The following is a 54,032-nucleotide window of genomic DNA, read 5'->3' as shown; positions in this document are numbered from 1 at the left end:
CTGGCCCCGCGCGAAGGCGGGCAGGAGCAGCGTACCGGCGGCGCCGGTGCCGAGCGTCCGTACGAAGCGGCGCCGCCTCATCGGCCGGCCATCCGGATGCGGCCCGGTGGGGCCGCCGTGAGCGTGCCCAGCTCGCGCACATGCTCGGTGATGGCGTCGCGCACGAGCACACCCAGGTCCTCGCGCGCGACCGGGTCCTCCAGCGTGGTGAAGCCGTCGCCACCGTTGGCCACGAAGTCGGCCGTCACCAGCCAATACGTGCGACCCGGCTCCACCGCCGCACCGTCCACCTGGACCTGGATGGCGTCGGGCTCACGGCCTTCCATGCGGAACGTGAGCCCCGCCACCGGGTGGCCGCCGCGGGCGGCGATCTGGTCGGCCAGCGCCTCCATCTGCACGCCGGTGAGCTGCAGGAGCACGAGCGTGTTCTCGAACGGGAAGACCTCGTAGATGCGGGCGAGCGTGACCGGGCCTCGCGGGATGGGCGCACGCAGGCCGCCGTCGTTGAGGAGGGCGGCGTCGACCGGGTGATCCGTGCGCCGGCGCGCGGCCGCCAACATGGCGTCCGTGGCCAGGGCCCCGAGCGCTCCTTCGGGGCGGGCCTTCACGATGCGATCCTCGGCCTGGGCCAGCACCTCCGAGAGGCGCTCGTCGAGGCGTACGCGGAAGGGGGCCACCAGGGCCTCCAGCACGGGGTCGTCCGGGAGCGCGGCATCGACCTCCTGGAACGAGCCCGAGGCGGTGGCGTCCAGGGGCGCGCGGGTCCCCGGGGCGGAGCCTCCACAGGCGGCCAGGAGGACCACCAGGAGCGGGATGAGTGGCCTGCGCATGCCCCAAAGATCCGTCCCCGAGGCGCCCGCGTAAACGGGTCGGAGCACCGGCGGACCCCGGGCACCGGGCCACGCCTCCGCTCCTGCCCGGCCCCGGGCACCGGGCCGCCGGAGCCGCGGGTCCGTACCGCCGGGGCGCGGTGGGCCGGGATCTTGCTCTGCTCGACGACCACCCCCCAGCGGATCCATCACGGGTGGAGTCGAAGGTGATTCGTCAGATCGTACGTGACATGAGGGCGCGGCGGGCATGGGCCGCCCTGCCCGATGCGGCGCGCAGCGAAGCACGCCGGGACCGCGAGACGGGGCTGCTGGCCGATCCCGGATCGGACTGGGCCTGCGAGCGCGCCACGCAATGGCTGCTACGCGCGCAGGAGTGCTCCGCCTCCCGGGATGGGGGCATCGCCCGCCACTACTCGCTGGTGGACGGCTGGAGCACCTCCTATCCGGAGACCAGCGGCTACATCGTCCCCACGCTGTTCGGCGAGGCCGATCGGCGCCGCGACCGCCACATCGAGAACGCCGCCCGCCGGGTACTCGACTGGCTCGTTTCGATTCAGATGGAGTCCGGGGCGTTCCAGGGCGGGGTCGTCGGAGCCCGACCGTTGGTGCCGGTCACCTTCAACACGGGTCAGATCCTGCTGGGGCTGGCCGCGGGGGCCCACCGCTTCGGGGGCACCTACAAGCAGGCCATGCGCCGAGCCGCGGACTGGCTGGTGCAGACGCAGGATCCGGACGGGGCCTGGCGGACCCATCCGACCCCCTTCGCGGCGCGCGGGGAGAAGACCTACGAGACCCACGTCTCCTGGGGACTGCTGGAGGCCGCCCGGGTGGATCCGGCGCGGGGCTACACCGAGGCCGCGCTACGCCAGGTGCGCTGGGCGGTCCGCCACCAGCAGGAGAACGGCTGGTTCGAGCTCTGCTGCCTCGACCGCCCGCATGCGCCGCTCACCCACACCATCGGCTACGCGTTCCGGGGCGTGATCGAGGCCTATCGGCACAGCGGGGAGCGGGACCTCCTCGTGGCGGCGCAGCGGACGGCGGATGGCGTGCTCGCGGCTCAACGGCCGGACGGCTCGATCGGTGGCCGGCTGGACGCGGACTGGGCGTCCGTGGTCGACTGGGTCTGCCTGACCGGTGTGGTACAGATCGCCGCCGGCTGGCTGCTGCTGTGGAAGGAGACCGGCGACGAGCGCTACCGGGAGGCGGCCAAGGCCGCCAACCGCTACGTGCGCCGGACGCTGCGTCGGGACGTGTCCGAGGACCGGCTCGGCGGCGTGAAGGGCTCCTTCCCGGTGGACGGCTCGTACGGCCGGTTCGAGTATCTGGCGTGGGCGCCCAAGTTCCTGATCGACTCGCTGCGGCTCGAGCAGCAGATGGAGCAGGTCGCGCGCCTCGCGCCGACGCCCGTCCAGGAGCGCGTCGTCCTCCGGGTCGGTTGAGCGGGCGCTTCCGCTCCTGGTTGGATCCGGATCCGGAGCGCCTCTCCCGCCTGAGCGCGCTCGAGGCCGAGAATCCGCTCCTCACGCCCGGCTACGCCGAGGCGCGCCGACGCATCGGCGAGCGGGTGGTCCTGCTGGTTCTGGAAGACGGGGACGCCTGGAGCGCAGGCGCCCTGGGCTTCCTGCGCGGACGGGGCGGGGGCCTGCTCGAGATCCCGTGCTCGCCGGGCGTGCCCGCCGACAGCCCCTTCTGGAGCGGTCTGGCGGACTTCGTCCGCGCGCAGCGCGTGCGCGCGGTGGAGCTGGCCTCCTTCGCGTCCACCTCCGTCGACCTGCCGCAGTGGCCCGACCGTTTGCGGACGACGCCACGCACCGAATGGGTCCTGGACCTGGCGGAGGGCGCGGGTGCCGCGGACCTCTCCACCGGGCACCGGCGCAACGCCCGCAAGGCGGTCGCAGCGGGCGTGGAGATGGTGGTCCGCCCCGGCGCCGAAGGCCTCGACGCACACCTCGGCTGCTTTGAAAGCTCCATGGACCGGCGGGCCCAGCGCGGGGAGACCGTGCCGTCGGACCTGGGGGACGAGCTGCTGCGCGGCTGGCTGGAGACGGGCGCCGCCGAGCTGGTGCAGGCCGTACGGGAAGGACAGGTGCTGTCCTCCATCCTGGCGCTGCGCAGCCCGGCCGGCGCCTACTACCAGTCGTCGGGGACCACGGAGGAGGGGCGCGAGCTGGGGGCCAGCCCCTTCCTGGTCGCCGCCTTCGCGGAACGGCTCGCGGGCGAGGGGGTGACACGCTTCAACCTGGGCGGCGCCCACGACGACAATCCCGGGCTGCAACGCTTCAAGCGCGGCTTCGGTGCGCGCGCCGTCCCGCTGGAGTCGGGCCGCTTCTCGACAGCGTCCGGGGGCCTGCACAAGTTGTGGGAGCTCGGCCGCCGTGCGCGCGCGGCCTTCCGGGCCCGCCGCGCGGGCCGTTGATCCGACCCTTCACCGCCAGGCCCATGCGCATCCTTCGCCCGCTTCTCGTGCTCGTCCTCCTGGCCGTCGCCGCGCCGGTGACCGCCCAGGACTCCCACGCCGCCAAGGTGCAGCGCGTGTTGGACCGCGTCCCGCTCATCGACGGACACAACGACCTGCCCTGGGCGATCCGCAACAGCAGCGCGGCGCCACACGACGTGGCGGCTTACGACCTGCGCCGCCGTACCGCCGGGCACACCGACATCGATCGCCTGCGGCGCGGTGGGGTCGGCGCCCAGTTCTGGTCGGTCTACATCCCCTACGAGTCCGTCGAGACCGGGGCGGCGCGGATGCAGCTCGAACAGATCGACATCGCCAACCAGGTGATCGATCGGTACCCGGACGTCTTCGAGCTGGCGACGACCGCGTCGGACATCGAGGGCATCTTCGGGCGCGGCCGGATCGCGTCGCTCCTGGGCATGGAAGGCGGCCACGCGATCGAGAATTCGCTGGGCACGCTGCGCGCCTTCTACGCGGCCGGCGCCCGGTACATGACGCTCACGCACTCCACCACCATCGATTGGGCCGACTCCGGCACCGGCGAGCCCACGCACGACGGGCTCACCGAGTTCGGGAAGGAGGTCGTGCGGGAGATGAACCGGCTGGGGATGCTGGTGGATCTGTCGCACACGTCCCCGGCCACCATGAACGACGCGCTCGACGTGGCCGAGGCGCCGGTGATCTTCTCGCACTCGTCGGCCCGCGGTGTGACGGACCATCCGCGCAACGTGCCGGACGACGTGCTGCGTCGTCTGCCGCAGAACGGCGGGGTGGTCATGGTGACGTTCGTGCCCTCGTTCGTGTCGTCCACGGGCGAGGCCACGTTGTCCGACGTCGCCGACCACATCGAGCACATCCGTCGGGTGGCCGGCATCGAGCACGTCGGGATCGGGGGCGACTTCGACGGCATCGAGTCCACCCCGGTGGGCCTCGAGGACGTCTCGACCTACCCGGCCCTGCTGGAGGAGCTGTCCCGCCGGGGCTGGAGCGAAGACGATCTGGCTCTGCTCATCGGCGAGAACCTGCTCCGGGTCATGCGGGAGGCGGAGGCCGCCGCGCGCCGGATCCAACGGGAGCGGGGACCCTCGATGGCCACCATCGAGCAGCTCGACGGGCGTCGCACCAGCAACTGAGCCCCGAAGGGGTGGGGACGGACGAGGGGCGGCCGGACGACCGGCCGCCCCTCCTTGCGTCCCGGGGGGTCGCTCCCTGGCGGACCGCCGCCCGGTCCCTCCAAACCATCCACCGGCCCGGCGCGTCAGAACGGGTGCGATGGCGACAACGACCACGGCACGAGCCCGGGAGCCTGGACACCACGTGACCACCGCGGCCGTCTCCATGGAGACCCTGGTGCAGCGGGCGCAGGGCGGGGACCGCTCCGCCTTCGCGGAGGTGTACCGCCGCTCCGTGGACCGGATCTACGGCCTCTGCCTGCGCATGACGGCCGATCCCGACCGGGCGGCCGAACTCACGCAGGACGCCTTCGTGCGGGCCTGGGAGCGGCTGGACTCCTTCCGGGGCGACAGCCGCTTCAGCACCTGGATGCACCGCCTGGCCGTCAACGTGGTGCTCCAGGAACGACGGACCCGGGCGGGGCGGGAGCGATGGGTGGAGCCGACACCGGACGTGGAGCGCTACGCGGCGCAGGCACGCGGGGCCTTCACGGAGACGCGGATCGACCTGGAGCGCGCTCTGGCGACGCTCCCGGAGCGGGCCCGCGAGGCCCTCGTGCTGAGGGACATCGAAGGATTCAAGTACCGTGAGGTGGCCGTCATGACCGGGGTGGCCGTGGGGACCGTGAAGGCCCAGGTCCATCGGGCGCGACAGCTGTTGAAGGAGGTCTTGGAGCGATGAGTGGCGTATCCGACGAACGTCTGCACGACTACCTGGACGGGGAGCTGGACGAGGCCGCTGCCCGCGCGCTCGACGTCGAGTTGGAGCGCGACGTCGACGCCCGCGAGCGCCTGGAGGCGCTGGCCGACCTGCGCAACGCCCTGGGGGCCCTTCCGCTGGAGGCGCGCGCGCCCGCCGGCCTGTGGTCTGGCATCGCGGAGCGGATCGGAGCGGAGGCCGCCGCGGCGGAGCGGCCCAGGGTGGTCCCGCTCCACGCGCACCGGCAAGGCCCGCCCCGCTTGGCATCCCGCAGCGTCCTGTGGGCCGCCGGCCTGGCGGGCCTGCTGGCGGTGGGCGCCTACCAGATCGGGGTCCGGCGCGGCGCCACGCCCACGGTGGAGACGGCGCCGGTCGTGGCGACCGCGCCCGCACCGGGAGACGCCGCGCCGGTGCGCGCCGCGGGTGACGTGCGCGCCGTCTACGACGACGCGGTGCGCCAGCTGGAGGCGGCGCTGGAGGCTGGAACCGATGTGCTCCAGCCCGAGACGCGCGCGACGCTCGAGCGCAGCCTCGCCACCATCGATCGGGCGATCGTGGAAGCGGAAGCGGCGCTCGCCGCCGATCCAGGCAGTCCGATCGTCGAGCGACGCCTGCTGAGCGCACTCCAGTTCAAGCTCGATCTACTGCAGCAGGCGGTCGTCGCGGTGCAACGCGCCGCCTGATGCGAGGACTCGCGCGGAAGCGCGCACGGATCCCAGGGAGGAGACGGACGTGGGCATCATGACTGTGGGGCTCCTGGCCATGCTGGCCGTGGCCCAGGACACCGACACCACCTTCGCGGCTGCGGGCGCGCGACACATCGAAGTGTCGAACGCGGCCGGAACCGTGCAGGTGCGCACGTGGGACCGGGATGCGGTGCGGGTGCGTGCCGCGCACTCGCGGCGCACGGAGATCGAGATCCGCCGCCGGGAGGACACCTGGCGCCTCTCCACGGATCGGGGAATCACGGCCGGTATCGCGGATTACGAGCTGACGGTCCCGCGTGGCTTCGGGGTCACCGTGGACGGGATGTACTTCACGCTGGACGTGGAGGGCGTCGGAGGTCCGGTGGAGGCCCAGTCCATCGAGGGCGCCATGCGCGTCGTGGGGGCCAGGGGCGTCGTGGAGCTCCACGCCATCAACGGCCGCATCACGCTCGAGGACACGGAGGGGACGATCAAGCTCGGGGGGGCGGCCGAGCGGATGGATCTCCGCGATGTCGGTGGGGAAGTGACCATCGAGTCGATCGGCGGGGACGTGCAGATGACGGAGATGAGCGCGTCGAAGGTGGACGTCAGCTCCGTCGGAGGGGATATACGCTACAGCGGGGCGCTGGCAGACGCGGGCGAGTACGTCTTCACGTCCCATGGCGGGAGCGTCACGGTGGCGGTGCCGGAGGGCACGAACGCCGATGTCTGGGCCGCGAGTGTGATGGGCGAGATCGACATCGGCATGACCGGGGTCGACGAGCGGGCCGAGCGCGGGCGACGGCAATTCACCTTGGGGCGTGGCGGCGCCGATCTCGAGATCGAGACGTTCGGTGGGCGCATCACGATCCGGCCATTGGGGGAGGGAGGACGATGAGGACCAGGAGCGGAGCGGTGGGGATGGCGATCGGGTTGGTGCTGGCGGGCGTGTTCGGTGGCGGACAGCTCGAAGCCCAGACGCCGGTGGAGGGCGTGTGGAGCGTCCGCGTCGGTAGCGACCGCGGGGAGCGTTCCATCCAGATGGAGGCGGACGAGGGCAGCCGCCGGAGCCATCGCACGTCGCTGCGCCTGGATGCGTCGGAGTGGCAACGCTTCCGGGAGCGGATGGAGTCGGGATCGACCTTCGAGCTACGGCGCGATGCAGGGACCCTGACGTTCCGGGCCGACCGTCTGCGTGAACGCCGCTGGGACGGCGAGTTCAGCTTCACGCCTCGGGAGGGCTACCGGGACGAGATGGCACGGAAGGGATACCGGATGACCGATCGCGAGGTCTTCGCGGCCGCCACCCTGGACGTCGGCACCGACTGGCCGGATGAGCTGGCGCGCGCCGGCTTCACCGACACGGACGTCGACGATCTCTTCAGCTCGCGCATCTTCGATGTGACGGGCGCCTTCGTGCGCTCCTTCACCGCGGCCGGGCTGGCTGACCTCGACCTCGATCGCTACGTCGCCTTCCGCATCCACGGGGTGACGCCGGAGCTGGCGCGCGACGCCGCGGCGTTGGGCCTGGGTCGGCTGGACGGCGACGATCTGGTGCAGATGCGCATCTTCGACATCACCCCGGAGTTCATCCGGGAGGCAGAGTCGCTGGGGGTGCGCACGCCCGACGTGGACGACCTGGTGCAGATGCGGATCTTCGAGATCGATCGCGCTGCCGTCGAGGCCGCCGAGGCCCTGGGGCTGGGGCGCGACCTGACCCTGGATCAGATCCGGACCTTGAAGATCCACGACGTCGATCGCGAGTTCGTGGACGGACTGCGCGAGCTGGGACATGCCCCCGAAGACGTGGACCAGGCCGTGGCCTTCCGCATCCACGGGGTCACTCCCGCCTGGGTGCGGGAGCTGCACGAGCAGGGCTTCGAGGACCTGGATGCGGACGAGCTGCTGCGCCTGCGCATCCACGGCATCGACCGCATCCTGCGCAAGCGGCGTCCCTGAGCGGGAGCTCGCCGCTCAGGGCACGAGGGTGACGATCGCGGGGGAGGCGCCGGAGCAGCCTGCCGCATTGCAGGCGCGCACCCGGTAGTAGAGGAGCGACCCGCGCCGGACGTTGGTGTCGCGGAAGGTGGTCTCGTCGGTGCCCACCTCGCCGATCTTCACCCATGCCGAGAAGATGCTCCCCTCCTCGATCTCGAAGCGCGTCTCGTTGTTGCTGTTGTCGTTCCACTCGAGGTCGATGTGGCTTCGCGAGATGGACACGAACCGCAACCCCGACGGGTTGGCGGGAGGCGATTGTGGCGGCGGCGTCGTGGCCTTGGTCTCGGCCCAGGCCGAGCACCCGGACGCGTTGCAGGCGCGCACGCGGTACTCGTAGGTCTCGCCAGCGCTCAGGCCCGTGGCCGTGAAGGTCGTGACGCCGGCCCCGAGCTGAGCGGCCGATTGCCAACCGCCCTTGGGGCCCTTCTGCTCCAGCTCGTAGCCGGTCTCGCCGGACACGTCGCTCCAGGTCACCTCGATCTCGGACGATCCGGTCGCTCGGGCCGTCATGTTGCCCGGCGTGGCCGGCACCGCCGCGGGGACGGACGCCGAGGCCACGTTGCTGTATGCCGAGCAGCCGCCGCTGTTGCAGGCACGGACCCGGTACTCGTAGGAGGAGCCGGCCTGGGCGCCGGTGTCGGTGAAGGTGGTGGCATTGGCGGACGGCGTGCCGATGCGGGCGAAGGATCCCCCGCCGCTCGTGCGGCGCTCGACCTCGAAGCCGGACTCGTTGCCGGCATTGTCCACCCAGCTCAGGTCCACCGCGCTGCCGGACACGGTGGCGGTGAGGTCGGTCGGAGCCGCCGGCGCGGTGGGCGCGGCGGGATCGAGCGTGAGCCGCACCGGCACGAAGACCGGATCCACCGAGTTGCCGTTGACTTCCACCGAAGCGGAGTACGTACCGGCCGTCAGCCCCGCCGTGCCCACGAGCAGCGACAGCGAAGCCGGGGTGCTGGAACGGTCCAACGTGGCGATCAGCCACCCGGTAGGCTCTCCGGGTGCGTAGCTGACGGCCTTGCCGAGCCCCGTCACCGTGCCCGCCCCGCCGTTGGTGACCTGGACCGTGCGGAGCGGGAGCGTACCGCCGACGCTCCCCTGGATGGAGACGCTCGCGGGCGCCACGACCAGCCTGGGTGGAGCCGCGCCGACGTCCAGGCGCACCGCGAGCACCGCGGACGGCACACCCGCCACGCGGGATGCGATCTCCACCTCGGCCGTGTAGGAGCCCGCCACGAGCGAGCCCGTCAGGGACTCGACCGTGAGCGTCACGGGTGCGGTCGATCCCGACAGCGTAGCCCGGAGCCATCCCGGGCTCCCTCCGCCATAGCGCACGGTGGTCACGAGGTCTGTGAGCGTGCCTCCGCCTCCGTTCCCCACGTCCACGGTGGCGCGGTCCGCGTTGGTGAGGCGCACGGAGTCCGGATCGACCCGGACGGACGGTGTGGAGGTGGTGACGGAGAACTCCACACGCACGGCCACCGATTCCGTGGCGAGCGGTGACGTGATGCGCACCTCGGCGCCGTACCGCCCCAACCCCAGAGCCCCGGGGTCCACGTCCAGCTCGAGCGTGGCCGGCGTGGCGGTGGAGACGAGGGAGGGCGTGAGCCAACCGATGGGGTCGCCCGCGTCGTAGACGACCTGTGCGGTCAGCCCGGAGAGGCTCCCGCCGGTGCCGTTGATCCGTACGGTCGCGGGCGCCGGTCCGGCGCCGCCCACGTCTGCCCGCAAGGTCACGAGGGAGTCGGACAGCAGCAGCTGACCGCGCTCGCGCACGTTGATCGCGGCGGACGCCGTGACCCCCGCGACCGTGGCCGTGATGGCAGCCAGTCCCTCTTCGAGGCCGGTGACGCGTCCCTGCGAATCCACCAGCGCCACGTCCGCGTCGCTGCTCCGCCAGGAGATGGCCACGCCCGGCAGCGGATTGCCATCCTCGCCGACCGCCGACGCGCTCAGCTGCACGCTGCCACCGATCGCGACGTCCACACTCCGGGGGCTGATCTCCACGCGGCCCACGGGCAGCGGCGCGACTGCGACGGTGTCACAGGCGGCGACGAGGAGGGGGCAGAACCAAAGCAGCCGCCGCGCGAGATGCGAGACGCGGTTCACGATCGACCATCCCTGCAGGAATCCGTGGGGTGGCCGGTGGGGGAAGCCGGCAGGAGTCGAGCGTGCCGACCCTATATGGATCGATACCCGGAACCTCCCGTCGCGTCAACAGTTGGCGGGGGTTGCCGCTCCAACGCAGCGCCGTACCGGGGGAAGCCGACACGTCGCATCGCCGCCCACCCGATGGCGGCTCCAGCCGACTGCACCAGGGGATCCGTGATGGTCGGCAGGCGGAGATAGAGCACGAACTGCGAGGCTTCCAGCGCGAGCGCGAAGAGCACCACGGGCCAGATGCCCGCGGCCCAGCCCCGGCGCCGCAGGGGCCAGACCGCCAAGAGCGCCCCCACCGGGAGGAACAGCAGGAACCCGGAGGTGATGTCGAAGACCCCGAACAGGTCGGTGCGGAAGCGCGCGTCGCCGAGCGGCAACCACCAGGGAAAGGTGATCTTGATGTGCAGCGAGAGTGGAGTAAGATCGAGCCGGTAGGGCCGGGTCAGCCACGCGAGCAGGACCACCGCGTAGAGCGCCAGCAGGGCACGCGGCCGCTCGGGGCCCCGCAGTGCCCGGCTGAAGCGCGGCAGCAGGACCGCTCCGAGGGCAGCGCCCGCAGGCACAGCCAGCCCGTGTACCAGGATCGCTCCCATGCGGATCGGGATGCCCAGCATGCCGTGCGCGACCTCCAGTCCCACCGCCGCCACGACACCCGCCACGGTCGTGACCGCGGCGGACCTGCGGTAGCTCCACCCGAGCTCCACCAGGGCAGCGACGGTGAACAGTCCTGCGGGAAGGAAGAGCGGCACATCCCCCAGCGGGAGGGACCAGCTCGGATCCGCCCGGAACGCGACCAGGACGGTGGCGAGCCGTTCCCCGGGGGCGCCCCAGGCTCCCGGCGCCATGCGCTGCCGGAACAGGGGCACGATGGCTTCCGCCGCGCACGCGCACGCGTAGGCCGCGGCCAGCAACGCCGCCGGCATCCCCACGAAGGAGCGCCGACCCACGCCGACAGCGAGCAGGCGCAGGAAGGCCAACGTGGTCAACACGCCCAGGGCCGCACCCGTGGTGTTGGTGGCGACGTCGAGAAGGCTGGCCGTGCGGCTCGTGAAGAACAGCTGGGCCAGCTCCACCGCGAGGCTGAGGGAGGCGCCCGTGGCTGTGGCGCCGACCAGGAGCGTGCGGGACGCGCGGATGTCGCGGGCGGTGAGGACCCACAGCAGCCCCCAGCCCGTGAACAGGGCCACGTTGCGGATGGCATCGATGAGCGCGGAGGGCCGCAGCGGGGGCCGCAGGAACTCGGCGACGCGCTGGGCGAACGTCAGGTTCTCGGCCACCGGGGCCTGGAGGAGCGTGGCGGCCGCGACCACGCCGACGTAGGCCGCCAGCGCTCCCCACCGGACGCGGGGCGAGGGCGGGAGGCTCAAGGTGTCCGCCCCACGGCAGAGCCGCAGGACTGGCTCGAAGGGGAGGGGGGGGCCACCTTCACGGCATGACCCGTGAGACCCTGCAGAGGAAAGCCATCCGGCGCGCCCTGGAACGGGCGGGACGGCCCCTGGCCCCGGTGGAGGTCCTGGAGGCCGCGCGCGCGGAGTGCGAGGGTCTGGGGCTGGCCACGGTCTATCGGAATCTCCGGAGGCTCGTCGACGAAGGGTGGCTCGCGCAGGTGGAGCTGCCCGGAAGCCCGCCGCGCTACGAGCGTGCCGGCAAGCCGCACCATCATCACTTCCTGTGCCGGATCTGCGAGAGGGCCTTCGATATCGACGCGTGCTCCGACGCCTACGTCAATCTCGTGCCCCGGGGGTTCGCGATCGAGGACCACGAGATCACGCTCTTCGGGACCTGCGCCGCCTGTGCCTGAAGGGACTGGCGTCAGGTCCGGGCGGCTTCCATCCCCTGATTCGCGGCATGTCCGTGCGGAAGCGGACATCCGCACGTGGTGCGGCAGCGCGCCCGATGGATCAGCCGCCCGTTCCAGACGAGCGCGGCCGCCATGGTGAGCCCGCCGATCGGTGAGACGAGGGTCTCCGGGAGGGGCGCGAACAGCCCCAAGATGGACGCGGCCCACAGCGCGGCGCCGGCGAAGACGAGCGCCCGGACACGGCGATCGCCGTGCAGCCGTGACCCGGACCGCAGGGGCCATTGCGCCAATGCCAGGGACGAGGCGAGCAGAACCCCCTCCCAGCGGTGGGACAGGGCGAGCGCCGGGAAAAGGCCGACGAGCACGGGCGTCAGCACGCAGTGCACGGCGCAGGCGGCGGGCAGCCAGGTGGCCACCCACTGCGGGGTCGTGCGTACACGTGCGTCCGTCGGCGTCACGGCCAAGCGTCTCCGGGTCCGGGTCAGGCCATAGAATGATAATCGATTATCATATCCCGGGAAGCCCGAGGGCGTTCCGCTCCGGGGTGCGTTCCCGCGTCCCCGCGCTGCTGGCCCTCCTGGCCCTCTGCGTGGGCCCGTCGGCGGCGCAGGCCCAGATCCGCCCGCTCGATCCCATCGCCTGGCGGGACTTCCGGTTGCCGCTGGGGGCGGCGTCCGTGGGCGCCGCCATCTACTCCGCCCAGCCCGCGTCCCTGGCCGGCGTGGAGGGGCGCATGGTGGAGCTCGGGAGCCTGCGCGGTGTCGTGCGGGTGGGCCGCGTGCTCTTCGAGGCGTCCGGCAGTGCCTGGCGCATGCTCGACGAACGGATCTCGCTCAACGATCCGGTCTCGGGTGTCCGGGACGCCGTGGAGGGACGGCGCGCCGACGTGGGCGACTACCGCTTCTCCACCATGGTGCTCCTCACCGAGCCGCGGAGTGCGTGGGGCGCGGCCTTCCGCTTCGGGGCGCGGTTGCCCACCACGGACGAGACGGCAGGGCTGGAGCGGGACGAGACCGATGTGTTCTTCACGGTGGCGACCCAGTGGCAGTCCAGCCACGTCCGTCTGTTCGCCGAGGGAGGACTCGGCATCTTCGGGGTCGTCAGCACCGTGCCGGACCAGACGGACCCGTTCCTGTACATGGCCGGGATCCAGATGCCGCGCTCGACGATCACGGCGGGGCTGGAGCTGGTGGGCCACTACGACACCCGCCATGCCGGGCCGCCGCGCGGCAACGAGCATCTCTCGGAGCTGCGTCTGCGCGTCCGCAGTGAAGGAGCTACGTGGGGCGAGCTGGTGGCGCTGCGCGGCCTGGCCTCGTTCAGCCCCGACTATGGGCTGGAGTTGCGGATCGGCCGGACGTTCTGACGGTGTGGACGCCCGTCCGGCGTCCGGCACCGGCAGAGTCCCGACACCACGCGGAACGGCGCCCGGCGTGGCTGCGCCGGGCGCCCTCCGTCAGCGACCTCCGTCGCGCCTGCCTTCGGCCAGGGCCCGGTAGTACTCCTCGATGAGCTTCTCGTAGCCGGGCGGGACGTCGCCGGAACCCCGGAGAAGCAGGTTCTCGCGGTCTCCCTCCACGGCGCGCCGCAGCCCGAACTCGAAGCTCTTGACCTGCTCGAGCAGGGCCGACTGCAAGCGGGCGATCTCTTCCACGTCCGCGTATGCGCGCCGGTCGTCGAAGCGACGAAGCTGGTCGATGACGCCGTCCAGGTCGGACACGTCCACGCCGGCGGCTCCGAGCTGGCGCCGCAGCTCCTCGGCGTCCGCACGCTGCTCCTGATAGGCTCGGCGGAGCTGGCGGATCTCGTCCTCCGACAGCGGCCCGGCCGCCGCTCCGGCGCGCGGTCCGAAGCCGCCGCCCAGGCCGCCCATCCGGTCCTCGCCGCCCGGCTGGCCGCCGGCCCCGCCCTGCTGGCCGGATTGCCCTTGCTGACCGGCCTGGCCTTGCTGCCCCGCCTGACCCTGCTGCCCGGGCTGGCCTTGTTGACCCGCCTGGCCCTGCTGACCGGGCTGACCTGGCTGGCCCGCCTGGCCTTGTTGGCCGGCTTGGCCCTGCTGCCCGGGCTGGCCGTCCTGGCCGGGCTCGCCCTGCTGCCCCTCCTGCCCCTGGCCCGACGGGTCGCCCAGACGGCGGGACTCGTTGCCCGTCCGCTCCTCGAGCGACTCGAGGCCACGCACGAGATCGCGCGCGCGGTCCAGGGCCTCGCTCATCTGGGCGCCGTCCCCCGCCTGCTCGGCGGCCTCCATGGCCTCCCGCAACTGTTCGCCCAGGGCGTCCAGATCCGATTCGATCTGCTCCTCGAGCGGGCGGGTGGTCTGGTCGGGTCGCGCCTCGATGACGCCACGGGTGTAGCGCACCTTCTCCTTGAGCTTCGTGTCACGGATCACGTCGGCGGCCTCGCCCAGCTCCCGGCCGGCTTCACGCTGCGCCGGATCCTGTCGGGCCTCCGATGCCATGCGATCCAGGTCGCGCTCCAGGCTCTGCAGCTCCTGCTCCATGGCGGCCTTGCGCTCGCTCAGGCGCTGGAGCGCCTCCGCGCGGTCGGCGGCCGTGGGCAGATCCATGGCGTCCTGGGTGATCTGGTCCTGCTGGTCCCGCAGCCGACGGACGCGCTCCATGGCGGATCCGGCACCCTGCGCGAGCCGGTCGGTCTGCTCCTGCTCCAGCCGACGCCGGGCATCGCGCAGGCGCTCGAGCGCCTCGCGCGCGTCCGATGCGCTCTGGTTGCCCCGCGCGGCCGCGGCCCTCCGCATGTTCTCGGCGGCGTCCTGCAGTTGGCGCGCGGTCTCGGCGAGCGCTTCCGAGCGCCGCTCGCGGGACAGCCGCTCCAGCTCGCGCGCGGCCCGCTCGGTCTCGTCGGCCAGCTCGCGCTGCGCGGCGCTCCCGGCCCCGCCGCCGCCGTTCGGGGACGACTGCGCCATCTGCCGCTGCCGCTCGGCGGCCTGCTCCTGACGACGCGCCAGCTCCTTCAGGCGCTCCAGCGTCTCGTCCACCTCCTGCGCGGTCTGATCGTTCTGCTCACGCTGGACGGTCTCGTACTGGTTCTTGAGCTTGTCGAGCTCGAGCTCGAACAGGTCGGCCAGTTCCTCGGCGCTGCTGCCACCGCCCCCGCCGCCGCCCCCGCCCTGCTGCATCTGGATCTGCACGTCCCGGAACGCCTCTTCGGCCCGCAGCAGATGCTGCAGCGCCTTCTGCTCGGCCGGGATGGCTTCCTTGGGACGGTTGGCATCGAGGGAGTCGACGACGATCCCCATCTGCTCGATGGCCCGGGGCAGCTCCTCGGCGACCTTGGCCATCCCGTCGTCGGAGGAGGCGACGCCACGCTCGCCCATCTGGGCCACGAGACCCTCGACCTGCGCGCGCAGCCGGTCCTGCGCGAGGCGCAGCATGACCACGTTCTCCTGGAACTCGCTCGGGTCGTAGCGATCGCGGTCCCGCACGAGGTTGAACGTGCCGGAGATGATCTGGCGCTGCTGCTCCGGCAGCGAGCCGTCCATGGCGCCACCACCCCCACCCCCACCGCCGGGTCCCTGGTCCGCCTGCTCGAAGTCCTTGCGGAAGGGCCGGATCTGCAGGAAGTACATGTCCGACGTCACCGTCTTGGCCCGTCCCACCCGGTCGTTGTCGGTGGCACGCACGTAGTACGAGATCACATCGCCCGCCTCCAGCTCGATCTCCTCGAGGAAGAACGTGTGGCTGGCGGTGACCTCGGGGCGGGGCGCGCCGCTCTCGCGGAACAGCGGCAGTGAGTCTTCGGCCCCTCCGTTGACGGAGTAGACGAGCTGCAGCGAACGGATCCCGTAATCGTCGTCCGCGCGCGCCTCCACGTAGACCTCTTCGATGGGGCTGGCCCGCGAGTCCCGGCCGGGCTTGACCAGCGAGACGCTGGGGGGCTGGTCGTCCAGCACGTCGATGACGTATTCCGGCGAGGCGGGGACGAAGACGCCGTTGTCCGCCTGGAACTCGATGCGATAGGTGCCGGGCGTGCGCACGTCGAAGGACCCGGTCCAGGACAGGGCGCCTGCATCTTCGAGGGCATTCCGCGTGGAGTCGCCCAGCACGAGGTTGCCCGCCGCGCTCGGCTGCGTGGCCGTGGCGCGCAGCACCACGGTGGTGCCGCGCAGCACGGCGACGTCCCCACCCGCTTCCACGATCTGGGGAGGCAGGCCGGTGTAGGCCGGGAACCGGTACTCGAGCTCCAGCGCGGAGACGTACGGGAGATCCTCGACCGCGACGTGGAAGCTCTCCGACCGCACGCCGGACGACTCGACGAAGTAGTCACCGGCGTCGGACAGCGCGAACAGCAGCGCCTCGAAGGCGCTCCCTTCGCCCAGCACCATGGGGATCGGGTCGTAGCTCTCCGCGCCGGCCGCGCGCCAGTAGAGCGTGGCCTCCGACGCGGTGAAGCCACCCAGCTCGGCCTGGATGGTCAGGTCGGAGCCCCGTGAGACGGTGGCGTTGCCCGGCGTGACGTGCACGCGGTAGGGATTGGCGTCGGTCGCGGACACGGTGGGCAGCAGGACCGCCGCCGCACCATGCCGCAGATAGGCCGGCCCCAACGTGAAGAGGGCCACGGCCACCAGCACGGTGGCGGTGAGCGCTCCACCCCAGCGGACCAACGCCGGCCGTTCGATGCGGCGCCCGTAGTCGACCCGGCGACAGGCGTCCACGGCGTTCTGCACGACGCGCTGGACCAGCGCCGACGACGAGCCTGCGGCCGGTGAGTGGGCGGCCTCGACGGCGCTGAGGACGGTCTGGGCCAGCGCGGGCTCGTGCTCCTCCAGGTAGAGGGCGACCCGCTCGTCGTCGACGCGCCGGAGCAGCGGGCGGACGAGGAACCACAGCGCCACGCCGACCGTGGCGAGCGCCGTGAGGATGCGGGCGGCCAGCAGCGGCGTCGCGGCGAAGCGGGTGGTCTCCAGCAGGACACCGGAGACCAGCAGCGCGAGCAGCACGACGACGCCGGTGACGGCCAATCCGCGTAGCGCGACGCGCAAGCGCCAGCGCCCGCGCACCCGACGGATGATGCCGGTCAGCTCCCGGTGGTCGTTCGACCTCGTGTTCTTGCGCATCGTCGTGCCTCCGTGCGCGGCGACCTCAGGCGGGTCGGCGCGACGCTCGATTCGAGAGTGCGGTCTCCAGCGCCAACAGTCCGAACACCACGAACAACAGATACCAGCCGACGGGCGTGCGCGCCTCCTGGGCGCGCCGGATCTCGCCCTCGTCGCGGCCGTCTCCCGCTGCCGTGGGCGCGTCCGTCGGGGTCGATCCGATCGCGGCCACGATCACGTCGGGATCCAGCTCCGTCAGGGTGGACTCGGCCCGATCGACATTGGCCGCGATCCTCCGTACGGTCGGTCCGTCCGCCCGTTGCCGGACCTCGTAGACGCCGGCCTCCTCGAGGGGCAGGAACCGCTCGCCGACGGCCCCGGGCGCAACCGTGCGGGCCTCGCCCCCGGGCGTGAGCACCAGCCATTCCGCCTCGGCGTCCTCCTGGACGGCGGACACACCCGCGCTCAGGTCCACCACATCCCCTACCCGGTATGCCGGCGTGGGGTCGCTCCGACCCGACAGGTAGCGTACGAGCGCGTGTACGTACGGCAGGTACACGGGCTGCAGCGCCAGGTCGTTCCAGAAGTTGTCGAGGCCGGTGGTCCACAGCAGGGTGCGGCCCCGCTCGTGCCGACCCTCCGCGAGCGCGATGCCTCCGTCGTCGAAGCGAGCCAGCACCTCGGCCGTCGAGTCCGGCGTGAACGCGCGGTAGCGGAAGAAGCGCGCGGCCGTGAAGTCACCCGAGCGGGGCGTGCTGAAGAGCTCGAAGACGGGGTGGTTGTAGTCGAGGTAGCCCAGCGCCGCGCCCGGGCGGTCCGTGGGCCCGCCGAAGCGACCGGGCAGCAGGTCCTGGTGGGCCTCGCTCCAGCGCGAGCGGTCGTCCAGCGCCACCAGCAGGCCGCCTCCGGAGGTCAGGTGCTCCCGCAGCGCCTCCGCCACCGCGTCGTTGGGAGGGGCCGCGCCGTTGAAGAGGACGATCCCGTGCTGGGCCACCAGGGCCGGCGTCAGGCGGTCGGCCCGCACGGTCGCGACCCGGAACGGGATCTCACCTCCGATCTCCAGCGCGCGCGTCAGGTACAGCGACGCGTTGGCCCGGCCACCCGCGGGCTCCACCAGCAGGACGGACGGCGTCGCCTCCGGGTCGAGGACCAGGTCGTACGTGTTGTCGGGCGCGAGCGGATCGTCGTCGATGCGCACGCGCGCGAGCGTGTTCTCGCCCGGGAGGGTGAAGGGCTGGAACGAGACGGCCTGGGTCGCGTCTCCCTCACCCCCCGCGGCCAGCTCCACCGTCCGGCTCTCCAGCGCGCGGCCGCCCAGCTCCAACGTGGCGGTGGCGGTGACGGGGGCATCGCCGAGGTTCACCAGCCGGGCGGTGGCGGTCACGCGCTCGCGCGCCGCGGCGCGCGAACGCTCCAACCCCACCGAGTACAGGGCCACGTTGCGCTGGCGATCCGGGCGGATGGGGACGGGCGTCACCTGCGTGCCGGTGGGGAGCTCCACGTCCTCGTCGCCGCGCCACGCGCCGCGCTGGAAGTCGGAGATCAGGATGACGTCGCGCCGGCCCAGCCGTGACTGCTCCAGGATGGCCTGGCTGATCTCCAGGGCGGGGCGGAGCCGGGTGGTGCGGTCGCTGGCCGTGAGCCCGTCCAGGGCCCGGCGGGCCGTGGTGGGGTCGACCGAACGGGCCAGCACCGTGGCGTTCTCGTCGAAGGCGATCACCGAAGCGCGGTCGCCGTCCTGCAACTCCGTGAGCGCGCTGCGCGCCTGGTCCAGGGCGCGCTCGAAGGAGCCCTCCCAGGCCATCGAGTAGGAGCGGTCGACGAGCACCACACGCTCCAGGGGCCCGCCTGCGAGCTGCGCCCCCTCGCCGCCGGACAGGAACGGGCGGGCGAACGCCAGCGCCAGGAGCACGATGGCCGCGAGACGGAGCAGGAACAGAGGCCAGTTGCGGATGGTCTGGCGACGCACCGAGCGGAACGGGATGCGCTCCAGGAACATCAACGACGGGAAGCGCACCACCGTCTTCCGGTCGCGCTGGATCAGGTGCACGATGATCGGCACCGCCACCGCGGCCAGACCCGCCAGGAACCAGGGCGTCAGGAAGGACATCTCAGCGCACCTTGGCGAGCTTGACCCGCAGACCGAGGTACTCGAAGAGCACCCGGTCCAACGGCTTGGATGTGTCGACCAGGACGTGGTCGATCTGGACCCGCGGCAGCTCGCGCGTGAGCGTCGCCGTATGCGCGCCGATCAGCTCCTGGTACCTCGACCGCAGCTGCTCGGGCACGACCGGGATGCGCACTTCGCTCTCCAGGTCCTCGAAGCTGGACGGCTGGTCGAAGGAGAACTCCAGCTCGGTGGGATCGAGGACATGGAAGGCGATGACGTCGTGTCCGGCATACCGGGCCCGTCCCAACGCCTCCACGACCGTGTCCGACGGCTCGTAGAAGTCCGACACCACCACCAGGATGCCGCGGCGCTTCACCGCGTCGACGACCCGGGTCATCGTCTGCACCAGCCCGCCGGAGCGCGCCTCCACGTCGGAGGGGCTCCCGCCGCGCGGTGCCGTGGACGTGCCGGGGGTGATGCGTGCCAGCGTGTGCAGGATGGTGTCGAGGTGCTTGGCCGACGGAGGCACGTAGTCGATCAGCGTGTCATCCGCGAACGTCACCAGGCCGGTGCGGTCGCGCTGCCGGCTGGAGAAGTACGTCAGCGTGGCCACCAGGAAGCGCGCGTAGTCCAGCTTGGTGACGCCCGTGCTCCCGTAGTCCATGGAACGCGACACATCCAACGCGGCCACGAAGTTCGCGTTGGTCTCCGCCTCGAAGAGCTTGACGTAGAAGCGGTCCGAGCGCGCGAACAGCCGCCAGTCGATGCGGCGGATGTCGTCTCCCGGGAGGTAGGGGCGATGCTCCGCGAAGTCGAGGGAGGAGCCCAGGTAGGGGGACTTGTGCAGGCCGTTCAGGAACCCCGTCACCACCGTCCGGGCCATGAGCTCCAGGTTGTCGATGCGCGCGAGCGCGCGCGGATCGATGAAACGCGCACCCGGATGGGTGGCGCCGTCGGAGCCCGGTTCGTGACGGGAGGCGGAGTTCGCCACCGCTACATCTCCGAACGGGGCTGCGGGACGGACTCCAGCAGCTTCCCGACGATCTGATCGGGGGTCACCCCTTCCGACTCGGCGTGGAAGTTGGTGAGGACGCGGTGGCGCAGCACCGGCTGGGCCAGCGCGCGGATGTCCTCGAAGGTCACGTGGTAGCGGCCGAGCGTGAGCGCGCGCGCCTTGGCGCCGAGCACCAGGTATTGGGCCGCCCGCACGCTGGCCCCGTAGGACACCCAGCGGCGGACGAAGTCCAGACCGCCGTCGGGCGCGGGCCGGGTGGCGCGGACCAGTCCCAGGGCATACCGCAGCACGGGCTCGGCCACCGGCACGCCCCGCACCAGGGACTGGAAGGCGACGAGGTCCGGCCCCGTCACGACGGGATCGAAGTCCAGGTCCATCACCCGGGTGGTGGTCCGCACCACCTCGAGCTCGTGCTCTTCGGGCAGGTGCTCCATGTGGATCTTGAACATGAAGCGGTCGAGCTGGGCTTCCGGCAGCGGGTAGGTGCCCTCCAGCTCGATCGGGTTCTGCGTGGCGAACACGAAGAACGGCTCGGGCAGCTCGTACGTGCGACCCGACACCGTCACCCGGTGCTCCTGCATGGCCTCCAGCAGGGCCGCCTGCGTCTTGGGCGGCGTGCGGTTGATCTCGTCCGCGAGCACGATGTTCGCGAAGACCGGTCCGGGCTGGAACACCATGGAGCGCCGTCCGGTCTCGGCGTCCTCCTGGATGAGGTCGGTGCCGGTGATGTCCGACGGCATGAGGTCGGGCGTGAACTGGATGCGGGAGAAGTCCAGGTCGAGCACGCGGGCGAGCGTGTGGATCAACAACGTCTTCGCCAGTCCGGGAACGCCGAGCAGCAGGCTGTTGCCGCCCACGAAGAGCGTCAGCAGCACCTGGTCGATCACGTCGTCCTGACCCACGATGAGCTTGCGTAGCTCGGAGAGGATCCGCTCGCGGCCGGCCTTCATGCGATCGGCCAGCGCGACGTCGTCGACCGAATCCAGCGTAGCGGTTCCAGGTTGGATGGAGCTCACCGTCATCTCCTTGCCGTGATTCCGGGGACCGGGGTGGCCCCGTCGGGTCAGTGGGTCAGGGCGTAGACCACGTAGTTGACGCCCAGCTTGTAGGCCTCGTTGGAGAGGTCGATCGGGATGAAGCCCGCATCCGACCACTCCCAGTAGTCGCCGATGTCGTTGTTGTAGTTGGCCACGACCATGAGGCGCTTCGTGGGATCGTTGTCCTCGAACAGGCCCAGGAACTGGGGCGTGCCGCTTCGCGGGTCGAAGCGGTAGTCCGGCGGAGGCTGGAACGCCAGCGACTCGATCCGGAAGAAGGAGTCGAACACCTCCATGGACGGGTCGAGCTCCACGAAGCGGAGATCCGGGAGCGCCTCCGACATCACGGCCTCGAACTGGTACCAGTCGCGGCCACGGAAATCGTCCGCGATGAGGAAGCCTCCCTTGAGCAGCCACTCCCGGAGCCCCGCCACCTCGGCGTCGGTCACGGTCCAGAAGCCCGGCTCCGAGATGTAGGCCACGGGATAGCGGAACAGCTCCGGATCGTCGGTGGTGAGGATCTTGGTTCCGTCCGGATGACGATCGACGGTCGTCGTCTCCTCCAGGATGCGGAGGAAGTTGCGCTCGGCGCGCGGATAGTCGTGCGCCCAGGGAGGCTCGCCGCGGCCGCGCCGCCCGAAGCTGCGCAGGTCGTCCTGCACGCGGATGCGGACGAACGTGAACTGGCCCGTGTAGTCCGAACCTTCCTGCACCCCGGCGTCGCGCGCGGCGACGTCCGCTGCGGGCGCCGGGGCCGGACGCGCGTGCACCGCCGCCCCGCCGGCCGCGCCGAGGGTGCCCAGCGCCAGGAGCCACCGGAGCGCCGTCATCCGGTCCCCCGGATGCGCAGCAGGAGGTCGAGGGCCGGCCCGTACGAAGGCGCGATCTCGAGCGCCGAGAGCACGGCGCTGCGGGCTTCCGCGATCTGTCCGGCACGGAAGCGCGCTTCCGCGAGCCGGTAGAAGGCCTCGGCACGGTCCGCAGGGTCGAGCGCCACGACGGCGGCCCGCTCCCGGGCGGCGTCGGACCAGCGCTCCCGCGCCTCCAGCAGGGCCGCCAGCTGCGCGTGGGGCTCGGCCTCCAGGGGCGTGATCTCCAGGACCCGCTCCCACGCCTGGATGGCGCCGGTCGTGTCCCCCGTCTGCGCCTCCAGGCGGGCCAGCAACGTGGCGCCGTCCACGTGGCTCTCGTTGACCGTGAGCAGCCGCTCGGCGTGGGCGATGGCGCGCTCCGGACGCTGGGCCTGCTCCTCCAGACGCGCGAGCTGCCAGAAGGGCCCATCCGGACCGCCGTACTCCGGGAACAGCTCCGCGGCGCGCTCCAGCGCCGTGCGTGCGCCGTCCAGGTCGCCGTCCTGGAGGAGGCGCTGGCCCTCCTGCAGCTGGGCGCTGAAGTCGTCCGGATGGGCGGCACCGAGCCGCTCCGCCCCCGGGCGGGGACGCGTGGCGTCCAGGGCGTGTCCGTACCGCTCACGCACGTAGCGATCGAACGCCTCGTCGACGTCTCCGGTCTCCATCCCGGTGACCTCGCGGATCAGGGTCCCGGTGTCCTTGCCGTCGCGGTAGCCCACGAGGAACGCGCGGATGCCCTCGAACCCGGCCTGCTCCTCGATCCACTCGATGCCGATCGACGCCAGCAGGTAGGAGAAGGGTACCTCCTGCGGTGAGCGCGGCTGCATGAAGCCTTCGTTCAGCTCACTGAGCGGACGGAGACCCCCCTCCTGGAACATGTGGAGGAACATGGGGCTCGGCGCGAACCCCCACCCGGCCGTGGCGCGTCGCTGCTCGTGGACGGCCAGACCCTCGGTGAACCAGCGCGGCACGCGGTTCTCCGACACCGCCATGTGGAAGGAGTGCGCGACCTCGTGCCACAGCGTGGACGCCCAGTTGAAGTCCCCACGGGGTTGGGCCGACGGCGAGTCCATGGCCAGGACGGGTCCGAAGCTCACACCGAGCGCTCCGATCCCGGACAGCCCCACCGTGCGGACCGAGAAGTCGGCATGGTCGGGATAGACCTCGAGGCGGATGGGGGTCGGGGGCTCGATGCCATAGCGCTCCTCGAGGGCCGCATAGGCGCGCTCGGCCATGTCGGTCACGTACGGCGCGAGGGCGGCCGACTCCCGTTCGTGCAGCACCACCCGGAAGTGCTCGGTGGGGATCACGTCGTAGTGCTCGAACGTGTCGAGCAGGTCCAGGGTGTTCTTGAACCACACGTTGAACGGGTCGCCCGCGAAGGCGGCCTCGAGCGCGGTGCGTCCCTCGTCGATGGCCCCGATGCGGAGCAGGTTGAGCCCCAGGTGGCCGTGACCTTCCCAGTCGCGCGCGTCGAGCGCCACCGCGCGGCGCGCGAGGTCGGCGGCGCTCGCGTACAGACGACGCTGCGCGGCCAGGTCCGCCAGATCCGTGTAGAGCGCGGAGTACCGGGGATTGAGGGCGAGCACGCGCGCCTCCACCTCGTGGAAGGCCGCGCTGTCTCCCTCCAGCCAGTGCGCTGCCGCCAGCACGGAGAGCGCTTCCAACGAGGTGGAATCGACGCCCAGCGCCGTCTGCGCCTCGCCGATGGCGCCCGCCTCGTCCTCGGATTCCAGCGCCAGCCGCGCCAGGAACACCCGGGCCTCGACCAGGTCGGGGTTGACCTCGAGGGCCTCCCGGGCCCGCACCTCGGCCTGGCCCGACCCGTCGAAGTGCAGCGCCCGTGCCTGCGCCAGCAGCGCCTCGGGATGGCGGGCGTTGCGCTCGAGCAGCCCGTCCAGGATCTGCTTGGCCTCGCCCGAGTCGTACTTGTCCAGGAAGAGGGTGGCCATCGCGACCTGCGCCTCGGCCAGTCCGGGATCGGCCGCGATCGCCTCGTCGTATGCCTTGACCGCATCGTGGAAGTAGACGGACTCCCATGCCCCGAGCCGGCGGACGGCCGTCCCCACCGCGACCAGGTCCTGCGCATCCAGCGGGCGGCCGCGGTTGTAGGCGTCGATGAGCCCGTCCCAGGTGGCGCGGGCCCGGTCCAGCTCGCCCCGCATCCGGTAGAGCTCGCCCCGCAGCACGCGCGCAGCCAGCGCATCCGGCACATCCGCCGCGACGGCCGCGTCCAGCGCCTGCGCGGCCTCCTCGTGGAAGCCCTGGGCGAGGAGCGCGCGGGCGCGACGGGTGGCCAGACGCACGTCCGTCCCCGCCAACTCCGCGGCTTCTGCGTACCGACCGGTGAGCAACAACACGTCGAGGCGCCCCGCGCGGGCCTCGGTGGACGCGGCGGAGCCGTCGTCCAGCCGTTCGTACAGGGAGAGCGCCTGGTCGTAGCGCCCGGCACGCTCGGCGGCGCGGGCGCCTTCCAGGGTCGCCTCCTGCTGGGCCGCGCACGCAGCGGGCAGGAGCGTGCCGAGCACGAGCGCCACGAGACGGCGGTGCGAACGGGATCGTCTCATGCGCCGCCTCCCTGGAGGCGTCGGTTGACGAGCGCCAGCTCCAGCAGCAGCTCCTCGAGCTGCCGTTCGTACTCGGCGGGCTCCATCGAGTCCTTCAGCTGCCGCAGCTCGGCGATGCGGCGCTCGAGGCGCTCCCGTTCGGCGACGAGCGGAGCCAGGGCGGGATCGGTGACGACCGCCGCCGTGCCCGTCCGGGCCAGGTAGAAGGTGGCGGCCATGCCGCCGTCCTCCGCCGTGGGCGAAGGCTCCTCCGAACCGCGGCCGTCGGCATTGTCGTCGAGCAGGGCGTGCTCGGTGGCCAGCTTGTTGTCGGTCTCGTAGGTGCGCAGCGTCTCCCGGCGCGCGTAGAGGAAGGCCTCCAGCACCGAGACACGACCGTCCTTGTCGGCGTCGGCGGTGCCGCCTTCCAGCGCCTCCACGAAGAAGCCGCCGAAGCGGGTCTGGTTGCGTTCGCCGGAGCTCCGGGTCGCGGTCAGGACCACCCGTCCGGGCCCGGAGAGCGTGCGCACGTACTCGCCGGACGCGCTGGCCGTGTTCACGAACACGATGCGTCGACCCTCGAGGCGGGACAGGAGCTCCGAGAAGTCCCCGTCCGACAGGTCCGGACCGGGCAGGTTGATCCGCGCGCCGCCGTCGTCGGCGGAGCCGTGCCCGATGAGCACGACGACCACCTCGTCGCCCGCCTCGGTCGCGGTCCCGAGCGAATCGAAGACCGCTTCGAGGCCCTCCTTGCGCGGGGCGGCGTCGATGCGGGCGTCCTCGTCCGGGCGTTCGCCGAGGTAGCGCACCCACGATCCCTGGGAACGCGCGACCGTGGCGAGGCGGGTGCCCCAGTCCCGGAACAGGTCGCGGTACTCCGGCTCGCCCCCGAGTCCGGAGACGATCAGCCAGTGCGTCTCCTGGGCCCGGGCAGCCGCGGGCGCCACGAGCGCCAGCGCGAGCGTGAGCACAGCGGGCAGGGTTCTCATCAGGCGAGCTCCCGGGCGCGGCGCAGTCCCCACTCCGCCGCGATGAGCAGGAGCAGGGCGAGGAACACGATCGGCATGTCCCAGAGGTCCTGCTCCTCGATCTGCGTGACCCCGCCGCCGGTGTACTGCAGGTCCTCGGGGAGGGACGCCAGCGTGGCGGGGGTGTAGAAGCGGCCTCCGGTCTCGTCGGCCACGCGCCGCAGCAGGGCGGACTTCATGCCGGAATCGAAGAACTCCGCCTGGCTTTCCTCTGCGCGCACATAGACGGTGTCGTTGCCGAGGCTGCTGCCCTCACGCGCGGCATCCACGACGATGCGGTACAGCCCCGGCTCGGAGGTCTCCACGTCGGCGGCGTAGAGGCCGTCCCGCTCGACGGTCCAGTCCATGGTCACCTGGTGCTCCTCACCGCCCGGGCCGACGACGGTGGCGGAGACGTCGGCTCCATTCATCTCCACGAACCCGGAGTCGGCCAGCTCGGCCTGCACGAGCACGGAACGGCCGGGCTCGACCCGGTCACTCGGCAGTCGGGTCTCCAGGCGTTCCGGCACCCCGTCCACGAGCCAACGCAGCAGCTGGCGCCAGAAGGTCTCGAAGCGCTGATCCTCGAGCGGCACCTCGAACCCCATCTGCCACTGCCACGAGTCCTCCACCGCGAACGTCAGGGACTTGCCGCGGCCGTAGCGCTGGAAGGCCAGGACGACCCGCTCCCCGTCGGCGGCGTCCGCCGTGAGGAGCGTGGTGGCGCCGGGTTTGACGTCGTGCACCGGGTTGTAGCTGGAAAGCGCGGGCAGGGAGGCCCAGGCCTCCTCGAGGTCCGTGCCTTCCGGAACGATCTGGGTGATGGGATGGGAGGCACCGGCGCGGGTGGGCCGGACCTGCAGACCCGTCGCGAACGCAGGCTCGCCACCGGCGGGCTCCTCCAGCACCACCGGGAGCGCATCCTCCAGGGGCGTGCCCCGGAACCCACCCTCGGCCAGAGCCCGCTTGCCGCCCACGACCAGGAGGCCGCCGCCGCGCTCGCTCACGAAGTCGGCCACCATCTGCAGCTGGTCCGACGTGAACTGGCTGGCCTCCACGCTGCCCAGCACGAGCGCGTCGTAGTCGAAGAGCACTTCGCGCGTGTTGGGGAATCCACCCAACAGCTCCACGCTGTCCCGGACGGACTGGCGCAGATACTTCGATTCGGCCGTGCGGGTCAGACGCACGGTGCGCACGTTGCCATCCCCGGCGAGCGCGCGCGCCACGAAGGTGAGCTCGGGACGCGGCACGCCTTCGAAGAACAGCACGTCACGGGTCGCGTCCGCCACCACCACGAGGGCGTCCTGGGCGTTGTTCTCGGCGACGCGCTCGCCCTCCTGGACCGGCACACGGAAGCGGAACACGCGGGGGCCGCGATCGCTGGTCTGGAAATGGACGCGCACCGTGGACGGCTCGCCCGAACGCCCGAGCTCCACGTCCTGCGTGGCCACCACGCGCCCGTCGTCCTCGACCACCAACGGTACCGTGCGCCCCGTGTAGCCGGTGTGGGTCAGCACGACGTCGACCACCACGGACGTGCCGCGCAGGACCTCCCGTGGGGTCTCCACGCGCGTGACCTGCACGTCGGCCGGGAGGCTCTCCTCGCCGATCCCCACCGTGAAGACCGGAACGCCCGCGGCCTTCAGCGGCAGCAGCGCGTCCTGCAGCGGGCGTTCCCCGTTGTCGGCCCCGTCGCTCAACACCACCAGGCCCGACAAGGGCACCCCCGCCAGCTCCTCGCGCACGTGGTCCAGCGCGCCGGCCAGATCCGTGCGACGACCGGAGAAGCCCAGATCGGAGAGCGAGTCGATCCGCTGCGCGACGTCGGAGAAGCGGAAGACGCGCACGCCGAAGCGCTCGTCCAGCTCGCTCAGGAGGGAGCCTTCGTCCAGGGTGACCTGGGCCAGGGCCGCGTCCGCGCGCGACACGCCGCTGCCATCGTCGATCCGCATGCTGCGGGAATCGTCGACCAGGATGCCCACGAAGTTGCGCTCGGGGATGACGCGCGTGAGCACCAGCGTGGGTTTGAGCAGCGCGAAGATCAGGACGCCCAGGATGCCGGCGCGCAGCGCGGTGAGGACGACCCGATCGCGCCGGCTGCTGCGACCCCGGGCCAGGCGGTAGGTGGCGGCGGCCAGCAGCGCGAGGGCCGTCCCGAGCGTGAGGATCCAGACCCACCCCGGCGCGGCCAGATGGATCTCGCCCTCCCGAAACAGTACCGGGCGGTACTTGAAGAGGAACTGGGCGAGATCTTCGAGCACGCGGGGCCTCTCGCGATCGGAGCGACGACGCGCCGGGCGCGCCTGGTGGTTCCGGGTTCGACGCGCTGCCGGGCGTCACGTTTGTCCGGCCCGTCACGCCAGCGCCCCTGGCGGGGCGAGCGGCCCGGATTCTGGACTACCCGCGGAGCGGCCGGTCTGGTCCGGCTCCGCGACGGGTCCGGATCGAACCTACGGCCCAGAGCCCCGTCCCGTACAACAGCCAGACCAGCCGCTCCGTTTGGGAGAGGCTCGCCAGGACGTGCCAGGGCCAGGTCAGCGCCGTCAACGCGACCGCCGCCCACGGGCGGGGGAACGGGAGGGTCCGCTCGATCACCCGGGTGGCTCCGGCCCGCTCCCGGTGGAGCCGATCGGCGATGGTGCGCTCCAGCTCGGCCGGACTCCGGTCGCGCCAGCCGGGGATGCGTAGCAGCGTCCACGCCGCTGCCGTCTGTCCCGCGCCGTGGTTGTTGGAGCCGGAGACCAGCGCCAGGTCCTCGCGCTCGGCAACCGCGAGAAGCAGCGCCCGTTCGCCGCGGCCCTGCTCCAGCCCCTTGGGTGAGGCGTCGTTGACCTCCAGGCCCACGAGTCCCCAGGGCTCGTCCGGGCTCCAGCCCACCGCCTCGGCCGGGCGTCGGGCCGGCAGCGTCAGCAGCAGCGTGGGCCGCGTGCCCTCGGGGGGCGCACCGCGCTCGGGCAGGATCCGGATGCCCAGGCTGTCGAGCCGTGGCCGGTACGTGAGCGAGTCCCCGAGGGCGAGCGTGTTCTCCCGCCCGAGCCAGAGCTCGGAGCCCACGAGCAGCACGAACCCCTCACCGGCCGTGGCCGGGTTCGAGGCGAGGGCCTCGGGGATGCCGTCCCAGCCGCCGTGATCGGTGAGGAACGCGGCGTCGAACCCGCCGCGCACATGGACGCGGCGGTTCCATTCCACCGGATAGCGCGGCCCGACGTCGTGGGAGTGCTCCGTGTGGGAATGGAAGTCGACGACCAGCAGGTCGGGGTCGAGGACCTCCAGCCGCGGGACGGGCCGCGGGACGAAGGTCATCACGGCGTAGATCCCCACCAGCACGGCCAGGCAGCCCAGGGTGGCGGCCGGCTCCACCAGGAGGGCCCGTCCCCACGTGCGGTGGGCCGGCCGCCGCCGCCAGCGCCAGAGGCCGAACGCGACCAGCACGGAGAGCAGCAGCGCGATGTGCTGGGACAGCGCGAGCAGGGACAGGCTGTCCAGGACGGCGGCCACGGGGGACAGCAGCACGTACGCGGGCGGCCGGACCAGGACGGCGTCGGCCGGCGGGAGACCGGTGCGGACGTCGACGACGGCGGGACGGTCCAGCACGGCCGACAGCCCGATCAGGGCGGCGAGGGCGAGGGCGCTACGGGTGGAGAGTCCGGGTGGGCGCATGGCGCCCCATGGTAGGGGCGCGGCCGGTCCGGGGAAACGAGGCGGGGCGGGCGGGTTGGGCGCGGAGCCCCCGGGTGGGAGCTCCGCGCGGACGACCCGCGACTACGAACGCGAGATCGACACGCTCCCACCCGGAGTGGACGGAGGAGGGGTGGTCGAACCAGCAGAGAACATGCTGAATCCGTCACTCCCCCAGACCGTACCCCCCGAGAGGGTGAGGTCGCGGAAGCTGCCGAAGCGCTCCACAACCGGCTTCTGGTACATCGTTCCTCCAGGGTATGAGCGACCGGTCTCCCCACGCAGGCGGCCGCACCGGCGGGAAGGCGGTCGAGGGCAGGGAAGGGCAACCGCCATGCCGGTCTGGCACCACGGTGCAAATCATTGCGTGTGAGGTACTTACGGTGCAACAGCCCCTCCGGGGGCGGGAGGGTTCCGTGGAGTCGCGACCCCGGATTGTGGAATGCGCGCGACAGAGCGACCCGCCCGGACGGGCTCGTTTGCCTGCCGTACCGACGGGACGCGAGATTGCGCCCATGAGACGAATCCTGACGATGTTCGCGGCCGGGGTGGCCCTGGCCGGATGCCGCGCTTCCCTCGAGCTCGAACCCTCGGACGCGCCCGCGGTCCTGGGCCAGCAGCTCCTGTCGGCCCCCGATCCGGGCCGGCCCGGATCGCACGGCGTGCGGACCTTCTACTACGGCAGCGGGACGGACCTGCGGCGGGCCGAATACCGCGACTCGGTCACGCTGCGTACGGAGACGGTGGACGCCTCCACGCTGGTCCGCCTCGGCGACCAGGCGGAGGAGCGCAACGCGTACTGGGGCTTCTCGCCGGATTCCTTCCCCATCAACGGGCGGGTCTGGGCCCCGGAAGGGGCGGGACCCTTCCCCCTGGTGCTGGTGGTCCACGGCAACCACGACATGAAGGACTTCTCGGATCCGGGCTACGACTACCTGGGCGAGCTCCTGGCCAGCCGTGGCTTCATCCTGGCCTCCGTGGACATGAACTTCATCAACGGCGGCATCCGCGACGAGAACGACGGGCGCGGCTGGCTGCTCCTGAAGCACCTGCAGGCCTGGCGCGACTTCAACGAGCGCGCGGGCAGTCCCGTCCGGGGACAGGTGGACATGAGCCGCATCGGCATCATGGGCCACTCCCGGGGGGGTGAGGCGGTCGGTCACGCCGCCGCCTTCAACCGCCTGACCCACTATCCGGACGATGCTTCGCTGGAGTTCGACTTCGGCTTCGACATCCGGGCGGTCGTGGCGATCGCACCCGTGGACGGGCAGTATCTCCCGACGGGGCGGAAGGTCCCCGTGCGAGACGTGGACTACCTCGTCTTCCACGGCTCGCACGATGGGGACGTGACGAGCTTCCACGGCCTGCGGCAGTACTCCCGGGTCGAGTTCACGCCAGGGACGGATCACTTCAAGTCCGCCGTCTACGTCTACCGCGCCAACCACGGCCAGTGGAACTCGGTCTGGGGTCCGCGCGACAACGGCCCGCGCAGCGCGCGGATCCTCGACCTACGCGGTCTGCTGCCCACCGAGCAGCAGATGCGCTTCGCCGAGGTCTACGTGTCGGCCTTCCTGGAGGCCACGCTCCACGACGACGACCGCTATCTGCCGCTGTTCCGCGATCACCGCGTAGCCGGAGAGTGGCTGCCGCCCACGATGTACTTCACGTCGTTCGAGCACAGCTCCTTCCGTCCCTTGGCCACGTTCGAGGAGGACATCGACGTGACCACGGGAACGGCGGCCGGAGTGCGCCTCGAAGGCGATTCCCTGCAGACCTGGAACGAAGGCGACCTGGAGCTGCGCTCCCGCAATCGCGCCAACACGTCCGCGTCGCAGGAGAACCAGGTCGTGTGGCTCGGCTGGAACCGCCACGTGCGTGGCGAAGCCGAGGCGCTCGGGCGTCCGTCGGCGTACACCGTGCGGTTGACGCCTGAAGCCCGACGCGCGCTCGACTTCACGGAGCGCACCACCCTCGACTTCCGGCTGGGGCCGTCTCCCGATGATCCCGCCCCCCGGAGCCCGCCGGAAGGGGCGGCGCGCGCGGAGGACCGCGAGCGCGAGGCGGCGCGCCCCGAGGACGGAGAGGCGGACGAGGAGCCGATCGATCTGTCCGTTGAAGTGGTGGACGAAGCGGGTGTGCGCGCCCGGGTGGCGCTCAGCACATACGGACCGCTGCGTCGTCCGCTCGAGACCCACGTGATGCGACGCCGCGATCAGGAGCGGGAGCGCTTTCCCCGGATGTGGGAACTCGTGCTGCAGAGCTTCTCCATCCCGCTCGCCGATTTCCGGGCCGTGGCGCCCGATCTGGACCTGATCCGCATCGCCGAGGTCCGCTTCGTGTTCGATCGAACGGAGGCCGGGACGGTGGCCCTGGACGACGTCGGCTTCTCCAACCTGCCGCCGGCCTTCCTGGAGCCACGCATGCCCCCTCGGGTGGCGGGGTCCGGGGAGCGTCGCTAGCAGGATCCCTGCCTCCGCCACGCCAGTGCGGTGTGCCGCAGACGTCGGGTCCGCTCAGCTCGCCAGCACGCGGCCCAGGAACCGCCGCCAGTGGGGCAGCGCCTTCCACTGATGCAGCAACCGGGATGGGCTCGCGGGCTCGACTGCGGTGACCGCGAACAGATCCGAGAACTCCCAGGGCCGGACGCGGCCGTGACCGCTCCAGCGTGGACGGATGCCGACCGTCCAGGCCAACCGCCGAGCGGACACGGACGGGCAGACGAGCTCGGGGTCGGGCATCATCGACAGCGTGTAGGCGCGCTCCAGCATCCGCTCCACACCCCGTAGGCCCGGCGGCCGGAGTGCCGCCAGGAGGTCGTCCGCCACCGGCACGCCCACGAGGTCGCGCGCCAGGCGGAGCGTCCAGTAGCAGCAGCTGGTGGCGCGCGCCCGGGCGGCCTCGTCCACCATTTCGTCCACCGGCAGCGGATCCTGACGCAGCACCCGGTCCAGGTCGCGGAACGTCCTCCAGCCCGCCGACACCATCATGTGCGACCACGCGAAGTGGGTGCAGAGATGGATCACCTGGTCCACCGGGCAGGGGACCCGGGTGGCGACCGCGCCCACCTGGATGACGCGCGCCCGCTCCCAGACGCGCTCCGCCGGCATCAGGATGGGCGCGCTGCGCGGGTGCAGACCGGTGTGGACCTCGAGCGCGGTGGCCGTCCCCGCGGGCTCGACGAGCGGCGGGAGGTGGTGGTGCGTATGGTCGTACACCGCTTCCAGCGACTCGCTGCCCTCCCACGTCCACCCCTGTGTGCGCATCGCCTCCCAGGCCCGGCGCGCATCCGTGGGCTTCACCAGGATGTCGAGGTCCACCATGGGCCGATCGGCATACGAGCTGTAGTGCGTGAGGCCCAGGCCCGCCCCCTTGAGCAACAGCGTCTCGATGCCCAGTGAATCGAGGTGCGCCAGGGACTTCTTCAGGTACTGCTCCAGGTGGAACATCCTGAACTCGGTGATCATCGCCACGTTCTGCAGCACCCCGGCCTCCGCGGGGGGCTCATAATCCTCCAGCGCGGAGATGGCTTGCCAGAGCGTCGGTGTGGCCCGCTCGCGATCCGCGTAGGCGACGAGTCGATCCCAGTCGATCGGTTGCGCCAGCGCGCCCTGCAGCGCGGCGTTCCGGTCGACGCTGCGCGCGCTCGCGAGGAGCGCCCGCAGCTCGGGCGTCAGGAGGTCCAAGGGCGAGTCCAAGGGGGTTCGACTCTCGGGTTCGGTGCGCGTGCGATCAGTATTGGGTGAGCGTTCCGGCCCGCTTGGAGTAGCGGAAGGCGACGGCGAAGGCGGCTCCGCTGACGGCGAGCAGCAGAGCCGTGGCCACCATCAGGATCGCCAGGTCGTCGCGGACCGCCCACAGGGACTCGCCCCGCAGCAGGACCCGCCGCAGCGCCCGCAGGGCGTAGCTCAGCGGCACGAAGTCCGCCACGGACTCGATCCACGACGGGATGACGGTGGTCGGGTAGTACACACCTCCCAGGGCCGCCGAGGCGAACAGGACGATCTGCGGCAGCGGTCCCGACGTGCGGAAGGCCAGCATGGAGGCCGCTGCGAGGATCCCGAACGGCAGCATGGAGAGGACGAGCAGCGCGACGATCAACGTGGCGGGAACGATCTGCCCCCAGGCCACCTGCGCGCCCAGGGCCGCGCCCACCAACAACAGGAAGACGTTGCGGATGCCGGTCCACAGCACCTCGAAGCCCGACAGACCCGCCAGGAGCGCCGGTAGGGGCGCGCGCGTGCTGAGCAGCGCCTCCAGGATGCCCGTGGTGATGCCCGAGCCGACCTGGTTGGGCAGCGTGGTGACGGCCGTGGCGACGAAGGACAGGGCGATCGTGCCCACGAGCACGAAGGCGAAGTATTGCTCGGCCTCGACCTGGATGGTCTCGGCCATGGTGTTCTGCAGCGCCTGCGTGACGAAGTACAACGGCACCGCCGACAGAAGCAATCCACCGATCGACAACAGGAGCCGCAGGCGGTAGCTCGCGGCGGTCATCCCGCCGGCCCGTACCAGGGCGAAGAACTCACGCATCTTGTGCGCCTCCGCGGACGATGCGTTCCAGCAGGTCGGCCAGTGTAAGCGCCATGGGCTCGAAGCGAGACACCTCTACGCCACTACGCACCAAATCCGCAAGGAGACGGGCGGCTCCGTCGTCCCCATCGCGCAGCCGGAGCCGGATGCGCGTCCAGCCTTCGCCGTCCTGTCCCAGCCGCTCCACGTCGTGCGCGCCGTCGAGCCCTTCGGGCACCGGCCCACGCACCCTCAGCTCGAAGCGGTCGTCGCCGGCGCGGGCCCGCAGCTCGGCCACCGTGCCGGTCGCGAGCAGGCGCCCACGGTCGAGCACGGCCAGGCGGTCGCACAGGTCCAGGGCTTCTTCGGCGTTGTGTGTGGCCAGCAACACCGTGACCCCCTGGCGCTCCGACAACTCCTCCCGCAGGAAACGGCGGAAGTCACGCGCGGAGAGGGGGTCCAGGCTGCGGGTCGGCTCGTCGAGCAACAGCACGCGCGGCTCGGCCAGGAGCGCCCGCGCGATCAGCAGCCGCTGCTTCATGCCGGAGGAGAACTGGCCCACCATCTTCTCGCCGGTGTCGGCGAGCCCCACGCTCTCGAGGACGGCCGTGCAACGACGCGCGGCTTCGGGGCCGCGCAGGCCGTGCAGCGTGGCGAAGAGCCGCACGTTCTCGCGGGCGCTGAGCCGCCAGTAGAGGCTGCGCTCGTCCGGGATGACCGGCGTGAGGACGCGGCGCACGTCCGCCGGCTGCTCCGTGATGGAGAACCCCGCCACGGAGGCGGTCCCGGCGTCGGGCAGGATGAGCGTGGCCAGCATCTTGAACAGCGTGCTCTTGCCCGCGCCGTTGGGCCCCAGCAGGCCGAAGAACTCGCCTGCAGCGATGCGGAGCTCGACGTCCGACACGACGGTGACGCGATCGCGGTGGAAGGGCTGGCGCAGCGCCTCGGCCATCGTGCGGCGGACCGGGAAGACCTTGGTCAGGCCCTGCACGGACACCATCGGCTCGGCGGATGCGCCGGGCTCCGCGGAGGTGCGCGGACGCGATCGGGGTGCCACGGCCGCGTCGCTCATGACGCCGGGGCCGCGACCAGGTCGGCGTGCCACGCGCGCAGGGTGTCCACGAGCTCGTCGAGACGGGCGAAGTCGCGCGCCACGTGCAGCCGGTAGACGGGCACCTTGTCGGCGATCCGCGCCACGCGGTCCAGGACCGTGCCGGCCTCGGCGCCGCCGAGGAGGGCACCGATCTTGGTCTGGGTCAGGAGGGCCAGGGTGGCGTCGAAGGACTGGAGCGCAACCCGCTCCACGGCGGGGACGCCCTCGCCGGCCTGCACCGGAGCCAGCAGGTAGAGGGCCCGCAGCGGCGTGGTCTCGATCATCAGGCAGTCGGACGGCAGATCGCTCAGGAGCAGCTTGCCCCCGGGGCCGGAGCCGTCCACCGCCGCGTCCGCCGGTCCCACCAGCTCGGCCGAGTCGTTCCAGAGGCGGACGGCGTGCACGCCGGGGATGGCGAGTGGATCCTCGTCCATCGTGACGCCGAGCGTGTCGTCCGTGACGAGGCGCGCGCCCGAGCGGACCAGCGCCAGGGCGGTGGTGGACTTGCCGTGGTGCTTGGGCGCGATGAACCCGATGGCGCCGCGGCCGAAGGCGACGGCGCTGGCGTGCAGGGTCAGGTCGCCGCGGGCGTGGAGGGCCACGGCCAGCACGCGGCCCAGGATATCGACCCGTGCCGTCTCGGGCTTGGCCTCCGGTCCCGGGTACCAGGTGATCCGGGATCCCCGCTCCGCGATATCGAAGGTCCCGGTGTCGGAGTACGACAGCCGGAAGCCGTGCTCGTCCCCCAGCAGGCTCACCTGGACGCCCTGGTCCACCTCGTCGGCCCCCAGCGTGCGGGCGCCGACGCGCTCGGGCGGCGTGTCGGTGCGGGTGGTGAGCACCCAGTGCGGCGCCGCGCCGGCCGGTGCCGGGGGCAGCTCCGGGAAGTCCAGGTCGCTCTGGAGCACACCTCCGAAGACGAGCCGGGCGGGCGGGGTCACGCGGACGCCTCGCCGGCCTGGGCCCGGAGCCAGAGCTCCGTCTGGAGTGTGTAGAAGAGGGCCATGACTTCCATCGTGTTGGGGAAACCCCGTCCGTCCAGGAAGGGTCGGCAGACCGCGCGGAGGCTGTCCGCACGGATGATGCCCAGGTCCGCCAGAAGCAGCGGGCCCTCGAACAGTCGCGGGACGAGCGCTGGAAATGCAGCCCGCACCTGACGTTCCGCGTACGCGCCCGTGGTGCCGGTCCGGTGCGCCCGGGGGGCCAGGACGTCGTCGGGCACCAGCCCCCTGGCGGATGCGCGCAACAGCCGTTTGGTCTCCGCCCCCAGGGAGAGGTCGGTCCAGGGCCGCGTGGCGCTGAACTCCACGATCCTGCGATCGTAGAGCGGCGCCCGGGCCTCCACGCCCTCGTCCAGGGCGAAATCCGCGACGCGGCTCGCCACCAGCGGAAAGAAGGGGTCGAGCACGAACCAGCGCCACTCCTGCTCCGCCGGGGTGCCCGGATACGCCGATGGAAGGCGCTCCTCCTCGCGTCCCCTCAGATCCTGGGCCCGCGCGAAGCCGGGATCGATCCAGCGGGGGATCCACCGCTCGAGGTATCGGTGGAGGGGACGGCCGGCCCGGACCCGTGTCAGGGCGTCGTGTGCCCAGCCCGGAAGCAGGGGCAGCACGCCCATGCGCACGAACTCCTTGCGGGAGCGCTCTCCCTTCCGCTGCCACTCGCGCCACGCCTCCAGGAGCCGGCCTCGCCGGACGAGCTCGCTCACGTACACGTTCGAGACCTGGAAGAGCTGATCCCCCCCGTAGCCACTGAATTGCACGCGGGCGCCGTCCGCGCGGGCGGCACGGGCCAGCGCGCGGTTCCAGTGCTCGTAGAAGTGGACGAAGGGGAGATCCTGACCCGCGATCCGGGTCTCCAGGTCGTCGAAGAGGGCGACCGAGTCGACGTCGATCCAGCGGGTGCTCGCATCCCGGTGCGCCAGGGTCCGCAGGATGATCTCGTCCTCGCGGCCCGGGTCCCCCTCCGGATAGGAGATCGACACCGGACGCGGCTGCGGGCTCCCGGGTCGGCGGCCCAGCGCGTCGGCTGCGATGGCGTAGAGGACCGTGGAGTCCCACCCGCCGCTGAGCGGGAAGGAGGTCGGTCCGGCCGCGGCCAGCCGCTCCTCGGCGGCGCGCGCGATCAGACCGCGCAGGTGCGCCGCCGCCTCGTCGAAGGGCAGCGTGGCTCCCCGCTCCCACCGCGGGGGCGACCAGTGCGGCTCGACCCGCACCTCTCCATCGCGCCAGACCAGCGTGTGTCCCGCCGGGACCATGCGGATCCCGCGGAACACCGTCTCGGGCCCGGCGGCCCGATGCAGCCCGGCCGAGACCGCCGCGAGCACGGCGAGGTCCAGCGAGTCGTCCGCGCCCAGCGCGCGCAGGGCGCCGGCGCTGGAGGCGACCGCGACGCCCGGGCCGATGGGGGCCCAGAAGAGCGGCCGGAAGCCGGCGAAGTCCCGGGCGGCCACCAGGGTGCGGGTCGACCCGTCCCAGAGCGCGAAGGCGAAGTCCCCCTCCAGCCGCCCGGTCCCCGCCACGCCCCAGCGCGTCCAGGCCCGGGCCACCAGCGTGCCCGCGCTCTCGGCCCGGGGGCCGGCGGGTGCGTCCCCGAGGGCCGTACGAAGGTCGTCCGTGTAGTAGAGGGTCGCATCGGCCACCACGCGCACGTCCCCGATCCGGTCGATCAAGGTGGGACCGGCGAGATCGGCCGCCGCCTGCCAATCGGGTCGGGTCGCCCCCAGCCACGCGCCGCCGGCGTCCACGTCCTCCCGCCGGTCCGCACCCCGCGCGGTGAGCCGCTCGAGCGCCCGCCGGAACCGGTCCGGCTCGAGCGCCGGACCGGCCCACGCCAGGATGCCGCTCAAAAGCGGATCGCGGTCATGTCGGTGACCGGCGTGAACGTGGACACGTGCTGCGGCACGTCTCCCACCACGCGGCCTTCGACCTCCACCCAGGCGTGGGCCTGGAAGCCCTCGACCTCGTCGATGCGGACGCCGATCCGGATCTGCCCGGGTGGCATGCCCTCACGGGCGAACAGGCGCTGGATGGCCAGGGACCGGATGAGGCAGCTGGCATCGAACGGCAGGTAGGCCGCCACCCGCACCACCGCCCGGGCGAGCGCCCGCGCGCGGGGGAGGTCCACCGGTGCCGTCGCGTCCTGTCCCTCGTGCAAGGCCACGAGGTCGCCGGTGGCGCGGTCGCGCATGGCGCGCCGGGCCCACAGCAGCGCTCCGAGCGCCGCCAGGAGGTCGCGACGCTCCCGGGAGGAGACGCGCAGGAACCGGAAGAGCTTACGCGGCAGTCGGGCTGGGTGCCCCATCCGGATCGCCCACGAGGATCAGGCCGTTCTCGGCGAGCTGGCCGAGGAGCTCGCCCACGTCCTGCTCCAGGGTCTCGACGCCCACGTCGGGATAGGCCTCCGCCAGACGCTGCACCAGGTCGTCCCGCCGGGTGCCCGCACCCGGGATCATCTCCCAGACGCGCGCGCCGACGTGGTTGAGGCCGAAATAGACCTCGCTCTCGGTGTGGAGCAGCACGGCTCCGTCCGAGACGGCCTTGAAGATCACGGAAGGATGGGGACGGACGGTCATGGGCGGGTCGCGCCTCCGGATTCGAGAGTAGCCACGGGTGTCGCGCGGCTGCAACTCCCGTGCCCTGGGGTGCTCACGAAGCCCCGCCGGTGGGGGGAGCCTCGCCGCCGTCGGCGGCGGGCCGCTCCGCGACCGCGGACCACCCGCAGGACGGGCAGATCCGCCAGACGCGCCGGCGCACATAGGCGACCTGCGGTGCTGCATGGATGCGGCGTTCGTCCAGCGCCGCGCCACACCGCGGGCAGGGTGGGGTGGCCTCCCGGTCGCCGGGTCCGGAATGTGCACTTTCCACGTCGTCGGGTGTAGCCGCCATGTCTTGGTTGCCGCCTTCGCAGTTGCCGCCTTGGTAGTGGTGCGCCCGCCGGGGAGCGCCCGCACGCGCACAGGAGAGCATGACCGCCGCGATGATCCAGACCGCCGTGCTGGCGCTCGCTCCGCTCGTCACACCTCTCCCGCACGATTCCGTGTCCCTCTACCGCGGTACCGAGGGGGAGTTGCGCGTGGACGCCCCCTACGTCGAAGCGCCCACGATCTCGCTGGACGGGCGCATCGGCGAGGAGGAATGGGCGGGCGCCGCCCTGCTCACGGGCTTCACCCAGTACGATCCCGTGGAGGGCATCCCGGCCACACAGCGCACCGAGGCGCTGGTCCTGGTCTCGGACGACGCGCTGTACCTCGCGGTGCGCGCCTGGGACGACGATCCCGCCGGCATCCGTGCCTCGATCGCCCCCCGGGACAACGTCGTTCGCCGGGACGACCACATCCGGCTCACACTGGACACCTTCAACGACCGGCGGCGCGCCTACGTGTTCGTCGTCAATCCGTTGGGGGTCCAACAGGACGGGGTGTGGACCGAAGGCGGCGGTGGAGGTCGGGGCGGGGGCTTCGGGCCCCCCGTGGACTACAACCCCAACTTCATCTGGTCCTCCGAAGGCCGGGTGGAGGAATGGGGCTGGCAGGTGGAGCTGCGGATCCCGTACAAGAGCCTGCGCTTCCCGGCGGCCGACGTGCAGAGCTGGGGACTGCAGGTGATGCGTCGGATCGAGCGCTTCGGGTACGAGGAGTCCTGGGCCCCCATCTCCCAGAACCAGACGAACCAGCTCACCCAGTCCGGGGAGCTGGCCAACCTGCGAGGCCTCGATCCCGGGCTCTTCCTCGAGATGAACCCGGTGGTGACCGGCTCGCGCCTGGGCGAGGCCGACTCGCTGGGCGCCTTCAGCCGGACAGATCCGAGCGGGGAGTTCGGGTTGAACGCGACGTACGGGCTCACGTCGAACCTGACGCTCGACGCGACCTACAATCCCGACTTCAGCCAGGTGGAGGCCGACGCCGGGCAGATCGCCGTCAACGAACGCTTCGCGCTGTTCTTTCCCGAGCGCCGGCCCTTCTTCCTGGAAGGCACGGATATCTTCCAGATGCCGCGTCAGCTCGTCTACACGCGTTCGATCGTCGATCCGATCGGGGGCGCGAAGGTGACGGGGAAGATCGGGAACCTGGCCGTGGGCTACCTGGGCGCCTACGACGAGGTCACGGCGAGCGAGTCCAACGACTACGCCCGCGTGCATCTCGTGCGCGCGCGGCAGGACGTCGGCGGCAGCTCGAGCGTGGGGGCTCTCCTGACCGATCGCACGGAGTCCGGGGATATCTTCAACCGATTGGCCGCCGTCGACGGACGCTTCATCATCGGCGGTCGCTATACCCTGACGATGCTCGGTGCGGCCAGCCGCACGCAGCGTGAGGACGACCCCTCCGCGGAAGGCGGGCTGCTGTGGGGTGCTCGGCTGGAGCGGAGCGGCCGCGAATTCTCCTACAACGCCTCCATCGAGGATGCGGACGCGGACTTCGTCGCCGCCTCGGGCTTCATCCGCCGCGTCGGTGTGACCGAGGTCCGTGGGCGCGTGGCCTGGAACTGGTACGGGCAACCCGGAGCCACCATCGAGCGGTTCGGGCCCTCCCTGCAGGTCAACGGCGTCTGGGACCACGACACCTTCTGGGAGGGAGGCGGTTGGGAGGAGAACGAGGTGGAGCTCGGTGCCAGCCTCTCGTTCCTCGGCAACACGAGCATCTTCGCCAACTACCAGCGCAACGGCTTCCAGCCGCCCGCCGACCGCTACGAGGGGTTCCGGGTCGTCACCGGGATCCGCCCCGAGGACCGGCTCCCCTACCTGCCCTCCGGCTCGACGTTCTCCGGGCTCGATCAGTTCCGGCTCAACCTGTTCGTCGGTCGCTGGCAGCTCGTGCGCGGTCGGATCGGCGGCACCTGGCAGGAGACGCCCATCTTCGCGCGGGGCATCCCGGTCGAGCCGGCCACATCCTGGTCGAGCGACAGCAACCTCTCGATCTATCCCAGCCCCTCCCTCTCCATCGAGCTCAACTACCGCTACAGCGCGCTCTACCGCCGCAGCAGCGGCGAGCGCTATTCCACCGCGACCGTCCAGCGCCTGCGCGCACAGTACCAGCTCACCAAGGCGCTGTTCGTGCGCGGGATCGCCGAGCGGAGCCACGCGTCCGTGCGGGACGTACTGGACGCCAGCGGCCGCGGGCTCGAGTTCTGTGACGACGACGGCTGCGACGCGCTGACGGGAGGGACGGGGGACGGGCTCTACCTGGAGAGCCTCCTCTCCTACGAGCCTTCGCCGGGAACGGTCTTCTTCCTGGGGTACTCCCGATCCTACGATGACGAGGTCGTGCCTGGTGTGCGCGACCTCCGCCCGCGTGCCGACGGGATCTTCATGAAGATCTCCTATCGCTTCCGCTTCTGATCCATCGGACGGCGGCGTCCCACGCCGAACCCTGGAGTCCTCGCGGCGGCTGAAACCGCGGCCGACCGGCCCCCGTACGGCTGTCTGGTTCCGGATGCGCGGAGGACGGTAGCGTGCCGATCACCCCGCATCGTGTCACGAGGCGACGACGATGAGATTCCTGGGCGGTGTGGTGGCGGGCCTCGCGGGCCTGCTCGGTCTCAAGTTCCTGCTCCCGCTGTTGGCGCTGCTGTTCGGCCTGGTGGGGCTGGTCATCAAGTGGGCGGTCATCCTGGCCGTGGTCTGGTTCGTCATCAACCTGCTCCGCGGCCGCAAGCGCACGGACAGCTACTGACGACGTCCCGAGCTACTGACGACGTCCCGACCGATCAGGTGCGCGCGTACGCGCGCAGTCCCTCCACCTGCTCCGGCGTGCCCAGCACGATGATCTCGTCTCCCGCCTCCAGGCGGGTCTCCGCGGCCGGGTTGAAGATGTAGCCGTGACCGTCCGCGCCGGCTTTGCGGATGGCGATGACCATCAAGCCCGTCTCCTGCCGGATCCGCGCTTCCACCAGGGTCTGCCCGGCGAGGGGTGACGCGCTGGCGATGGTGGCCTGTTCCATCCGCAGGAATGTGTCCGGGGAGCGCATCACCACGTCGAGGAAGGACACCACGGAGGGCCGCAGCATGAAGCCCGCCATCTGGAGCGCGCCGCTCACATTGGGGCTGACGACGTGGTCGGCGCCGGCCCGCAACAGCTTCTCCGCGCTCTCGTCCTCGTAGGCCCGCGCCACGATCTGCAGGTCACTGTTCAGGGCTCGAGCCGACAGACAGACGTAGACGTTGTCGGTATCCGCGCTCAAGCTGGCGATCAGTCCCCGGGCGCGCCGGATCCCCGCCGCCTCCAGCGTGTGGTCCTGGGTCGCGTCCCCCTCGACCGCCAGCAGCTCCGGATGGTCTTCGCGCAGGATGCGCAGGTGATCCGCATTGCGGTCGATCACGACGAACGGATGGCGTCCGGCGAGGAGCTCCGTGATGACCCGGCGGCCGGTCCGACCGGCCCCCGCCACCACGATGTGGTCCGAGAGGGATGCGAGCGTCTTGGACATGCGCCTCTTCTTCAGGGTTTCCTGGAGGTCGAGCTCGACGATGGAGGAGGTGAGCAGCGCGAACCACAACCCCATCCCGGTGATGCCCAGCACCAGCAGGATGGTGCTGAAGATGCGGCCCGCGGCGGAGAGCTCGACGACCTCGTCGTAGCCGACCGCGGTGACGGTGATCACCGTCATCCACAGCGCGTCGTTCGGGGACGCTCCTTCCAGGATGACGTACCCCAGCGTGCCCAGGACCAGCAGCAGCACTCCGTAGAGCACCGTGATGAGGGTTCGCTGCAGGAACAGGCGGAGCAACGGGGTCTCCTGGAGGCGACTTCTGTCGAAAGGTCGGGTGCGCCGGGAAGCTACCGAGCGGTCCAGACCCCCGCCAACCGCTCTCTTGACGGCCTCCGGGGGCCTCCTTACCCTTGGAGCAGCGAACGGGAGGAAGCCAGGAAACTATTGGTTTTCTGAGGGTTCTACAGTGGGTCGTCCGGGTCGAGTCCGACCCCCTCTCGTCGTGGTCGGCGCACAAGCCCAAGCAGCCGCAGGCCCGCGCTCCCACATTCACACCTCAGAGGAGTAACCCGATGAACAAGTCCGACCTCGTGGACGAGCTCGCGGATCGCACCGGGATGACCAAGGCGGATGCCGGTCGCGCGATCGACGCGGTGTTCGGCACGGACGGCATCATTTCGAAGGCCCTCCGTGAAGACAAGAAGGTCCAGATCACGGGGTTCGGCACGTTCGAGTCGCGCGCCCGCAAGGCGCGCACGGGGCGCAATCCGCGCACCGGCGAGACCATCAAGATCACGGCCTCCAAGAGCCCGGCCTTCCGCGCCGGCAAGGGTCTGAAGGACGCGATCAACTAAGCGTCTCCCCGTTCCCTCGGGCTGCACGAAGGGCCGCGACGCTCGGCGTCGCGGCCCTTCTTCGTGTGGTGTGCCCCCGCGCCCGAAGGCGCGGTCAGGTGTCGGGACCGGGGCGCGGCGTGCGTCCCCCGGGCCCGCGGGCGGGTCCGCGCCCCCGGCCGCCGCTGCGCGGCGGACCGCCGCGCGGCTTGGACTTCTTCTGTCCCCGGTCGAAGTCCACGCGTACGCTGCGTCCACGGATCGTCGTGCCGTTGAGGGCGCGGACGACCTTCTCCGCCTGCGCCGTCTGGATCTCCAGGAGCGTGTAGGAGTCGTGGATGTCGATCTTGCCCACCTGTGAGCCCGAGATCCCGGTCTCGCCCGTGACCGCACCCAGGAGATCGCCAGGACCCACGCCGTCCCGCTCTCCGATGGACAGGAACAGCTTGGCCCAGCTCACCTGGGCGGGCGCTGCGGCAGCCACCGGAGCGCCGTCCAACGGAGCGACCGGTGCGGCGGGGGCCTCCAGGGCCAGGGCCAGCGCCGCCGCCGCGACCTCCACCGGGTCGTGGCTCCGCCCCAGGCGCTCGGCGAGGAGCACGTAGGGGGCAAGCCCGGGCTGCGCCAGCCGCGCGCCCAGGCGCTGCTCGAGGGTCAGCAGATCGCGCTGGCGGCGCTCCGAGGGTCGCGTGGGGAGGGCCCGCAGCTCGTAGCCGCTGCGCGTCGCGAGCGCCCGCAGGTGCGGGAGCTCGCGCGCCTCGATCAGCACGATCGAGTCGGGATGCTCCGCGTGGGCGGCCACCAGCTCGGCCGTCGAGACGGGCGGCTCGAAGCCCACGACCGTCAGCGGATCCTCCCGGCGCTCGACCGGGGGGCTGCCGGGCGGGCACAACCAGACCACGGCGTCGACGTCGCCCACGGCTCCCACCGGGAAGCCGTGCACGGCGATCTCGTCCCCCACGTCGGCGGCCTGGTCCTCCGTCCGGAAGTGGACCGCCACGTGCTCCCGGCCGGCCCGCTCCACCCGCTCGTGCACGATCTGGAGCAGGTGCTCGATGCGTCGGCCGGCCACGATCCGGTATTGCAGCGATCCGCGCGGCGCCGTGCGCTCCTGCGTCTCCTCGACCGAGCGCGGCGGGATGTGGACGGGCTTGTCCGAGGTGCGGCGCGCCAGCGCCTCGACCTCTTCCGGGACGGGGAGCCCGAGGAAGACCTTCTGCACACCCGGCAGGGCTTCGGCGAGCAGCGTGACGCCCGCGAGGGCGCCGCGATCGACCACGACGTCGCAGCGCTCCACCACCAGGGCCTGGACGTTCTCCAGCTCGAGCTCGGACAGCCGCAGCAGGTCGACGAGCCGGTCGACGCTGCCGAAGAGGACGGAAGCCGAGGTGGGTGTGGACCAGTGCCCGCCCAGCGCGGCGACACTGGAGCCGCGGACCTCGGCGAACCGCGCCAGGGAGCGGGCCAGCGCGTCGGCATCCTCGTCGGTGGGGCAGGCCACGAGCACGCTCTGGCGCTCCCCACCCTCCACCCGGTCCAGCAACGCCGCTCCGTAGGTCAGCAGCGTACCCGCACCCGGGCCCGCCTCCAGGACGACGCTTCCTCCCCGGCGCAGGACCGGGATGGCGCTCGCCTGGATGGGTGTGGGGGCCTCGAAGCCCTCACCGGCCAGCGCCTCCACCAGCTCGGCGGCGAGCCCCAACGTCTCGAAGGCGTCCATCAGCTGGGCGCGCCGGAGCCGGGGCCGCCCGTATCGCCGGGCTCGTAGGGCAGTCGGTTCAGGAAGCGCTGGATCTCGTAGTCCATCCGCGAGGTGCGCAGACGATCGGTGGACGCGACGACCTCGGTGTAGTAGCCGTGGCCGTGGGCGTTCAGCGACACGGTTCCTTCCGCACCCGTGTAGGTGGCTCCGTGGGCCGAGCTCTTGGTGCGGTTGAGCCCGAGCAGGTCCGGCAGGACCTCCTCGGCGCGGGCCAGCACCTCGCTCGGCGCGAGCGCCGTCTTCCTCTGATACCCTGCCATGCGTCTCCTCACTCCTCGGTGGCGGCGCGTTCGAGCGCATCCGGATCGGGCAGACCTTCGAAGATCCGCGTCCCGACCACGAAGGTGGGCACGCCCCGCACGCCCAGCTCGAACGCGTGCTCGCGGATCCGTTCGACGGCCTCGGTGTGGCGGTCCACGTCCAGGACCGCCTTGGACTCCGTGGCGTCGAGCCCCTCCTCCGTGGCGATCTGGACCAGGACGTCCACACGCCCGATGTCCAGAGCCCGAGAAAGATGGGCGGTCAGCAAGGCGGTGTGAACCCTGGGGAACGCGCCCTTCTCCCGGGCCAGCATCCCCAGCTCGTGCGCCTTGCGGGTCCAGGGGACCCGGGCCGGTTCGGGTCCCGCGTCGCCTGGGTTGCGCGCCGCCGCCTCCTCGCGCCGCGCCACGAGCGCCGGATCCGCCGGGTCCAGCGGAGGGGCGGGTGGAGGCCGGAGCTCGAGGGGGGCGCGTTCCACGGACAGGCCCCGCCCCTCCACCTCGCGCGCCAGCCGTTCGGCGGGCCAGGCGAGGGGGTCGACGTAGTCGAAGTAGAGGCGGATGGGTCGGGGCACGGTTCTGGAAGATAGCGGGTCGGCTCGGGCTCCGGGCCCGTAGGCGGGATGGCGGCGAAGGCCCCCTCTCCCCCATACTCCGGCCCGGGAGCCCCCCGGAAGAACCATCCGAACCCAGAGGGTCCTCGTGCGCTTCAGCAGCAACATCGCCCAGCTCCGTCCGTCGGCCACCATCGCCGTCAGCACGCTCGCCAAGCGGCTGAAGGCCGAGGGCCGCGACATCATCGACCTGAGCGCCGGGGAGCCGGATTTCGACACGCCGGACTGGATCGCGGAGGCGGGCGTCCAGGCCATCCGGGACGGCCACACCCGCTACACCCCGGCGGCCGGGATCCCCGAGCTGAGGCGGGCCATCGCGGCGTACCATTCGGCGGAGGCCGGCCGGTCCCTGGATGCGGAGGGGGTGGTCGTGGGCGCCGGCGCCAAACAGCCGCTGTTCAACGCCTGCTTCACGCTGTTCGGTCCCGGAGACGAGGTCCTGGTGGCCGAGCCCTACTGGACCAGCTATCCCGAGATGGTGACGCTCGCGCGCGCCACCCCCGTGCCGGTGCGCGGGAGCGAGGCCCGCGATCTGAAGCTCACCCCGGAGGACCTGGAGCGGGTGCGCACGCCGGCCACCCGGGGCCTTCTGTTCAGCTCGCCTTCCAACCCCAGCGGTGCCGTCTACACGCTGGATGAGCTGGCGGCCGTGGCGGACTGGGCGCGCGCCCACGACGTCGTCTTGCTGGCCGACGAGATCTACCAGCGCATCTACTTCGGCGAGGCCGACCGCGCGCCCGGCCTGCTGGCGCTCGACGCGGGGACGCTCGGTCCGCACGTGATCTTCAACGGCGCCTCCAAGGCCGTGGCCATGACGGGGTGGCGGATCGGCTATTCGCTCTCGGACGTGGACGTGGCCCGCCAGATCACCGCGTTCCAGAGCCACACGACGTCCAACGCCGCCTCGCCGAGCCAGTACGCGGCGCTGGCCGCCTACAGCGACCCGCCGCGCATGAACGCCGCCGTGGCCGACATGGGCGTCGCCTTCCGGCGGCGTCGCGACCTCGTCGTGGCGCGCATGGCCGAACGGTTGCCGGCCATCCCCTATGTGCGTCCGGAAGGGGCGTTCTATCTGTACTTCCGCGTAGACGGCGTGTTCGGGGACCGCTTCACCAGCGCGTCCGACGTGTGCACGGCGGTGCTGGAGGAGGTCGGCGTGGCCCTCGTGCCCGGCGAAGCGTTCGGGGATCCGAACTACGCGCGCATGAGCTACGCGACCTCGGACGCCGTGCTGGAGGAGGCCATCGACCGGATGGCGCGTGTGCTCGGGCCGGCCCTGGCCGCGGTGCGCTGACCCGGGGGGCTCAACCCTCGTCCAGCACGCGACCGGCGGTCCGCAGGGCCGCCCGCACGTAGCTGCCCCCGAACAGGTTGACGTGCACCAGCAGCGGGTAGAGCTGGTAGGCCGCCTCCAGCGCGGGAGAGGCCGGGGCGCGTCCCGTACACGCCGCGTAGCGCTCGAACAGGGGGGCGGGGAAGCCCCCGAAGAGGGCCGCCATGGCGAGGTCGACCGCGCCGTCCCCCCGGTAGCAGGCCGGGTCCACCAGCACCGGCACGCCCTCCCCGTCCGCGTACACGTTCCCGGACCACAGGTCGCCGTGCAGCAGCCCCGGCTCGGGAGCCTCCTCCAGCAGGACCTCCACCCGGTCCAGCACCCGGGGCCAGGGGGCGCGCTCCGGATCGAGCCGACCCTGCGCGCCCGCGCGCGCGAGCTGGGCGGCGAGGCGGCGCTCCCTCCAGAACCGGGGCCAGGGCGCGGGCGTGTTCGCCTGGGGGAGCGCGCCGATCCAGTTGTCCTGTGTCCACCCGCTCGGTTCCCCGGTCGGGGCGTGCAGGGACGCCAGACCCTCGGCCAGGAGGTCGGCGAAGCGCGGGCCGGGCCGACCGGCCGCGACGTGCTCCAGCGCCAGCCAGCCCGGGCCGCCCGCGTCCGGCTCCGACCAGCCCAGAGGCGCGGGCACCCGGACACCACGGGCCCGGGCGCGGAGCGCGTGGAGGCCGTCCGCCTCGGTCGCGAAGGCGTCGGGAGGAAGGTGGGCGTTCCACTTGAGGAAGACCTCCTCGCCACCGGGGGCCACGAGGACGTGGGCGTCGTTGATGCACCCCCCACCGATGGGGCGATGATCGGCCACCGTGAACCCGAGGCGCGCCTCCAGGGCGTCCAGCAGCGTCCTCGGGAGGGCGGTCACGACGCCTGCAGCTCGTCGAGGAGCCCCACGCAGGCCCGGTGCACCATGGCGTAGACGGTCTCGAAGCCGTCCTCGCCGCCGTAGTACGGGTCCGGCACCTCCAGGTCCGTGCCGGCCTCGGGATCGAACTCCCGGAGCAGATGCAGGCGGGCCCCCGCCGCGTCCGCCTCCGCGGCGAGGCGCCGGATGGCGCCGAGGTTCTCGCGGTCCATGGCGAGGATCCACTCGAAGCGCTCGAGGTCGTCGGCGTCCAGGCGCCGGGCCCGGCAGGTGAGCTCGATGCCGTGCGCCTCCGCCACCTGCTGCGACCGCGGGTCGGCGGGCTCCCCCACGTGCCAGCCTCCGGTGCCGGCCGAGTCGATGTCGAACTCCTCCGCCAGCCCGCGTTCGGCCACCAGGTGACGGAAGACTCCTTCCGCCAGCGGCGAGCGACAGATGTTGCCGAGGCAGACGAACAGCACCGAGGTCGGTCGCGCCACGAGCGAGGTCCTCCGGGACAGGGAACGGGCGCCACCCTACGCCCGGGCGCCCCTGCCTATACATTAGCACCTGAGCGCGCCCGTCCTCCGGGCCGTTCCTTCCTTCCAGCCCCGGTGTCATGAGCGACTTCGAGAGCTTGGGTCTTTCCGCTGCCAGCCTGGCCGCCGTCGAGGCGCTGGGCTGGAAGACGCCTTCGCCCATCCAGCAGAAGGCCATCCCCATCGCCATCGAGGGCCGCGACATCGTCGGCATCGCGCAGACGGGGACGGGCAAGACCGGCGCGTTCATGCTGCCCACGCTGGAACGGCTGGAGCCCAACGGGACGGTCCAGGCCCTCGTGCTCTGCCCCACCCGCGAGCTGGCCCAGCAGGTGGAGGAGGACACGACGTCCTTCGCGCGCGGGTCCAGGATCCGGGCGGCGGTGATCGTGGGGGGCATGCCCTTCGGGCCGCAGCTCGATGCGCTTCGTTCGGGCGTGGACGTGATCGTCGCCACCCCGGGGCGCCTGATCGACCACCTCGAGCGCAAGAACGTGGACCTGAGCAACGTGGGCGTGCTCATCCTCGACGAGGCGGACCGGATGCTCGACATGGGCTTCCGTCCCCAGATCGACGAGGTCCTCAAGCGGGTTCCGCGCAAGCGCCAGACCCTGTTGTTCTCGGCCACCATGCCCAACGGCGTGCACGCGCTCGCGTTGCGCATCATGAACGAGCCGACCTGGGTCGAGGTGACTCCCGCCGGTACGACCGCCGAGGGCATCGAGGAGCTGTGCTACCTCGTCAAACCCGCCAAGAAGCCGGAGCTCCTGTTCAAGCTGCTGAAAGAGCCGGGTTGGGAGCAGGTCCTGGTCTTCACCCGGACCAAGGTGGGTGCCGATGCGCTCAAGGTGTATCTCGAGCGCGAGGGTGTGAAGACGGACGTGATGCACTCCGATCTGCGCATGAAGATGCGGACCCGGGCCCTCGATCGCTTCGCGGAGGGAGAGGTGCGCGTGCTGGTGGCCACGGACATCGCGCAGCGGGGACTGGATGTCGAAGGGATCTCCCACGTGGTCAACTACGACATCCCGCTCGATCCGGAGGACTACGTGCACCGGATCGGACGCACCGGACGAGCCGGTGCCGTCGGGACCGCCATCACGTTCGTGACGGCCACGGACCTGGGCCACCTGAAGTCCATCGAGTACCGGCTCTCCCGGCCCATCGAGCGCGTCAGCCTGCCGGAGTTCGACTACGGCGGTGAGGTCGGTGGAGTCCCCACCGGCCCGCGACGCACGCGCGGCGGACGCTCCGGTTCCAAGGCCGCCGAGGCGCTGAGCCCGGAGGAGCTGGCCAAGCTCCTGAAGTTCGAGTGACCGAGATCCGCACCGGACCCCAACCGCGCAGGAGCGCATGATCCTCCGTAGATACGGCGTGAATCTCCAGAGCGTCGACGTGAACTTCGACGCGCGGGCCATGACCGAGATCGGCTTCCGCCGCAACCATGAGACGTCCATCGCCGCCGAGGAGTTCGAGGATCGGTATGTGCTGGACGAACGCTTCGAGCTCGAGGCGCGCGCCGAAGGGGACGTCCAGGACGAGGTCGAGCGTGCCGTCCTCGCGGACCTGGAGCGTCAACTCCAGGCGTTGAACGCGGCGCTGCCGGCGGGACACGTGCTGGTCATCGAGAGCGAACAGGGTCAGGACTATCCCAAGACCCGCGACGACAAGCAGAACGTCCTGGTCGACGGCGAGAACCGCCTGCGCTTCGCCTGGCGGGTCGATCCGCCCCTGCGGGTCGGACGCTATCGGCTGCGCTGATCCTCCATGTCCGCGTTGCCGTCGCTGCCCGAAGCCACGCCCACCCTGAGCGACATCCGCGCCGCCGCGGAGCGCCTGGAAGGCAGGATCGTCCGGACGCCATGCGCCCGCTCGCTGGCGTTCGTGGACGAGCTGCCCTGTCAGCTCTGGTTCAAGTTCGAGAACATGCACCGGATGGGGGCGTTCAAGGAGCGGGGCGCCCTCAACCGGCTCTCCCTGCTCACCGCCGAGGAGCGCCAGCGGGGCGTGGTGGCGGCCTCCGCCGGCAACCACGCGCAGGCGGTGGCGCTGCACGCCACCCGGCTCGGGATCCCCTCCACGGTGGTCATGCCGGAGACGGCGCCGTTCATCAAGGTGACCCGTACGCGCAATTTCGGGGCGCGGGTGGTGCTCAAGGGTGCGCGCTTCTCGGACGCGATCGCCGAGGCCAAGCGCCTGCAGGAAGCGGAGGGCATGGTCATGGTCCATGCCTACGACGATCCACACGTGATCGCCGGTCAGGGCACCATCGGGCTGGAGATCGCGGACCAGGTTCCCGACGTGACCATGGTCGTCGTCCCGATCGGTGGAGGCGGCGTGATCTCGGGGACGGCCCTGGCGCTGAAGGCCCTCAAGCCCGACGTGCGCATCGTGGGTGTGGAGGCGGACGCGGCACCCACGGCCCTACGCTCCCGTGAAGAGGGGCGCATCGTCGACATCGAAACGTCCGAGACGCTCGCGGACGGGATCGCGGTCAAGCGGGTCGGGGATCTGACCTTCCCCATCATCGAACGCTTCGTGGACGACATCGTCACGGTGGGGGAGGAGGAGATCGCCTCGGCCATCATGGTGTTGCTCGAGCGCGAAAAGACGCTGGTGGAGGGCGCGGGGGCCGCGCCGATGGCAGCGCTGCTGGCCGGGCGCATCCCGGTGGAGGCCGACGACGTGGTGGTGCCCGTCCTGTGTGGCGGCAACATCGACGTGAGCAAGCTTTCGCGCATCATCGAGCGCGGGCTCGTGGGGGACGGCCGTCTTGCGCGACTCATGGTCAAGGTGCGCGACCGACCCGGCTCGCTGGCGCGGCTGACCCGGAGGGTCGCGGAGCTCGGCGCGAACGTCGTGGAGATCGGACACCGACGCGCCTTTGCCGACATCTCCGTGGGTGACGTGGAGATCGTGATGCATCTCGAGACCCGGGGTCGCGATCACGTCGCGGAGATCGTGCAGGGCCTCGAGCACGACGGCCACGTCGTCGAAGAGTACGTCTAGCCGCGCATGGTCCACGGTCCATCCGATCTTCCCGACCTGCGCATCGCCGACGTGACGCTGGCCGCCGAGGACGTCCCGACGCTGTCGACGTACTATCGCGAGCTGCTCGGCCTCGACGTGCTGGACTCCTCCGCCGTGCGCGTCACGCTGGGCTTCGGCACGCCGCTGCTCGTGATCGAACGCGCGCTCCTGCCGCGCTCACCGGCCACCACGGGCCTCTTCCATACCGCGTTCCTGGTGCCGTCGCGCCAGGCGCTGGCCGACGCGCTGCTGCGGTTGCACGGCGGTGGGATGACGCTCGAGGGCGTCGCGGATCACGGTGTGAGCGAGGCGCTCTACCTGAGCGATCCCGAAGGCAACGGGATCGAGATCTACCGGGACCGACCCTCCCGGGAATGGCCGCGGGAGGGCGACCAGCTGGCCATGGTGACGGAGCCGTTGGACGTGCGCGCGCTCCTGGAGGAAGGCCGCACGACCGGGCCCGACCCGGACACGCGCGTCGGCCACATCCACCTGCGCGTGGGGGACCTGGGCGAGGCGGACCGCTTCTACCGCGAGGGTGTGGGCCTGGAGCGGATGCAGCTGTGGGGCGCGCGGGCGAGCTTCCTGGCCGCTGGGGGCTACCACCATCACATCGGGTTGAACACCTGGTCGTCGCTGGGCTTTCCCGCCCCCCGGGCGGGCGCGGCCGGTCTGGCCGGCTTCACGCTGGAAGTCCGGCGCGCGGACCTCGACGCCCTCGCGCGTCGATTCGACGCGCTGGGCGTGGAACCGGCCACGACCGACGACGATCTCCGCGTCCGGGAGCCCTCGGGAGCCCGGCTCCGGGTGGTCGCTTCCCCCGCAGCCTGAGCTCCCGAGCCCGCACCCTCAGCGTCGGTCGTCGTCGTCCTCCCGCTCCACGCGGTCGGCCGTCCGGGCGTCGACCCGGGTCGCAGCGCCGTCCACGTAGGCCTGGGCCGCGCCGTAGCGGTAGACCAGCTCCCCACCGCTGTGGCCCACGCGATATCCCGCCACCAGCACCGCCAGGGCCGCCACCACGGTGGCCCCGCGCGCGGCGCCGCCCAGCGTCCCCCCGAGCAGGCCGGCCAACGACAGCGCAGCAGCCAGCACGGTGGCGCCCAGGAACACCTCCGCGGCCTCCTCGTGTGCGTGCAGCGGTTGGCGGGCCACCACCTCTTCGACGACCTCCTCCTGCTCCTCGCCCGTTTCCAGGGCCAGCCAGGAGACCCCGGCCGTGAGGAGGGCGAGACCCGCCACGAGCGCCCACGCCCCTCGGGATGGGCCACGTCGGCGCAGGAACAGCAGAACCCCGACCGCGACGGCGGGAAGCGCCACGGCCAGGACCACGGGGAAGTGCACGATCGCCGGATGGAGCGGATCGGGAATCATCGGGTTATCCTCCGCGTTTCGGGACATCGGAACGATGGAGGCATGCGCGATGGGCGCCCATCCGGCAGACGACGCGCACCGTTGGGATCATCCGGAATCCGGCGGATGCCGGATCTCCGCGGCGAACGCCTGTCCGGAGACCCGATGAACGGCGTCGCGCTGTCGCACCTGCTGCTCGTGGGGGTCGGCGGGTTCGTCGGCTCGGTGGTCCGCTACCTCGCGGGCGTCCTGGCGCAGCGGGTGGTCCCGGTGGGCGTCTTCCCGCTCGGCACCCTCTCGGTCAACCTGCTCGGATGCTTCGCGATCGGGGTCGCCGGGCGGTGGGTGGAGCTGCAGCCCTCTCCCGATCCGACCGTCCGCCTCTTCGTGCTGGTGGGGCTGCTGGGCGGGTTCACCACCTTCAGCGCATTCGCGGCCGAATCGGTGGGGCTGTTCCAGGCAGGGCATGCCGGCCGCGCGGTTGTGAACGTGCTCGTCCAGGTGGGTCTGGGCCTCGTTGCGGCTGCCCTGGGATACCGCCTGCTCCCCTCCTGATCCGTCGGCAGTCCGTCGAAGCAACCCTTTGAATCTCCCCCGCGTCCCATGTCGTACACAGGCATGGGTCCGATCTCCAGAAGTGGTCGGGGACCGAGGCTCGGAGTTCCCGCGACGGGTCGGGAAGACGTGCGGCGGTGAGATCCGCGGGGGGCTCCATTCGGGTCCGGTGACTTCGGTCGCCGGGCCCGTTCTCGTTCCGGCCTGGCGCACCTTCCGCTCCCGCGGGCCCAGCGTTCCGGCTTCGGTGGAAGGACCCCGGACGTGCCGGATCCGGCGATCCCGTTCCGCGTTCAGGCGGGGCGCCCGGGCGTTCCGTGGAACGGCAGCGCGCGGGGGATCCAGCCCGGGGCGATCACGCCAACCTGTTCTGCGTCCATGAGTTGCGACGGGTCCGCCGCCCTTGCGCGGCGCTGTTCCGCTCCTTGCTGGACCTCCGGCCAGACGGCTTCGCACCCACACACTCCGGAGGAACCCATGCGCAGACCCGTTGTGGCCACCCTGACCCTGCTCGGCCTCGCCGCGTGCACCGAGGGGGTCAACGACGTGGCCCCGGTGCAGGACGTGGAGGCGCTGACCGCCGCCCACGACACGGACGCGACCGACGACGTCCGCGTCTACGAGGTGACCGTGCACAACCTGACGGCCAACCAGGCCTTCACTCCGCCCGTGGCCGCCACCCATCGCTGGGCCACCACCGTCTTCGCGCTGGGGCAGCCGGCGAGTGGCGGTGTGCAGCAGATCGCGGAGAACGGCAACATCGATCCCCTGGTGATGGCGCTCTCCGCCGACCCGC

Annotated in this window: 47 protein-coding genes; 20 read left to right on the top strand and 27 right to left on the bottom strand. The window is 71.7% G+C overall.

The annotated features are described in order from the left end of the window. Nucleotides 1–77 precede the first annotated feature (77 nt). Nucleotides 78–830 (bottom strand): 5'-nucleotidase, encoded by a 753-nt coding sequence (locus R3E98_20355; GenBank protein MEZ4425758.1) that lies wholly within the window; start codon nucleotides 828–830, stop codon nucleotides 78–80. 206 nt (nucleotides 831–1,036) lie between these two features. On the opposite strand from R3E98_20355, the gene R3E98_20350 reads away from it, so the two are divergent. The 7 genes from R3E98_20350 (at nucleotide 1,037) to R3E98_20320 (ending at nucleotide 7,802) form a co-directional block, all read left to right on the top strand. Continuing rightward, nucleotides 1,037–2,269 carry a prenyltransferase/squalene oxidase repeat-containing protein gene (locus tag R3E98_20350; protein ID MEZ4425757.1) on the top strand — a complete coding sequence of 411 codons (1,233 nt, stop codon included), beginning with the start codon at nucleotides 1,037–1,039 and terminating at the stop codon, nucleotides 2,267–2,269. Beyond that, nucleotides 2,266–3,246 carry a GNAT family N-acetyltransferase gene (locus R3E98_20345; protein MEZ4425756.1) on the top strand — a complete coding sequence of 327 codons (981 nt, stop codon included), beginning with the start codon at nucleotides 2,266–2,268 and terminating at the stop codon, nucleotides 3,244–3,246. Before R3E98_20350 ends, R3E98_20345 begins: the two co-directional genes overlap by 4 nt. Before the next feature lie 23 nt (nucleotides 3,247–3,269). Then, nucleotides 3,270–4,418 carry a dipeptidase gene (locus R3E98_20340; protein ID MEZ4425755.1) on the top strand — a complete coding sequence of 383 codons (1,149 nt, stop codon included), beginning with the start codon at nucleotides 3,270–3,272 and terminating at the stop codon, nucleotides 4,416–4,418. Nucleotides 4,419–4,602: 184 nt separating this feature from the next. After that, on the top strand, nucleotides 4,603–5,139 hold the full coding sequence (locus R3E98_20335; protein ID MEZ4425754.1) for a sigma-70 family RNA polymerase sigma factor: 537 nt from the start codon (nucleotides 4,603–4,605) through the stop codon (nucleotides 5,137–5,139). Then, nucleotides 5,136–5,840: a hypothetical protein gene (locus R3E98_20330; GenBank protein ID MEZ4425753.1), complete on the top strand. Its 705-nt coding sequence runs from the start codon at nucleotides 5,136–5,138 to the stop codon at nucleotides 5,838–5,840. Before R3E98_20335 ends, R3E98_20330 begins: the two co-directional genes overlap by 4 nt. Before the next feature lie 58 nt (nucleotides 5,841–5,898). Beyond that, the gene (locus R3E98_20325) at nucleotides 5,899–6,741 is read left to right on the top strand and encodes a DUF4097 family beta strand repeat-containing protein (protein ID MEZ4425752.1); all 843 of its coding nucleotides are present in this window, start codon (nucleotides 5,899–5,901) and stop codon (nucleotides 6,739–6,741) included. After that, nucleotides 6,738–7,802 (top strand): hypothetical protein, encoded by a 1,065-nt coding sequence (locus R3E98_20320; protein MEZ4425751.1) that lies wholly within the window; start codon nucleotides 6,738–6,740, stop codon nucleotides 7,800–7,802. The genes R3E98_20325 and R3E98_20320 overlap by 4 nt, the downstream gene beginning before the upstream one ends. A 15-nt stretch (nucleotides 7,803–7,817) precedes the next feature. On the opposite strand, the gene R3E98_20315 is transcribed toward R3E98_20320, so the two are convergent. Together R3E98_20315 and R3E98_20310 are read right to left on the bottom strand one after the other, a co-directional pair. Then, nucleotides 7,818–9,947: a fibronectin type III domain-containing protein gene (locus R3E98_20315; GenBank protein MEZ4425750.1), complete on the bottom strand. Its 2,130-nt coding sequence runs from the start codon at nucleotides 9,945–9,947 to the stop codon at nucleotides 7,818–7,820. Between the two features lie 71 nt (nucleotides 9,948–10,018). Further along, nucleotides 10,019–11,365 (bottom strand): VanZ family protein, encoded by a 1,347-nt coding sequence (locus R3E98_20310; protein ID MEZ4425749.1) that lies wholly within the window; start codon nucleotides 11,363–11,365, stop codon nucleotides 10,019–10,021. A 65-nt stretch (nucleotides 11,366–11,430) separates the two neighbouring features. On the opposite strand from R3E98_20310, the gene R3E98_20305 reads away from it, so the two are divergent. After that, on the top strand, nucleotides 11,431–11,799 hold the full coding sequence (locus R3E98_20305; GenBank protein MEZ4425748.1) for a transcriptional repressor: 369 nt from the start codon (nucleotides 11,431–11,433) through the stop codon (nucleotides 11,797–11,799). 11 nt (nucleotides 11,800–11,810) lie between these two features. Here R3E98_20305 and R3E98_20300 read toward each other — a convergent pair whose 3' ends face one another. Further along, on the bottom strand, nucleotides 11,811–12,257 hold the full coding sequence (locus R3E98_20300; protein MEZ4425747.1) for a MerC domain-containing protein: 447 nt from the start codon (nucleotides 12,255–12,257) through the stop codon (nucleotides 11,811–11,813). A gap of 86 nt (nucleotides 12,258–12,343) precedes the next feature. Here R3E98_20300 and R3E98_20295 point away from each other — a divergent pair, with 86 nt between their 5' ends. Next, entirely contained in the window at nucleotides 12,344–13,165 is an 822-nt protein-coding gene (locus tag R3E98_20295; protein ID MEZ4425746.1) for a hypothetical protein, read from the top strand. A 90-nt stretch (nucleotides 13,166–13,255) separates the two neighbouring features. On the opposite strand, the gene R3E98_20290 is transcribed toward R3E98_20295, so the two are convergent. The 9 genes from R3E98_20290 to R3E98_20250 form a co-directional block, all read right to left on the bottom strand. Further along, the gene (locus R3E98_20290) at nucleotides 13,256–16,873 is read right to left on the bottom strand and encodes a DUF4175 family protein (GenBank protein MEZ4425745.1); all 3,618 of its coding nucleotides are present in this window, start codon (nucleotides 16,871–16,873) and stop codon (nucleotides 13,256–13,258) included. 25 nt (nucleotides 16,874–16,898) lie between these two features. Next, on the bottom strand, nucleotides 16,899–18,962 hold the full coding sequence (locus R3E98_20285; protein MEZ4425744.1) for a BatA domain-containing protein: 2,064 nt from the start codon (nucleotides 18,960–18,962) through the stop codon (nucleotides 16,899–16,901). Between the two features lies 1 nt (nucleotide 18,963). Further along, a complete protein-coding gene (locus tag R3E98_20280; protein ID MEZ4425743.1) occupies nucleotides 18,964–19,953 on the bottom strand; it encodes a DUF58 domain-containing protein in 990 nt (329 codons plus the stop codon). A gap of 2 nt (nucleotides 19,954–19,955) precedes the next feature. Continuing rightward, on the bottom strand, nucleotides 19,956–20,999 hold the full coding sequence (locus R3E98_20275) for a MoxR family ATPase (protein ID MEZ4425742.1): 1,044 nt from the start codon (nucleotides 20,997–20,999) through the stop codon (nucleotides 19,956–19,958). Between the two features lie 41 nt (nucleotides 21,000–21,040). Further along, nucleotides 21,041–21,844 (bottom strand): DUF4159 domain-containing protein, encoded by an 804-nt coding sequence (locus R3E98_20270; protein ID MEZ4425741.1) that lies wholly within the window; start codon nucleotides 21,842–21,844, stop codon nucleotides 21,041–21,043. Beyond that, nucleotides 21,841–24,432, bottom strand: coding sequence for a tetratricopeptide repeat protein (locus R3E98_20265; GenBank protein MEZ4425740.1), 2,592 nt, complete (start codon nucleotides 24,430–24,432; stop codon nucleotides 21,841–21,843). The genes R3E98_20270 and R3E98_20265 overlap by 4 nt, the downstream gene beginning before the upstream one ends. Further along, nucleotides 24,429–25,400, bottom strand: a complete 972-nt coding sequence (locus R3E98_20260) for a hypothetical protein (protein ID MEZ4425739.1) — start codon at nucleotides 25,398–25,400, stop codon at nucleotides 24,429–24,431. The genes R3E98_20265 and R3E98_20260 overlap by 4 nt, the downstream gene beginning before the upstream one ends. Then, nucleotides 25,400–27,679 carry a glutamine amidotransferase gene (locus tag R3E98_20255; protein ID MEZ4425738.1) on the bottom strand — a complete coding sequence of 760 codons (2,280 nt, stop codon included), beginning with the start codon at nucleotides 27,677–27,679 and terminating at the stop codon, nucleotides 25,400–25,402. The genes R3E98_20260 and R3E98_20255 overlap by 1 nt, the downstream gene beginning before the upstream one ends. A 136-nt stretch (nucleotides 27,680–27,815) precedes the next feature. Beyond that, nucleotides 27,816–29,078: a hypothetical protein gene (locus R3E98_20250; protein MEZ4425737.1), complete on the bottom strand. Its 1,263-nt coding sequence runs from the start codon at nucleotides 29,076–29,078 to the stop codon at nucleotides 27,816–27,818. Nucleotides 29,079–29,611: 533 nt separating this feature from the next. On the opposite strand from R3E98_20250, the gene R3E98_20245 reads away from it, so the two are divergent. Beyond that, a complete protein-coding gene (locus R3E98_20245; GenBank protein ID MEZ4425736.1) occupies nucleotides 29,612–31,555 on the top strand; it encodes a hypothetical protein in 1,944 nt (647 codons plus the stop codon). 54 nt (nucleotides 31,556–31,609) lie between these two features. Here R3E98_20245 and R3E98_20240 read toward each other — a convergent pair whose 3' ends face one another. Genes R3E98_20240 through R3E98_20210 form a run of 7 tightly spaced genes read right to left on the bottom strand, consistent with a single transcriptional unit; the run spans nucleotide 31,610 to nucleotide 38,272 of the window. After that, nucleotides 31,610–32,791: a nucleotidyltransferase family protein gene (locus tag R3E98_20240; GenBank protein ID MEZ4425735.1), complete on the bottom strand. Its 1,182-nt coding sequence runs from the start codon at nucleotides 32,789–32,791 to the stop codon at nucleotides 31,610–31,612. Nucleotides 32,792–32,825: 34 nt separating this feature from the next. Then, a complete protein-coding gene (locus tag R3E98_20235) occupies nucleotides 32,826–33,626 on the bottom strand; it encodes an ABC transporter permease (protein MEZ4425734.1) in 801 nt (266 codons plus the stop codon). After that, nucleotides 33,619–34,677 carry an ABC transporter ATP-binding protein gene (locus R3E98_20230; protein MEZ4425733.1) on the bottom strand — a complete coding sequence of 353 codons (1,059 nt, stop codon included), beginning with the start codon at nucleotides 34,675–34,677 and terminating at the stop codon, nucleotides 33,619–33,621. Before R3E98_20230 ends, R3E98_20235 begins: the two co-directional genes overlap by 8 nt. After that, on the bottom strand, nucleotides 34,674–35,639 hold the full coding sequence (locus R3E98_20225; protein MEZ4425732.1) for a hypothetical protein: 966 nt from the start codon (nucleotides 35,637–35,639) through the stop codon (nucleotides 34,674–34,676). The genes R3E98_20230 and R3E98_20225 overlap by 4 nt, the downstream gene beginning before the upstream one ends. Then, nucleotides 35,636–37,546, bottom strand: coding sequence for an asparagine synthase-related protein (locus R3E98_20220; GenBank protein MEZ4425731.1), 1,911 nt, complete (start codon nucleotides 37,544–37,546; stop codon nucleotides 35,636–35,638). The genes R3E98_20225 and R3E98_20220 overlap by 4 nt, the downstream gene beginning before the upstream one ends. Continuing rightward, a complete protein-coding gene (locus tag R3E98_20215) occupies nucleotides 37,543–38,001 on the bottom strand; it encodes a lasso peptide biosynthesis B2 protein (protein MEZ4425730.1) in 459 nt (152 codons plus the stop codon). The genes R3E98_20220 and R3E98_20215 overlap by 4 nt, the downstream gene beginning before the upstream one ends. Next, entirely contained in the window at nucleotides 37,973–38,272 is a 300-nt protein-coding gene (locus tag R3E98_20210; protein MEZ4425729.1) for a PqqD family protein, read from the bottom strand. The genes R3E98_20215 and R3E98_20210 overlap by 29 nt, the downstream gene beginning before the upstream one ends. A 392-nt stretch (nucleotides 38,273–38,664) precedes the next feature. Between R3E98_20210 and R3E98_20205 the strand changes: the two genes are divergently transcribed. Together R3E98_20205 and R3E98_20200 are read left to right on the top strand one after the other, a co-directional pair. Beyond that, entirely contained in the window at nucleotides 38,665–41,034 is a 2,370-nt protein-coding gene (locus R3E98_20205; GenBank protein ID MEZ4425728.1) for a DUF5916 domain-containing protein, read from the top strand. Nucleotides 41,035–41,185: 151 nt separating this feature from the next. Continuing rightward, nucleotides 41,186–41,368 (top strand): hypothetical protein, encoded by a 183-nt coding sequence (locus tag R3E98_20200; GenBank protein ID MEZ4425727.1) that lies wholly within the window; start codon nucleotides 41,186–41,188, stop codon nucleotides 41,366–41,368. A gap of 34 nt (nucleotides 41,369–41,402) precedes the next feature. Here the strand turns inward: R3E98_20200 and R3E98_20195 are convergent, their stop codons facing one another. Continuing rightward, nucleotides 41,403–42,422, bottom strand: a complete 1,020-nt coding sequence (locus R3E98_20195) for a potassium channel protein (GenBank protein ID MEZ4425726.1) — start codon at nucleotides 42,420–42,422, stop codon at nucleotides 41,403–41,405. 275 nt (nucleotides 42,423–42,697) lie between these two features. On the opposite strand from R3E98_20195, the gene R3E98_20190 reads away from it, so the two are divergent. Then, nucleotides 42,698–42,979, top strand: coding sequence for an HU family DNA-binding protein (locus R3E98_20190; GenBank protein ID MEZ4425725.1), 282 nt, complete (start codon nucleotides 42,698–42,700; stop codon nucleotides 42,977–42,979). Between the two features lie 94 nt (nucleotides 42,980–43,073). On the opposite strand, the gene R3E98_20185 is transcribed toward R3E98_20190, so the two are convergent. Genes R3E98_20185 through R3E98_20175 form a run of 3 tightly spaced genes read right to left on the bottom strand, consistent with a single transcriptional unit; the run spans nucleotide 43,074 to nucleotide 45,555 of the window. Further along, nucleotides 43,074–44,678, bottom strand: a complete 1,605-nt coding sequence (locus tag R3E98_20185; protein ID MEZ4425724.1) for a DbpA RNA binding domain-containing protein — start codon at nucleotides 44,676–44,678, stop codon at nucleotides 43,074–43,076. Further along, entirely contained in the window at nucleotides 44,678–44,980 is a 303-nt protein-coding gene (locus R3E98_20180; protein MEZ4425723.1) for a hypothetical protein, read from the bottom strand. The genes R3E98_20185 and R3E98_20180 overlap by 1 nt, the downstream gene beginning before the upstream one ends. Nucleotides 44,981–44,988: 8 nt before the next feature. Beyond that, a complete protein-coding gene (locus R3E98_20175) occupies nucleotides 44,989–45,555 on the bottom strand; it encodes a DsbA family protein (GenBank protein MEZ4425722.1) in 567 nt (188 codons plus the stop codon). A 127-nt stretch (nucleotides 45,556–45,682) separates the two neighbouring features. Between R3E98_20175 and R3E98_20170 the strand changes: the two genes are divergently transcribed. Beyond that, nucleotides 45,683–46,888 (top strand): pyridoxal phosphate-dependent aminotransferase, encoded by a 1,206-nt coding sequence (locus R3E98_20170; protein MEZ4425721.1) that lies wholly within the window; start codon nucleotides 45,683–45,685, stop codon nucleotides 46,886–46,888. Nucleotides 46,889–46,898: 10 nt separating this feature from the next. Here the strand turns inward: R3E98_20170 and R3E98_20165 are convergent, their stop codons facing one another. Together R3E98_20165 and R3E98_20160 are read right to left on the bottom strand one after the other, a co-directional pair. Then, on the bottom strand, nucleotides 46,899–47,783 hold the full coding sequence (locus R3E98_20165; GenBank protein MEZ4425720.1) for a fructosamine kinase family protein: 885 nt from the start codon (nucleotides 47,781–47,783) through the stop codon (nucleotides 46,899–46,901). After that, nucleotides 47,780–48,262 carry a low molecular weight protein-tyrosine-phosphatase gene (locus R3E98_20160; protein MEZ4425719.1) on the bottom strand — a complete coding sequence of 161 codons (483 nt, stop codon included), beginning with the start codon at nucleotides 48,260–48,262 and terminating at the stop codon, nucleotides 47,780–47,782. The genes R3E98_20165 and R3E98_20160 overlap by 4 nt, the downstream gene beginning before the upstream one ends. Before the next feature lie 119 nt (nucleotides 48,263–48,381). Here R3E98_20160 and R3E98_20155 point away from each other — a divergent pair, with 119 nt between their 5' ends. The 4 genes from R3E98_20155 to R3E98_20140 are packed head-to-tail and all read left to right on the top strand — an operon-like array spanning nucleotide 48,382 to nucleotide 52,162. Continuing rightward, complete coding sequence (locus R3E98_20155) at nucleotides 48,382–49,617, top strand: DEAD/DEAH box helicase (protein ID MEZ4425718.1); 1,236 nt, start codon at nucleotides 48,382–48,384, stop codon at nucleotides 49,615–49,617. 37 nt (nucleotides 49,618–49,654) lie between these two features. Then, the gene (locus tag R3E98_20150) at nucleotides 49,655–50,062 is read left to right on the top strand and encodes a hypothetical protein (protein MEZ4425717.1); all 408 of its coding nucleotides are present in this window, start codon (nucleotides 49,655–49,657) and stop codon (nucleotides 50,060–50,062) included. Nucleotides 50,063–50,068: 6 nt separating this feature from the next. Continuing rightward, nucleotides 50,069–51,310 (top strand): threonine ammonia-lyase, encoded by a 1,242-nt coding sequence (gene ilvA / locus R3E98_20145; protein ID MEZ4425716.1) that lies wholly within the window; start codon nucleotides 50,069–50,071, stop codon nucleotides 51,308–51,310. 6 nt (nucleotides 51,311–51,316) lie between these two features. Then, entirely contained in the window at nucleotides 51,317–52,162 is an 846-nt protein-coding gene (locus tag R3E98_20140) for a VOC family protein (protein ID MEZ4425715.1), read from the top strand. A gap of 18 nt (nucleotides 52,163–52,180) precedes the next feature. On the opposite strand, the gene R3E98_20135 is transcribed toward R3E98_20140, so the two are convergent. Next, nucleotides 52,181–52,702 carry a hypothetical protein gene (locus R3E98_20135; GenBank protein ID MEZ4425714.1) on the bottom strand — a complete coding sequence of 174 codons (522 nt, stop codon included), beginning with the start codon at nucleotides 52,700–52,702 and terminating at the stop codon, nucleotides 52,181–52,183. A 105-nt stretch (nucleotides 52,703–52,807) separates the two neighbouring features. Here R3E98_20135 and crcB point away from each other — a divergent pair, with 105 nt between their 5' ends. Continuing rightward, entirely contained in the window at nucleotides 52,808–53,236 is a 429-nt protein-coding gene (gene crcB / locus R3E98_20130) for a fluoride efflux transporter CrcB (GenBank protein MEZ4425713.1), read from the top strand. Nucleotides 53,237–53,713: 477 nt separating this feature from the next. Continuing rightward, a partial coding sequence (locus tag R3E98_20125; protein MEZ4425712.1) for a spondin domain-containing protein occupies nucleotides 53,714–54,032 on the top strand: 319 nt, incomplete at its 3' end.

It is taken from the genome of Gemmatimonadota bacterium (assembly GCA_041390125.1).
In the GTDB taxonomy this organism is placed as follows: domain Bacteria; phylum Gemmatimonadota; class Gemmatimonadetes; order Longimicrobiales; family Gaopeijiaceae; genus JAGQIF01.
Note: the sequence above shows the minus strand (reverse complement) of the source record. Positions and strands in the feature narration are given on the sequence as shown.

Bases quoted from the DNA above. Each gene is read 5' to 3' on its own strand.
- R3E98_20285 (MEZ4425744.1), bottom strand. From the start codon at position 18,962: ATGTCCTTCCTGACGCCCTGGTTCCTGGCGGGTCTGGCCGCGGTGGCG.
- R3E98_20155 (MEZ4425718.1), top strand. From the start codon at position 48,382: ATGAGCGACTTCGAGAGCTTGGGTCTTTCCGCTGCCAGCCTGGCCGCC.
- R3E98_20320 (MEZ4425751.1), top strand. From the start codon at position 6,738: ATGAGGACCAGGAGCGGAGCGGTGGGGATGGCGATCGGGTTGGTGCTG.
- R3E98_20200 (MEZ4425727.1), top strand. From the start codon at position 41,186: ATGAGATTCCTGGGCGGTGTGGTGGCGGGCCTCGCGGGCCTGCTCGGT.
- R3E98_20185 (MEZ4425724.1), bottom strand. From the start codon at position 44,678: ATGGACGCCTTCGAGACGTTGGGGCTCGCCGCCGAGCTGGTGGAGGCG.
- R3E98_20210 (MEZ4425729.1), bottom strand. From the start codon at position 38,272: ATGACCGTCCGTCCCCATCCTTCCGTGATCTTCAAGGCCGTCTCGGAC.
- R3E98_20215 (MEZ4425730.1), bottom strand. From the start codon at position 38,001: ATGGGGCACCCAGCCCGACTGCCGCGTAAGCTCTTCCGGTTCCTGCGC.
- R3E98_20190 (MEZ4425725.1), top strand. From the start codon at position 42,698: ATGAACAAGTCCGACCTCGTGGACGAGCTCGCGGATCGCACCGGGATG.
- R3E98_20230 (MEZ4425733.1), bottom strand. From the start codon at position 34,677: ATGAGCGACGCGGCCGTGGCACCCCGATCGCGTCCGCGCACCTCCGCG.
- crcB (MEZ4425713.1), top strand. From the start codon at position 52,808: ATGCCGGATCTCCGCGGCGAACGCCTGTCCGGAGACCCGATGAACGGC.
- R3E98_20270 (MEZ4425741.1), bottom strand. From the start codon at position 21,844: ATGACGGCGCTCCGGTGGCTCCTGGCGCTGGGCACCCTCGGCGCGGCC.
- R3E98_20180 (MEZ4425723.1), bottom strand. From the start codon at position 44,980: ATGGCAGGGTATCAGAGGAAGACGGCGCTCGCGCCGAGCGAGGTGCTG.
- R3E98_20250 (MEZ4425737.1), bottom strand. From the start codon at position 29,078: ATGCGCCCACCCGGACTCTCCACCCGTAGCGCCCTCGCCCTCGCCGCC.
- R3E98_20135 (MEZ4425714.1), bottom strand. From the start codon at position 52,702: ATGATTCCCGATCCGCTCCATCCGGCGATCGTGCACTTCCCCGTGGTC.
- R3E98_20235 (MEZ4425734.1), bottom strand. From the start codon at position 33,626: ATGCGTGAGTTCTTCGCCCTGGTACGGGCCGGCGGGATGACCGCCGCG.
- R3E98_20330 (MEZ4425753.1), top strand. From the start codon at position 5,136: ATGAGTGGCGTATCCGACGAACGTCTGCACGACTACCTGGACGGGGAG.
- ilvA (MEZ4425716.1), top strand. From the start codon at position 50,069: ATGTCCGCGTTGCCGTCGCTGCCCGAAGCCACGCCCACCCTGAGCGAC.
- R3E98_20275 (MEZ4425742.1), bottom strand. From the start codon at position 20,999: ATGACGGTGAGCTCCATCCAACCTGGAACCGCTACGCTGGATTCGGTC.
- R3E98_20355 (MEZ4425758.1), bottom strand. From the start codon at position 830: ATGCGCAGGCCACTCATCCCGCTCCTGGTGGTCCTCCTGGCCGCCTGT.
- R3E98_20150 (MEZ4425717.1), top strand. From the start codon at position 49,655: ATGATCCTCCGTAGATACGGCGTGAATCTCCAGAGCGTCGACGTGAAC.
- R3E98_20245 (MEZ4425736.1), top strand. From the start codon at position 29,612: ATGAGACGAATCCTGACGATGTTCGCGGCCGGGGTGGCCCTGGCCGGA.
- R3E98_20290 (MEZ4425745.1), bottom strand. From the start codon at position 16,873: ATGCGCAAGAACACGAGGTCGAACGACCACCGGGAGCTGACCGGCATC.
- R3E98_20305 (MEZ4425748.1), top strand. From the start codon at position 11,431: ATGACCCGTGAGACCCTGCAGAGGAAAGCCATCCGGCGCGCCCTGGAA.
- R3E98_20260 (MEZ4425739.1), bottom strand. From the start codon at position 25,400: ATGAGAACCCTGCCCGCTGTGCTCACGCTCGCGCTGGCGCTCGTGGCG.
- R3E98_20340 (MEZ4425755.1), top strand. From the start codon at position 3,270: ATGCGCATCCTTCGCCCGCTTCTCGTGCTCGTCCTCCTGGCCGTCGCC.
- R3E98_20140 (MEZ4425715.1), top strand. From the start codon at position 51,317: ATGGTCCACGGTCCATCCGATCTTCCCGACCTGCGCATCGCCGACGTG.
- R3E98_20265 (MEZ4425740.1), bottom strand. From the start codon at position 24,432: ATGAGACGATCCCGTTCGCACCGCCGTCTCGTGGCGCTCGTGCTCGGC.
- R3E98_20325 (MEZ4425752.1), top strand. From the start codon at position 5,899: ATGACTGTGGGGCTCCTGGCCATGCTGGCCGTGGCCCAGGACACCGAC.
- R3E98_20205 (MEZ4425728.1), top strand. From the start codon at position 38,665: ATGACCGCCGCGATGATCCAGACCGCCGTGCTGGCGCTCGCTCCGCTC.